Source organism: Actinomadura meridiana (genome assembly GCF_039537545.1).
GTDB lineage: Bacteria > Actinomycetota > Actinomycetes > Streptosporangiales > Streptosporangiaceae > Spirillospora > Spirillospora meridiana.
In genome coordinates this window covers 379963-435633 of sequence record NZ_BAABAS010000003.1, presented here as the reverse complement: position 1 = coordinate 435633, position 55671 = coordinate 379963, and the positions used below count along the sequence as shown (strand labels likewise).

Here is a 55671-nt window from a genome sequence, read left to right as displayed (position 1 = left end):
TCGCCGCCCGCCGCCTCGACGACGCGGTACGCCACATCGACGCCGCCGACCGGCTCCTGGCCGAGGCGGTCGCCGCCTGCGAGCGCGAGCGTCTGCCGCTCAAGTCCCTCAGCTGGCTCATCTGGACCGAACTGTTCACGGGCCGCTTCGACGGCGCGCAACGCCACCTGGACCTGTGCCTGTCCATCGCCCGCGACACCGGCCAGACCCTGGCGGAGACGGTGATGCTCGCGGCGATGACGCGCGCGTACACGATCCTCGGGCGCCTGCCGGAAGGCGCGGTCGTCGCCGAGGAGGCGACGCGGCTGGCCGACGGCGCCGGGTCCCGCCAGCTGCGCGTCATCGCGCTGGCGCAGCAGAGCCTGCTGACGTCGGCCGCCGGTGCGCACGACGCCGCCCTGCGCCATGCCGGACGGGCGATGGCCGAAGCCGGGGACAGCGTCGAGTGGTGGGCGATGCAGGCGCGCTATGCCCGCGCGACCGCGCTGATCCACGCGGGCCTGCTGGAGCGGGGGATCGAGGCGGTCGGGAGCGTCCACGGCGGCGACCGCCTGCCGGTGGACCAGGCGAGCATGCTGGCGTGCTGCGAACTGGCGGCGTACGCGGAGGCGGAGCGGGGACGCCGGGCCGCCGCGCTGCGGTGGGCGGAGCGCGCGGACCGGTGCGCCCACCGGCGGTTCGCGGCCAACGCCGGGTTCGTCCGGCTCGCGGGCGCGCACGCCCTGCGCGACACGGCCCCGGTGGCGTCCGCCCTGCACGCCCGGGACGCGGCGGAGATCTTCGCGGCCACCGGCCTGCGGGTCGAGAGCGGACGGGCCCGGCTGCGGGCGGCGACCGGTCACCTCGACGCGGGCGAGACGGCCCGGGCGCGCGAGGAACTGTCCCGCGCGGTCGAGGTGACCGGGGCGTGCGGCGCGCTCGGTCTGCACGCCGAGGCGCTGCGCCGCCTCGCCGCCCTCGGTTGAACCTCGGCCGCGCGCTAACGGCCCGGCGGACCGGGACGGCTAGGGCTTGACCTCGCGCAGGCCGCCGGTCTTCACGTCGAAGACGAAGCCCCGCACCTGGTCGGTGTGCGGGATGGACGGGTCGGCCCTGATCCGCGCGATGGACTGGCGGACGTCGGCGTCGAGGTCGGTGAACGCCTCGGCGGCCCAGTCGGGCTTCTGCCCGGTCTCGTCCTGGATCTGCCGCCGGAAGTCGTCGTCGCCGAACGTGAGCATGCCGCAGTCGGTGTGGTGGATCAGGATGATCTCGGTGGTGCCGAGCAGCCGCTGGCTGATGGCGAGGCTGCGGCGCTCGTCGGCGGTGATGACGCCGCCCGCGTTGCGGATGACATGGGCGTCGCCCTCGGTGAGGCCGAGGAGGCCGTACGGGTTGAGACGGGCGTCCATGCACGCGACCACCGCCACGCCCTTCGCCGGGGGCAGCGGCAGGTCTCCCTTGTCGTGCCGGGCCGCGTACCGCTCGCTGTTGGCGATCAGCTCATCGGTCACGCTCATCCTCGTCCTCCAGGGTCGGGTGGACGGCCGGGCCCGGACCGCCCGGCCGCGGCATGAGCCTAACACTTTTCCTACCTGATCAGTAGGAATAACCGGCGGTCATCGTTCCTTCGCTCGGGGTCTTGTGGCCCGAAGTTCTGCATGCGATATTGGCTCCAATATTGGGAAGCAATCTTGTGGTGGAGGGAGCGTGGGACGCCGATGACGCGGGACGAGCCCAGTCCGCTGGCCGGCCTCAGGGTCGTGGACCTCAGCACCACGTTCATGGCGCCCTACTGCGCGATGATCCTGGCGCAGTGGGGTGCCGACGTGGTCAAGGTCGAGGCGCCGCAGGGCGACGTCCTCCGCTACGTCGGCGACGCGCGGGTGCCCGGCATGGGGCCGATCTTCCTGAACGCCAACCGCGGCAAGCGCAGCGTGGCGGTCGACCTCAAGGACGGCGGCGGGATGGACGTCTTCACCCGCCTCGTCGAGTCCGCCGACGTGCTGGTGCACAACCTCCGCCCGCGGGCCGCCGCCAAGCTCGGCATCACGCCCGACCGGCTCCTCGCGGCGAACGCCCGCCTGGTGTACTGCGCGTTCCGCGGGTTCGGCTCGGGCGGCCCGTACGCGGACCGTCCCGCCTACGACGACGTCATCCAGGGCGCGTCGGGGATGGCGTCCGTGCAGGCCGTGGACGGCGGCCGCCCCGCCTACTGGCGGTCGGCGGCGGCCGACAAGACGATGGGGATCCTCGGCGCCGCCTCGGTGCTGGCCGCCGTCCACGGCCGTTCCGTCACCGGACGCGGCCGCGCGATCGAGGTGCCGATGTTCGAGTCGATGGCCTCGTTCATGCTGCTGGAACAGCAGGGCGGCTGGGTGTTCGACCCGCCGAGCGGCCCGACCGGGTATCCGCGCACCGAGTCGCCGTACCGAAAACCGTTCCGCACCAAGGACGGCTACCTCGCCGTCATGGTCTACACCGACCAGCAGTGGCGGTCGTTCTTCGCCGCCATCGGCGAACCCGCCCTCGCGGACGACCCGCGCTACCGCACCATCGGGACCCGCACCATCCACATCGACGCGCTGTACTCGTTGATGGACGACCACCTCACCCGGCGCACGACCGCCGAATGGCAGGACGTCTTCGAACGCGCCGACATCGCGTCCAGCAAGGTCAACGCCATCGAGGACCTCTTCGAGGACGAGCACCTGGTCGCGACGAACTTCTTCGAATCGGTGGACCACCCGTTCGTCGGCCCCCTCCGGATGGCCCGGTCTCCCGTCGACATGGGCGACGGGAGACCGGGCCCGGCGACGCTGCGGCACCCGCCCCGGCTCGGCGAACACTCCACCGAGGTGGCGCGCGAACTCGGCTACACCGACGCGGCGATCACGGACCTGCTCGGCCGCGGCGCGCTGGTGGAGGCCGCGGACCCGGATCACTCTGACCGCCCGACCGCCCGCTCGACTGCCCGAACCGAGGCCGCCCGAACAGAGGAGGGACATGCCCCACGCGAATAAGGCCCACTGGCAGTCGCTGTTTCGCGGAGAGCCGGTGACGCACACCTTCGCCCGGTCGGTCGACGACCTGGTCGCCGGACGGCGCAGGCCCGCCCCGCCCGCGCTGTCCGGTGACCTGGCGGCCCGGGTGCGGCTGCACGAGGACGTCCCGATCGGCGGGCTCGACGGCACTCTCACGGCCGAGATCTACCAGCCGCGCACACCCGGACCGCATCCCGTGCTGGTGTACGTGCACGGCGGCGGCTGGTACACGGGCTCAGCCTCGATGGACCGGCGGTACTGCGCGTCCATCGCCGCCGAGGGGATGCTCGTCGTGGCCGTGGGTTACGCGCTCGCGCCCGAGCACCCGTTCCCGCGCGCGCTTGAGGACTGCGTATACGCGGCACGCTGGGCCGTGAAGAACGCGGACGCCTACGACGGAGACCCGGACCGCCTCGCCGTCGCGGGATGCTCCGCTGGCGCGAACCTCGCTGCCGGGACGGCACTCGTCCTGCACGGCGCCGACGACCAGGCCCACGTCGAACGACCAGGCACCGGGCGCTCCGGGGTCCAACGCCCCGGAACCCGTCTCGACGGTGGCGACCTCGCGGACATGCCCGTCACGGTGAGCGCCCTACTGCTCCTGTTCGGAATGCTGGACGCGCACCGCTGGATCTGCGACCCGAAGTACTACGCGGGGGAGCCTGAGATCACGCTGTCCGCCTACCTCGGGCCGAACTTCAGCGGGAAGCTCCGCGACCCCCTCGTCAGCCCGGCGCTGAGCCCGTCCCTGCACGTCCTGCCCGCGACGTACCTCTCCTGCGGCGACGAGGACGCGCTGCTCGGCCACTCGCTCGCCATGACCGGACGTCTCGCCGACGCCGACGTCCCGGTGACGCTGTCGGTCGTCCCGAACGCCGACCACGAGTTCCTGAAGATCCCCGAACGGGTGGAGGGAGCGCGGGCGGAGAACGAACGCATCGTCACCTGGCTCCGCGAACGCCTCGGCCTGCCCGAGCGGGCCGCCCCGCCGGAACGAGTCGGCCCGCCGGAACGGACCGGCCTGCCGGAACAAGAGATCGGTGAAGCGCCATGAGCATCGTCCGCATCGACGACCTGACCAAACGGTTCGGAGGCGTCACCGCCGTGGACCGGGTCAGCCTCGACATCGGCGACGGCGAGTTCGTCGCGCTGCTCGGTCCGAGCGGCTGCGGCAAGACGACCACGCTGCGCTGTATCGCCGGTCTGGAGTCGCCGGACGAGGGCAGCATCCAGCTCGGCGGCGGCACCGTCGTCGACCGGTCGCGCGGCTACGAGCTGCCCCCGCACAAACGCGACATCGGCATGGTCTTCCAGAGCTACGCGCTGTGGCCGCACATGACGGTCGTCCAGAACGTCAGCTACCCGCTCCGCCTGAAGCGCGAGCGCAAGCAGGCCGCCAGGGCCAAGGCGATGGACGCCCTCGAACTCGTCGGGCTGGCCGACTACGCGCCGCGTTCGGTGTCGGCGCTGTCCGGCGGCCAGCAGCAGCGCGTCGCACTGGCGCGGGCGCTCGTCCGGGAACCGAGCGTCCTGCTGCTGGACGAGCCGCTGTCGAACCTGGACGCCGCGCTGCGCACGCAGATGCGGGTCGAGCTGAAACGCATCCACGAACAGACCAGGTCGACCATGGTCTACGTCACCCATGACCAGGAGGAAGCGGTCAGCATGTCCGACCGCATCGCGGTCATGCACGGTGGCCGCGCCGTCCAGGTCGGGACGCCGCGCGAGGTGTTCGACGCGCCGTCCACCCGCTGGGTCGCGGAGTTCCTCGGCTACGAGAACATCCTGCCGGGCCGGATCGAGGCCATCGGCGGCGCGGGCACCGAGGTCAGGCCGGACGGCTGGGACGCGGGCCTGCTCTGCGCCCGTCCCGCCGCCGGATGCTCGACGGGCGACCGCGTCTGGATCGCGGTCCGCAGCACGGCGATCGGCTTCGGCGACCGCTCCGCGGACCGTCCGAACCTGCTGGACGCCAAGGTCCTGCGCTCGACGTTCCTCGGCACCGTCACCGAACACGAGGTCTCGGCCTTCGGCTCCGGCCTCGTCGTCAAGCAGCTCACCGCCGACGGCGTCCGCCCCACCGGCGCGCAGGCCGACGAGGCGGTCATCCGCGTCGACCCGACCCAGATCGCCCTCATCCCCATCACGGACGAACCCGCCACCGACGAGCCCGTCACGAATGAATCCACCACGGGCGGGCTCGCCACAGGCAACGGGAGTGCGTCGTGACGACCGCGACCGACCTGCCGAGGGGCGTCCAGTTCAGGGGACACCGCGTCCCCGCGTGGGCACTGATCGGATTCGCGACGCTGCTGCTCGGCTGGCCCCTGGTCATGCTGCTCGTTGGAGCGTTCCGCAGCGCGCCGCCCGGGCAGAGCGGCGCCTGGACGCTGTCCGCTTTCCCGGACGTCTTCGGCGACGGGCGCACATACCACGCGCTGCTGAACTCCGTCCTGTTCTCCGTGGGCTCGACCGCGCTCGCCCTCGTCATCGGCGGCTGGTTCGCCTTCGTCTCGACCCGCACGACGACACCCGGCAGGGCCCTGGTCACCCCGGTCATGCTGCTGATGCTCGCGCTTCCGACCCTGCTGTACGCGATCAGCTGGAGCCTGCTGGGCAACCCCGAGGTCGGCCTGCTCAACAAGCCGATCGAGGCCGTCTTCGGCGCCTCGCCGCTGAACGTCTACTCGTGGCCGGGGATGATCCTCGTCCAGGGACTGAAGCTGACGTCGTTCTGCTACTTCCTGCTGCTCGGCCCCGTCTCCACGCTGAACAGCAGCCACGAGGAGGCCGCCTTCACCTCCGGCGCGAGCCGCTGGCGGACGCTGATGTCGATCGACCTGCCGACCCTTGCGCCGACCCTGTTCGGCGTGGGAATCCTCGTCGGCGTCTACTGCATGGGGACGTTCGACGTCCCGCAGATCATCGGGGAGAACGCCGGGATCGACACGCTGTCGACGCGCATCTTCTTCTACATCGCGGCGTCGACCCCAGCGCAGTACGCCGCCGCCAGCGGCATCTCGATGATCATGATGCTGGCGATGGTGGTCCTGATCCTCCTGCAATGGCGGTACACGAGCAGGCGGAGCTTCGCGACCGTCACCGGCAAGGACTACAAGGCCAAGCGCTGGTCCCTCGGCCGCAGTCGCCACGCCAGCACAGCGTCCATCGCCGTTCTGGTGGTGGTCGGGTTGCTGCTCCCGGCGTCCCAGGTGGTCCTGACGTCCTTCCAGAGCGTGCTCGGCATGTACAGCGGACTCACCCTCGCGAACTACACCGCCGTGTTCGACGACCCGCAGACGGTCGGGGCGTTCCAGCTCACGCTGTCGCTGTCGGTCGCGGCGGGCCTCGGCACGATGGTGTTCGCGACCCTCCTGGTCTACGTGGGGACCAAGTCGAGCCGGAGGCTCGGCCGGTACATCGACGTGCTCAGCCTGGCGCCGCTGGTGCTGCCAGGGGTCGTCCTCGCGGCGGCGCTGACCTGGGCGTACCTGTCGGTGCCTGGACTGCGGCAGCTCTACGGGACGACCTGGCTCTGCGTGATCGGCCTGGTCATCCTGCTGATGCCGGTGGCGGGACGGTCCGCCGCCGGGGCGCTGGTGCAGATCAGCGCCGACCTGGAGGAATCGGCCCGCGCCTCCGGGGCGTCGGCGGCCAGGACGTTCGTCGGAATCGTCCTGCCGCTGATGACGCGAAGCTTCCTCGCGGGTTGGCTGGTGTGCAGCGTGATCATGGCCGGGGTGTTGGACGTCCCGCTCATGTTGCTCCCGGCGACGCATTCGAACGTCGCGACCCTGTCCTACAGCCTGTTCTACAGCTCCGCGGTGCCGACGCAGGCGTGCGCGCTCCTCGTGCTGTTGACCGCGCTGATCTGCGCCCTCGGCATCGCCTACCTCGTGCTCCGGTACACGGTGCTCGCGGTGACGGCGGGCGCGTCCCGAAGGAACCCGGTTCGAACGGCGAGGTGAGAGCGATGAAAGCGATCGACTGGAGAACGGCGGTGGGCACGACCCGCCGCCGGAAGGGCGCGGGCACCGCGGCGGCGGCCGTGGTCGTGCTGTCCCTGGCGGCCGCGTGCGGCGGCGGCGTGGGGAAGGCGGAGGCGTCGAAACAGTGCACGTCCAGCGCGTCCGGCGACACGGCCTGGGCGGGGAACGCCGAGAACGCGAAGGCGATGGCCGACCTGTGCACGGCCGCCGCGAAGGCGGGACAGAACCAGGTGGTGGTCTACGGCGCGTACGCCGAGCTGTTCCGGCCGATCTGGCAGGACTTCACCAAGCGCTACCCGTCCATCAAGATCGTGCCGAAGGTGCAGCCGCCCGGCGCGACGGTCAGCGCCGTCCAGTCGGAGGTGTCGAGCGGACGGCAGGTCGGCGACGCCCTGATGCTCGGCCTGGAATCCGTCAGCGTCCTGGCGGACAAGGGGCTGCTCCAGCCGTTCGAGCCGCCGACCGTCGACGACCTCCCGACCCGGTACCGCGACTCCAAGCAGCGGTTCTACGTGCCTTACGGCGACGTCTACGGCTTCATGTACAACTCGACGAAGATGTCCGCGAACGACATCCCGACGTCGATGGCGGACCTCGCCTCGGGCAGGCTGAACGGCTACGTCCTGGACAACCCGGGCCTCGGCGTGATAAGCGCGCAGTCGCTGATGCCGCTGTACAAGGCGAACAAGGTGACGCTCGACCAACTGCGCGGGCTGAAGAGTCACGGCAAGCAGGTCGACTCCACCCGGCCGTACTACGACCGGCTCGTCACCGGCGAGACGACGATGATGCCGTGGGCGTCGCACATGCGCTACCTGCTGAAGCAGCAGGCCGGTGCCCCGGTGGCCTTCAAGGCCGTGCCCGGGCTGTCGTCCCTCCTCTACGGGTCCTCGGCCATGATCAAGGGCGCGCCGCACATGGACGCGGCGAAGCTGTGGTCGTCCTGGATGCTCACGCCCGAGGCGCAGGGGCTGATCGCCTCGAAGGGGCTGAACACACCGCTGCGTCCAGGCACCACCACTCCGCCGTCGTGGCCTAACTACCACGTCCTTGAGAACGCGCTGCCGCAGATCGCGCCAGAGGACTTCAACCGCGTCCTCCAGGAGTTCATCAAGTGGCAGAAGCCGGTGAACCCATGACCATGAGCATCCGACGCGGCGATCTGCGTAAGCGCGAGCACACGCGCGCTTCCGTGGAGGCACTCGCCGAGCGCTACCGCACCTGGGGCGAATGGGGGCCGGACGACGAAGTCGGCGCCGCGAACCGCGTCACCCCGGAAAAGGTGCTCGCCGCCACCCGCGAGGTGCGGCGAGGCGAGGTGTTCTCCCTCGCCGTCCCGCTGGACCGGGCCGGGCCACAGTCGGCCGGGTCGCTGCGCGCGAACCCGCAGCACGTGATGCTCGTCCTGCCGACCGATCCGTGGCCGGGCGAGGGCGACCTCCAGCGGTTCAGCGACGACGCGGTGTACATGCCGTTGCAGGCCGCGACCCAATGGGACGGCCTTTGCCACGCCTTCTACGCTGGACATACCTACAACGGGCGCGACACGTCCAGCGTCACCGCCGGTCACGGGGCGAAATACAACAGCATCACGAACCTGAGGGACCGCGCGGTCGGACGCGGCGTGCTGCTCGACGTCGCGCGGTGGAGCGGCCACGAGCACCTGCCGCCGGACGCGAGCATCCAGGCCGACGACCTCGCCCGCTGCGCCGCCGACCAGGGCGTCGAGGTGGGGGAGGGCGACTTCGTCCTCGTCCGGACCGGCGAACTGGCCCGGATCCGCGACGCGGGCGAAGGCTGGGGCCGGTACGCGGGCGGCCCCGCCCCGGGCCTCGGCGTCGGCGCGGCGGAGTTCCTGTGCGACCGGCGGGTGAGCGGCATCGCGACCGACACCTGGGGGATGGAGGCGATCCCGTACGAGACGCCCGACCTGATCGCCCCGCTGCACGCGATCCTGCTCGTCCACGCGGGCATCTACATCGGCGAGATCTGGGACCTCGAAGCCCTCGCGGACGACTGCGCGGACGACGGCACGTACTCGTTCCTGCTGGCGGCCCAGCCGCTGACGATCACCGGCGCGGTCGGATCGCCGATCAACCCGCTGGCCATCAAGTGAAGGGAGAAGGAGCCGACATGACCGACCCGGTCAACAACGCGCTTCCGGCCAACAACGCGCCTCTGGCCAACGACGCGCCTCTGGCCAACGACGCGCCTCTGGTCAACAACGCGCCTCTGGCCAACGACGCGCTTCCCGTCTATGACGCGCTGGTCGTCGGTGCGGGCTTCAGCGGGCTGAACGCGCTGTACCGGCTGCGCGACCAGGGGCTCAGCGTGAAGGTGCTGGAGTCCGGCGACGACGTCGGCGGCACCTGGTACTGGAACCGGTACCCGGGCGCGCGGGTGGACATCGAGAGCGTCGAGTACTCCTACGCTTTCTCCGACGAGCTGCAACAGGAATGGCACTGGCCGGAACGGTACGCGGCGCAGCCCGACGTCCTGCTCTACCTGCGGTGGGTGGCCGACAAGCTCGACCTGCGGCGCGACATCGAGCTGGGCCGCCGCGTCCGCAACGTGATCTTCGACGACCGCGCCGGGCTGTGGACCCTCACCGTCGAAGACGTCCAATCGGGCGAGGTCACGCGGCTCCGCTGCCGCTACTGCGTCATGGCGACCGGATTCCTGTCCGCACCGAAGATGCCGGACATTCCCGGTCTGGACGAGTTTCAGGGCCGGTTGATCCACACTGGCGCGTGGCCCCACGACGACGTCGACCTCGGCGGACGCGTCGGCGTCATCGGCACGGCCGCCAGCGGAATCCAGGTGATCCAGACCGTCGCGCGGACGGCGGAGCGGCTCACCGTGTTCCAGCGCAGCGCCAGCTGGGCGCTGCCGCTGCGGAACGAACCGATGCCGGACGAATACGAGCGATACGTCAAGGAGAACTACGCGGAGATCCGCCGCCTCGAACACACCACCCGGGGCCCGGGAATGGTGCTGGTCGGCAAACGCATCGTGGTGCCCGAGCAGCGCGGCGCGCTGGAGGTGTCGGCGGAGACCCGAGAGGAGGCCTTCGAGTCGCTGTGGACGGCCGGAGGCGTGCACTGGGGACGGGTCTTCACCGACCTCGCCCGCAGCGAGGCCGCCAACGACACCGTCCGCGCCTTCCTGGAGGCGAAGATCCGGGGGGCGGTGAAGGACCCGGACGTCGCCGACCTCCTCGTCCCGGAACACCGGCCGCTCACCCGGCGTCCACCCGGGGAGTCCGGCTACTACGAGGCGTACAACCAGGACAACGTCGTCTTGGTCGACGTGAAATCCGACCCGATCGCGCGCTGCGACGCGGACGGAATCGTGCTGGAGAGTGGGGCTCGGCATCCGCTCGACGTGCTCATTTGCGCCACCGGCTTCAACGGTGGTGCGGGCGCCGTCCTGCGCATGGACGTACGGGGCCGCGGCGGGCTGCCGCTGTGCGACCACTGGGCCGAGGGCGTCCACACGCACCTCGGGATGATGACGACGCAGTTCCCGAACCTGTTCTTCATCAACGGCCACCAGAGCCCATGCGCGCATTTCTCGCCGCCGCTACTGGCCGACTACCAGTCCCGGTTCATCGGACGACTCATCGACCGTCTGCGAAACGACGAAGCAACGGCCGAACCGACCCCCGACGCTGAAGCAGCTTGGTCAAGGCATGTGGACGAGGTCTACGAACAGACCCTCATCCCGCGCACCGACAGCTGGTGGATGTCGCGGATCGTCCCCGGCGCCAAACGGCAGGCCGTGGCGTACGCGGGCGGGTTCGCCGAATACCAGAGGCGGTGCGAACGCGCCGCCGACGGGCAGTTCCAGGAATTCGACATCAAGACCGGCGCCTAGCCCGGGTCCGAGGGGAGACACGAAACAGATGGCGATCGATCCACACGACTTCCTCGCTGTCGACGACCAGCTCGACGCCGACGCGCGGGCCGTTCGCGACACCGTTCGGTCGTACGCGGCGGCGGAACTCGAGCCGCACGTCAGCGACTGGTACTCGGCGGGCGGGCTGCCGGTCGAGGTCGCGAAGGAGCTGGGCAAGCTCGGCGTGTTCGGCATGCACCTGACCGGCTACGGCTGCGCCGGGCTCAGCGCCACCGCCTACGGCGTCGCCTGCCGCGAACTGGAGGCCGTCGACTCCGGGCTGCGCAGCTTCGTGTCGGCGCACGGGTCACTGGCGATGTCCGCCATCCACCACTGGGGCAGCGAGGAACAGCGGGCGACGTGGCTTCCCGGGATGGCCACCGGCGAGCTGATCGGCTGTTTCGGGCTGACCGAGGCCGAGGCGGGCAGCGACCCCGGCTCGATGCGCACCACCGCCGTCCGACACGGCGACACCTGGGTGATCAACGGCTCGAAGATGTGGATCACCAACGGCACCTTCGCGGACGTGGCGATCATCTGGGCTCGCGCCACCGACCCCGGCGACCCGGACGACGGACGTATCCGCGGTTTCCTCGTCCCGACCGACACCCCCGGCTTCAGCGCCACCAAGATCGAACGCAAGCTGTCGCTGCGCGCGTCCGTCACGGCGGAACTCTGGCTGGACGACGTCCAGCTCCCCGCTTCCGCCGCGCTACCGGGAGCCCGCGGCCTGTCCGGCCCGCTGACCTGCCTGAACGAGGCCCGCTTCGGCATCCTGTGGGGCGCGGTCGGCGCGGCCCGCGCCTGCTATCTCGAAGCGCTGCGGCACTGCGACGAACGCTCCCAGTTCGGTCGCAAGCTCGCGTCATTCCAACTGGTGCAGGCGAAACTCGCGCAAATGGTCGTCGCCGTCAACAGCGCGGCCCTGAACGCCGCCCATCTGGGACGACTCAAGGACGCCGGTATGATCGACCCGGCCCAGATCAGCTTCGGTAAGCTCGCGAACGTCCGTGCCGCGGCGGAGGTCGCCCGTCTCGCACGGAGCCTCCTCGGCGGCGCCGGAATCACCCTCGACCACACGGTGATGCGCCACATGAACAATCTGGAGACGGTGATGACCTACGAGGGCACGGAGGAAATGCACCTGCTCAGCATCGCGCGTTCCGTGACCGGAATCTCGGCGTTCCGGTAACGCGGAGAGCTCCCAAAATGGCGAAATCGATGTCCGATGCGGGCTCCGTCCGATGGGCGGTGTCCCGCATCCGGGAAATGATAACCGTGATGGAACTCCTGCCGGGTCAGCAGATCCGGCAGGAGGAGATGGCCTCGCGGCTGAACGTCAGCCGGGCGCCGATCCGCGAGGCGCTCGGCATCCTGCAAAGCGAGGGCGTGCTGGTCTACCAGCGCAACGTCGGCTACTCGGTGAAACGGCTGACCGTCCAGGACCTCGAACAGGCGTACCTGATGCGCCGCGTCCTGGAACGCGAGATCATCAACGCGCTGCCCGACCTGTCACCCGCCCAACTCGACGAGCTGGACGACATCAACGCCCGCATCAAACAGGCCGGGGACGACGTGCTGGCCATCCAGCAGCTCAACAACGAGTTCCATTTCTTCATCTTCCGGGCCTCGGGCCTCGACCTCATCGTGGACGAACTGCGCCGGATCTGGTCGCTCACCGAGGCGTACCGATCGGTCTACCTCTACGAGGCCGAGGCCCGGGACCGCATCGTCCACGAGCACACGGCCATCGTCGACGCCCTCCGCGGCGGCGACCAGGCCGCGGTCATCGAACTGTCCGACCAGCACCGCAGCCGCGTCCCCAGCCGCCTGGCGGCGGTGTTCCCCGGCGAACAGAAAACCGCGGAGCCGACGAACAGCTGATCACCCGTCCGTCCCGTACTCCCAATGCCACGGCTCGAACGGGTTGCTGTAAGCCCATGCCGGGTGGATCCACCCGTACTTCCCGGCCTTGGCCTCCATCCAGTTGAACTGGACGGAGCCCGAGTTCTGCACGCCACCGCACAGGTCGACGGCCTGCCCCTTACCGTGGTTGCTTGTCCCCGGAACAGCGGCGAACCCCGGCCGCTCCGCGTAAAGCCGATGCTGCTCGGAAAGGTTCCGGTAGGCGTCCCGCACACAGATGTCACGGCCGAACGCCCGCTTGTACGCGGCGTTCAACTTGTAGAACGCCTGCGCCGCGTCCGCCCGCAGCTTGAACCCCTTCTGCGGGAGCACACACAGGTACTTCGCCGGGATCAGCCCGTTCGGAAACTTCTTCGCATCAGCCGAAAGACTCTTGTCACACCCCAGCTGGAACCGCTTCAAACGACTGTCGGCGAGCTTGTCGAGCATCGTGTTGAGCCGCTCCGTCAGCGCCGCCGACTTGGTCTTCAACCCGTCCACCTCCTGCTGGATGCGGGTCTGCTCCACCGCGTTGCGCGACTGTAGTTCCTGCGCGGTAGTCGCGAGCCGCTTACGCCGATCCTGCAACTCGTCCGCGCGATCCACCAACGCCTGCTGCGACTCGGCGAGCAACGACACGTCCGCGGTCGAACGCAACGCCTGCCCGGGCGGCCCCCCACCGAAGATCGCCATAGACCCGGCGGCCCCCCGCTGCTGGTACGACGTGTTCGCCAACCTCGCCAAGGGCTCCCTGATCCGATTCAGCTCGGCCTCGGCCCCCGCGAGATCCTTGAGCGTGTCCCGCAACTTGACCTGCGAAGCGGCCAGATCCTTCTTCCGGTCCTCCATCCGGTTCGTGGCCTTCTCAAGCTCGGAACTGGCCTTCGACGCCTCACGACGCAACGCCTCAAGCGTGTCGCTCGGCCCCGCGACCGCTCCGGCGGCACCTCGCGGTGAGATCATCGTCATCACCAGGAAGACCGCGGTCAGTGCCGCTGACCGGGGATTCGGCACGGTGGGTTTCCTCCTGATACCCAAATGAGGAACAGCGGCAGAACGCTACTACAGGTTCTACGGTGACCTGTGCGTAACCGGTTCAGCGACCACGGTGACCATGTTGCCGTACACACCACCGATACATCCACCAAACGTCCCGCCAGCCGGGAGGACACGGCTGCCACGTAGGCGTCACAGAAGGCCGAGGCACAACCCTCTTCCGCGGCGTGACCTTCGGAACAACCGTCCGCTTGGGCGCCTTGGTCCCCGCCTGAGGCTCCTGCTCAGGCGCAACGAACTGCTCGTAAGTAGGCTCCTGGGTCACCTTCGGAGCAGCCTCCCGCCCGGAAGACGACCCCGGCTCCCGCGCGGGCTCCTCCCGCAACCCGAACGCAACTACAGAACACACCACGACGGGCACCAGAAAAGCCCCGGCGACAACACCGATCCACTTCCGGGACGAACGCTCGTCCACCTCGTCATCGGCGACCCGGTCCTTCGGCTGCCCACGATGCCGACCCGTCACGGCACCGAAGCGTACCGACCCCACCCCACCAGGCCTAGAGGCCAAGGCCCCTCATAACAAGGAGCGCTCAACACTCCCCGTCCCGTACCCTGTAGGTGCCGTCCGCTACGCTCATAACGCAGCGACGACACGCCTCCGTAGCTCAGGGGATAGAGCACCGCTCTCCTAAAGCGGGTGCCGCAGGTTCGAATCCTGCCGGAGGCGCCACCCCACCACCACGAACAACCCTCTGACCAGCATAAACGTTTGGCCAGCGCCTTGTTGGGCCAGGCGGACGGCGCGCCGTTCTCTGTCCGGCCTTCCAGCGGCGAATGGCGCGGCCTCGCGAGCCACCACCTCGCCCATCCGTAGGGTGGTTGCCAATCGCGCGGGAGTCGCAGTGGTCATAGCTCGCCCAATGCCGACTCGATACCCAGCCGCGACACCCTTCCATTTCATGTCCACGTAGGTGCATGCGAAGTCGTCCCAGCCCACCTCGGCCAGAATGCCGCGCGTCCACGAGCCCGACTTGCCTGTGACCATGCTGGACGCCTGGCCCATGCGAGCCGTAGTCAAAAGCGCGACGGCCCTGTTCGGAGTTCTGGACCGACTCCTCCGACGCGTCGCCCGCGACGTTCCACCGCACCAGATACGAAGTGGCCTTGCCGCGCTCGTGCCGCTGGCCGGTTCCCGACTTTCGCGGGGACTTCGCGCGGGGCCTCCGCTGGCCATGACATCTTCGTTACCGCTGTAGCTTGGGCCACATCGCCGTGGCATGATTCGTCCATGACCTCGCCTGATCTTCCCTTTACCAAGATCACAGAAGACGGCCTTGAGGTGGTGATCACCTGGGACGGCTTGTTGTGGGATGTCGAGGTAGATGGTCAGAGATCTGTTTATGGATTTATCGACCGTCTGGCGGAGCCGGAGGGCGAGATCACCCACGTCATCCGTGGCACGGGTGGCGACAGGCTGGGTCTGTCCGCCGAAGAGGCCGCGAAGCTGGAATCGGCCAAGCTCGCCCTTGAACTCTCCACCCCGGCTGGACGCCGCAAAGTCCTCGTCAGGCAGCGGGACCGAGCCGTTCGGGACTGGCATCATGCACGGCAATATCTCGCTGAGGGCAGGTACACCGTGAGTGACGTCTCAGCGGCCACGGCCATGCTGGACGAAGCCATAGACACGGTGATCAGTTTCGACGCCAATAACCCCGGAATTCGCACGCGGGAGCAACGAGAAGAGGACGAGGACGTTCTCCGATTCGTACGTGAGGAACGCCGCCGTTAACTTGGGCAGGGTGGCTGCGCGTTCCGGGCCGTGGCGAGACCCGCCGACGCCACCCGTTCAGTGAAGACGTAGGCCGGTGACGACGAGGTCGACCATGCGGCGGGCGTCGTAGCGGGGGTCGGTGTCCGCGCCGATGCACAGGTTGCCGACCCCGCGCATCAGCTCGTAGGCGTCCATGTCGGCACGGATCTCACCCGCGCTCGCTGCGGCGTCCAAAAGGTGGGCGCAGACGGGGACGAGCCGATCGAGAAAGTGGGCGTGCAGGGTCTGGAAGGCCGCGTCGTCGGACCTCAGCGCCTCGGCGAGGCCGTGTTTGGTGACCAGGAAGTCGACGAAGAGGTTCATCCACCTCGCCAGGGCGTCGTGCGGTGTACCACTGTTCGCCAGCAGCGTCGGACCGGCCTCGGCGCATGCCTCGATCTGGTGTCGGTAGACGGCGACGATGAGATCCGCCCGCGTAGGGAAGTGCCGGTAAATCGTCCCGACACCGACTCCGGCCTTGGCCGCGATGTCGCGCACCGGCACATCGACGCCGGAGCGGACGAACGCCGCGGCGGCCGCGTCCAACAGCGCCTCCTGGTTACGCCGGGCATCGGCCCGCTTCCGCGGCGCTGAGCCCCCCGTCGCGCCACCTTTGTCGGCCACCACGCCCACCCTTCATCTCACCGACTTGCAAACGGAACGATGTTCCGTATCATGATTAGTGGAACGACGTTCCGCTTGGATCCAGGATGCCAGAACCAGTGCACCCAGACCAAGTCGCGCCCCGCCTCACCTCCCGAAGGAGAACTGACATGAGATACCGCACCTTGGGTCGTACCGGCGTGCAGGTCAGCGCACTCGCGCTCGGCGCGATGAACTTCGGCGGATTGGGACGCACCACCCAGGACGAGGTCACCGCCATGGTCGACGCCGCCTTGGAGGGCGGGATCAACCTGATCGACACCGCCGACATGTACAGCCGGGGCGAGTCCGAGGAGATGGTGGGGAAGGCCATCGTGGGCCGCCGCGACGACATCGTGCTGGCCACCAAGGCGGGTATGCCGATGGGCGACGACCGCAACCATCAGGGAAGCTCGCGCCGCTGGCTCGTCACCGAACTGGACAACAGCCTGCGCCGACTCGGTGTCGACCACGTCGACCTGTACCAGATCCATCGGTGGGACCCGAGGACGAGTGACGAGGAGACGCTGTCGACCCTGACCGACCTGCGGCGCGCGGGAAAGATCCGTTACTTCGGCTCCTCGACATTCCCGGCGTACCGCATCGTCCAGGCCCAGTGGTCCGCTCAGGAGAACCACCTGGGCCGTTACACCACCGAACAGCCCAGCTACTCGATCCTTCAGCGCGGAATTGAGTCCCACGTGCTCCCCGTGACCGAGCAGTACGGCCTCGGCGTACTGGTGTGGAGCCCGCTGGCCTCCGGCTGGCTGTCCGGCGCGATCCGTGAGGGTAAGGAGATCACCACGAGCCGCTCCACGTTCATGCCGGAACGTTTCGACGTCACCGTCTCGTCCAACCGGGCAAGGCTCGACGCCGTCGAACAACTGGCCCACGTCGCCTCCGAGGCCGGTCTGACGCTGATCCAGCTCGCCCTCGGCTTCGTCACCGCTCACCCGGCCGTGACCAGCGCGATCATCGGCCCCCGCACAATCGACCACCTCAACTCCCAACTAGCCGCCGCCGACACCGTGCTCACCCCCGACGTCCTGGACGCCATCGACGCGATCGTCGCCCCCGGCGTCGACCTAGCCCCACACGAGAAGCACGACACGCCCCCGGCCCTACTAGACGCAGCCCTACGACGCCGCTAGCCACCCGAACCAACTAACGACCTCCACCGTCAAGGCGCCCCGCCCGCCCGCGCAGTGGGCAAAAGCCGCTCAGGACCACCCCAACACCACGTCCGACATCCCCACCTCCGCGACGGCCGGACACACCGCCCACGCCCCGCCCAAAGCCCTTGGCAGCCCATCCGCGCCACCTCACCAACCCCTCCCGCACACACCGCCCGCCCCCCGCCCCGAGCCCGTGACAGCCCATCCGCACACACCGCGTCCGGCGACTGTCGTCGACGACGAGATTGCGGGACGCGACCCCTGGGCTCCTCGCTGTTGGTTCACGTCGGGAGGGGGCGCACATGGGGTGTGTTGCGCACGTGCCGCCTGCTGTGCCCGCAGTTCGCAACTTCTTGGCCCGAGCCCGTTGTGTCGTCGGGGTCGCAGTGTTCAGAAGCCGCGCGGGAGGGGTGGGTTGCGGCGTGCGGGCCACGTGCGGGTGCGGTGCGTTCCCTGGTGCGGTGGCCACGGATACCTATCCGCATTCAAGGGCGGGAGCACTGCTTGGTCATGCTGGCCGGAGGTGGGGGGCGTTGAGGTGGCCTGTGGTGGTGTGCTGGCCTGGCGGCGTAGCGATGAGTCTGGGCACGGCCGGGGTCAGTACTGGTGAGGATTCCGTGGGGACGAGAGGAAGGGGCCTGTTGTGGCGAGATTTGTGACTATCGGATACGGGGACCGAGACGGCTACGACCGTACTGACGCGGCGGTGCGGGACGAGGCGCATGCGCATGACGCTCGCCTGCTTGAGGGCGGGGCGGTGGTCGGTGTCGCTGGGGCGCCTGTGCAGGTGCGTAACCACGACGGTGCTGGTGTGACTGTGGAGAGTGGCTCCTTCATGTCGGCGGGCCTTCCAGTGGCTGGGTTCGGAATCATCGAAGCCGCGTCCCTTGAGGAGGCCGTCCAACTCGTGTCCAAGACCCCGTGCGCGGTTGCGCAGGGTGTGGTCGAGGTCTGGCCGTTGCAGGAGGCGCCGTAGACCGCGGGGGCACGACGCACAGGTGCTGGTTACGCGGCTTGTTGCTGTCCGGGCGCCGTCAGTGTTGCTGGGTCGAACTGGCGGTGACCGTGGAGGCGGTGTTTGTGTCAGGCCATGCGCCTCTCACTGGCTGCGATCGGCGTCGCCCGTGCCGTGGCTTGTGCGGGCGGCTTGGCCGTGGTGCCGTGGTGAGCTGGGGCGGCGTGGGGCCTGTTGTTTGCGCTGTGGGCTGCCGGGGTTGTGCCATCGGGGCGCGGGTGGTGGAGCGGGGGCCAAGGGGTGGGGTCAGCAGGGGACTTCGGCGGTGGGGACTACTTCGGAGGTGCAGTAGCGGCAGCGGATGGCCTTGATGGGGATCTCGCTGAGGCAGTGGGGGCATTCGCGTTCGGTGGCCGCCTTGCCGCGGTCCATGCGCTCGATGAGCTTGGTCGTGGGCAGGACGACCAGGAAGTACACGATGGAGGCCGTGATCACGAAGGCGATCGCGGAGGTCACGAAGATGCCGTAGGGGAACTGGGTTCCGCTGATCGTGACGGACAGGCGGGTGTAGTCGGGCTTGCCGCCGATCAGTGCGATCAGGGGAGTGATGAAGGAGTTCGCGAAGTCCTTCACCAGACCGGCGAAGGCGGCTCCTACGACGAACGCGACGGCGAGTTCGACGAGGTTTCCGCGGAGGAGGAACTTCTTGAATCCACCCATGTCTACTCCAGTGGGATCGGGGGTGCGCGGTCAGGGTCGCGCAGGAACGGCTACGGATCGTAATGAACTCTCCCTGGGTTCGCCAAGTCGGGACTTGCCGTGTGACGTGGGGAATTGTGGATCTTGGGGCTTGGGGGGTCAGCGGGCAGTGATCGTCAGGGTCAGGGGTGCGCCTGCTCCGGCAAGGGCCGCCGACTGTGTTCGGTCGGTCGCCAGGATCACCAGGGCGCCCTCCTGAGGACGGTTCTCGTTGGGGGACGGGACGGCGAGTACCGGTACGGAGGAGACCACCAGGCGGGTGTGGCTCTCGGGTTGTGGTGCGTCCAGTGGGGTGGGTGAGGTGGTTGTCAGGACGTCGATGTGGTCGCCTGGGTGGAGGAGGCGGACGGCGTCGGCGTCGGACATGCGGACGGGGGTGGCGACGGTGTCGGGGCCGTAGCCGCGTAGGAGGGCGGCGCCGACGATGCGGGCGTCGGTGAGGGGTTCGCCTTGGCGCATGGGGCCTGCCAGGACGCGGCCGGTGGCGTTGGAGCGTAGGACGCCCGAGGGGACGGAGGCGGGCGGGAGACCCACCCGGCGCAGGTCGGACGGGGTGAGGGTCGTTCCGGCGGGCAGGTCGTGGGCGGCGGTCAGGATCGGGATGGTGGGCGGTGCGGCGGGGTGCAGGGCCAGCAGGGCGAGCCCTACGGCGGCCGCGGCGAACAGTGCCGCCAGCGGCCGTCGCAGGGGCGGTAAGCCGCGCGTCACGGGAGCTCCAGGGGGAGCGTGATGTCGTCCAGGACGTTCGGGCACGGGCAGGAGCGGTCGGTGGGCAGGGCCGTGACCACGTCGGCGACGAGGGTGCGGAGGCGGCCGATGTTCTCGCCGAAGACGCGGAGGACCTCGTCCATGGTGACGCCCTCGCCCTCCTCGATGCCCGCGTCGAGGTCGGTGACGAGGCACAGCGGGGTGTAGCAGAGCGCCAGCTCTCGGGCGAGGACGGCCTCGGGATGGCCGGTCATCCCGATCAGCGTCCAGCCCTGGTCGGCGAACCATCGGGACTCGGCGCGGGTCGAGAAGCGCGGCCCCTCGATGACGACCAGAGTGCCGCGGTCGACGGGATCCCAGCCGGAGGCTCGGGCGGACGTCACGGCGATGCGGCGCCCCGCCGGGCAGTACGGGTCGGAGAAGGAGACATGGACGGCGGCGCCGTGGTCGTAGTAGGTCTGCTCCCGTCCGGACGTGCGGTCGGCGAGCTGGTCGGGCACGGCGAGCGTGCCGGGGCCGTGGTCGGGGGTGAGGGAGCCGACGGCGCTCGGGGCCAGCACCTGCCGGACGCCGAGGGACCGCAGCGCCCACAGGTTGGCCCGGTACGGGATCCGGTGCGGTGGGAAGCGGTGGTCGCGGCCGTGCCGGGGGACGAACGCGACGCGGCGGCCCGCCAGTTCGCCGACCGCGATGGTGTCGCTCGGGGGCCCGTACGGGGTGTTGACCCGCACCTCCTCGATGTCGTCGAGGAACGAGTAGAACCCGGAGCCTCCGATGACTCCGATCTCGGCCGTGGGCTGGGAACCGGAACGCTGAGTGGACATGGCGCCGACATTAGCCACCCCGCCGCCGCCCCCGACACAGCCTCCGCCGATTGTGGATAACTCACGGAGAAGGGGCCCGGCGCCAGGCCGAGCCCCCTCCCTTCCCCGTCCCGGCCGAAGCCGGGGTCCTGTCAGCCGACCGGGTCGAGCACCTTGGGGTCGGCGGACGGCTGTTCCCGCTTGGCGAGGCGTCCAGGCGCCCAGATCCGGCGGCCCAGATCGTGGGACAGGGCCGGTAGCAGCAGGGACCGGACGATGAGCGTGTCCAGCAGCACGCCGAACGCGACCGCGAAGCCCATTTCGACCATGAACACCAGCGGCAGCGTGACCATGGACGCGAACGTCGCCGCCAGCACCAGGCCCGCCGAGGTGATCACACCGCCGGTGACGGTGAGCCCACGCTGGATGCCGCGGCGCGTGCCGAGCAACTGCGATTCCTCCCGGACGCGGTGCATCAGGAAGATGTTGTAGTCGACACCGAGCGCGACCAGGAAGATGAACGCGAGCAGCGGGAATCCCGAGTCGGTGCCCTCGAAGTCGAAGACGTGCTCGAAGATCAGCGCGCAGGCGCCGAGCGAGGCGAGGAACGACAGCACCACGGTGCCCATCATCAGCAGCGGCGCGACGACGGCGCGCAGCAGCAGCATGAGGATCACGAACACCACGCCGAGGACGATCGGGATGATCACCTTGTTGTCGCGGGTGGAGGCCCGTTTGATGTCGAGGGACGTCGCGGTCATGCCGCCGACCTTGGCGTCCGCCGACGGGATGGCGTGCACGCCCGTCCGCAACCGGTCGATGGTCGCGCGTGCCGCCTGGCTGTCGGCCGAGTCCTTCAGCGTCGCCTCATACTTGACCTGGCCGTTCGCCGTGATCGGTGGACCGACCTCGGCGATGCCGGACGTGCCGCGGACGGTCTCCGCTATCCGGTCGGACGCCGAGGCCTTGCCGATGACGACGGCCGGGGCGCCCGATCCCGCGGCGAAGTGCCGGGAGATGATCTCGGAGCCCTTGATCGAGTCGGGCCGTCCGGTGAACTGCCCGGCGTCCGAGAGCCCGTCCGCCTTGAGTGAGCCCAGGCCGAGGGTGAGGACGATCAGGCCGAGCATGGTGGCGGCCCAGAGCGCGCGCGGGCGACGTCCCACCATGGCGGCGATTCGGCTCCAGATGCCGTGTTCGGCTTCGTACGCCTCCGGCTCCAGGTACTTCGCGTCGTACCGGGGGATCAGTGGCCAGAACAGCCAGCGGCCGAAGATGACGAGGAGCGCGGGCAGGAGGGTCGTCATAGCGGCGAGGGCCGTGATGACCCCTGCGGCGGCCACCGGACCCATTCCGGCAGTGGAGTTCATCTCGGCGAGCAGCAGGCACAGCAGTCCGACGGCGACGGTGGCGGCGGACGCGATGAGCGCCGGGCCCGCGCGGTGCAGCGCGTACGCCATGGCCTCGTGCCTGTCCTCGTGCCGATGGAGTTCCTCTCGATAACGCGCGACGAGCAGTAGCGCGTAGTCGGTGGCCACTCCGAAGACAAGAACGGTGAGGATTCCAGCGCTCTGACCGTTGACGGTGAGGTCTCCGTACTTGGCGAGCAGATACACCATCGATTGGGCGAGCCCCAGCGCGAAGACCGCGCTCAGTACGGGGACGAACCACAGAACCGGACTGCGGTAGATGATGAGCAGCAGCACGATGACCACGCTGCCTGCGGCCATGAGCAAGAAGCCGTCGATGGTGTCGAAGACCTTGAACTGGTCGGCGGCCATTCCTGCGGGTCCGGCGACGTGCGAGGTCAGTCCGGGAGGTCCGCGCTTGGCTATGTCGCGTGCCCCGTCTACGGCGCCGGTGAAGTCCTCATCCGTGAGGGGTACCAGCGTCTGGAGGGCCTTGCCGTCCTTGGACGGGAACGGTCCCTGCGCCTTCTGCGCGCCGGGCAGTTTCTGGAACCCGGGGATGTCCGCGGCGGCCTTCGCACGGTCCTGGGCGGTGATTCCGCCGGAACGCTCGTAGACGATGACCGCGACCATCATCTCGTCCTTGCGGAACTGCTTCTCCAGCTCGACGACCTGCGTCGACTCGGCTCCGCCGGGGAGCCAGGCCGCCGCGTCGTTCTCCTCGACGTCGCCGAGCTTGCCGGCCAGCGGCCCGAGGGCGAGCAGCAGGACGATCCAGAGGGCCAGGACGGCCCATTTGGTTCGCCGTCCGGCGATGAGTCCGGCCAAACGGTGTGTCCGTGACCTGGGGGGAGCCGGGCTCTGTTCGCTCATGTTCCTCTCCTGTGCATCCTGTCCCGCCGATCCGGGCATATCGAGATATGTCGCGTTGAGTAGAATCTCTCGATCGTCGAGACATGTCAAGTAGTATCGCGAAATTCGCGCTACTTGGGAGAGGATGCGTGCGAACCGTCCCCCGTCCCCTCAATCGTCCGGGAACGTGCCAGAGCGCGCCTCCAGCGTGAGGCGGGAACCTTGCTACACCGTGAGGGGCACGAGTGTCCGCGCGGCTACCTCTTGAGATGTAGAAGCCGCACGTGAACTGAACATCCGCGTATCGAGGGCATGCCAAAGACCGGAGGGTGCGCCTGCCGGTTCGTGGGTCCGGCGGGCGGTCTCCGGTCGGACGGGTGGTCCGTCTGAGGTCAGGCGACCTTTTCGGAGGACGAGGACGAACTGCCGGAGGACGAGGAGCCGCCACCAGACGAGTCGCCACCGGACGAGGTCGAAGACGACGACGAGGAAGAGGAGTCCGACTTGGACGACTCACTGCTCGACGACGAGGTCGTGGACGAGGCTCCCGACGTCGAACTCTTGCCGGAGCTACGACTGTCGGTGCGGTAGAACCCGGAACCCTTGAAGATGATCCCGGCCGCCGAGAAGACCTTGCGGAGCTTGCCCTCGCACGCCGGGCACTCGGTCAGCGCGTCGTCGCTGAACTTCTGCACGACCTCGAGAGGCTCGCCGCACTCGGTGCAAACGTACTGATACGTCGGCACGGTTCCTCCTCGCTGACTCAGCCCGGCGGTCCCGGACTGGCACTCAGTGTTAACGACTGCTAATGGTACCGATGCTTGGAACAGGAATCGCCCCCGGCCTGTTCCCACGGCCGATCATCACCCGATCACCGCCCGATCACCACTCGATGATCGGCCGTGGGCCAGGATGTCAGGTTCCGGTCTCTCCGAACCAGCCCGCCAGGCGACCCTTGCGGCTGACCGCGCGCAGACGGCGTTCGGTGGCGTCGCGTACGGCGGCAGTGGTCACGACCAGCAGGGTGTCACCCGCGTGCAAGGGCGTGGTGGGTTCCGGCACGAAGCTGGACCCGTTCCGCACAACGAGCGTGACGGACGCACCAGGCGGCAACCGAAGCTCGAAAATCTCGACGCCGCTCAGCATGGAGTCGGACGGTATCCGGACTTCCAGCAGGTCGGCGTGGAGTTCCTCCAACGGCGCCGCTTCCACGTCCAGTTCCCGGGTCTGCTGGTCGCTCTTCAACCGGCACAGGCGCGCGGCCAGCGGCAGCGTGGGGCCCTGGATGAGCGTGAACACCACGACGATGTTGAAGACGATCGCGAACAACCGACCCGCGCTCTCCACGTCCTGCACCATCGGGATGGTGGCGAGGACGATCGGGACGGCCCCACGCAGCCCCGCCCAAGACGCGAACATCTTCTCGCCCCACGACAGCTTGAACCCGATCGTGGAAAGCACGACCGACAGCGGGCGGGCGACCAGCAACAAGACAGATCCGATGACGAGCGCGGGCACGATCTGGCCAGGAAGCTCGCTGGGGGAGGCGAGCAAGCCCAGCATCACGAACAACCCGATCTGGGCGAGCCAGCCAATGCCTTCAGCGAAGCCACGTGTAGCGGGACGGTGCGGCAGCCGCGCGTTGCCTAGCACGACCGCACTGACATACACGGCGAGGAACCCACTGGAATGAAGCAGCGTCGCCGCGCCATAGGAGGCGACCGTCAACGACAGAACCGCGATGGAGTAGAGACCGGACGCGGGCAACGCGATGCGGCGCAGACCCTGTGCCCCGAGCCACCCGATCGCGATGCCGATGATCCCGCCCGCGACCAGCTCGTACACCATCACGCCAAGGAGTTCGGCGAGGTTGGGCGCGGCGGTGTGCGCGCTGAGCGTCACCACGATGATGACGACGGGCGCGTCGTTGAAGCCGGATTCGGCCTCCAGCAGCCCGCTCAGCCGCGACGGCAACGGCAGCCGTCGCAGTACCGAGAACACGGCCGCGGCGTCGGTCGGGGCGAGCACGGCGGCGAGCAGGAACGCGGGCCGCCAGTCCAGGCCGACCAGCCACATGGCGGCGCCCGCGACCACGCCGATGCTGATCAGCGTGCCGATTGTGGACACGCTGAGCGCCGCGGGCACCGAGGGCCGGACGTGCCGCCAGCTGGTGGTGACGCCGCCCTCGGCGAGGATCAGGACGAGGGCGGCCAGCCCGAGCGTCTCGGCGAGCTCGACGTCGTCGAAGCTGATGTGGGCGGGGCCGGACTCGCCGATGAGAAGGCCGAGGCCCATGTACGCCAGCAGGGTCGGCAGGCCGGCCTTGTGCGACAGCCTGACCGCGACGATGGCGCAGAGTACGAGCGTGGCCCCGAGGAGTAGCCAGATGTCGAGATGCACATCCCGCCCTTCGGGGTCGTCAAAGTTGATCTTTGAGGAATCCTACAGATTAAACGGTGGATCGTGTATTTACGGTTGAGTGACGGCATGTCGTAAAGGTCGGCTATCGCCGCCTGACCTGCGGATTTACCCCGTTCACCACGTTCCGCACGTCCTGCCCCAGTACGGCCGCGGTGACGTTGTCGCGGACCCTCACCACGAGTTCCAGCTGCGACTGGACGGACCCTCCCGCCGTGTGCGGTGAGAGCAGAACGTCCTCATGCGAACGCAGCGGATGGTCGAGCGGCAGTGGTTCCTCGTCGTAGACGTCTAGGGCCGCGCCTGCCAACCGTCCCGAATTGAGTACGTCCAGGACGGCGTCGTCAGGCGCGATGCCCCCGCGAGCCACGTTCACCAGCAAAGCGTTGTCCGGCAGTAGGGCGAGACGTTCGGGACCGATCAGACCCCTGGTTTCCGGTGTCAGCGGCAGAGCTAGGACGAGGATGTCCGACACGGCCATCAGGTCGTCCAACTTGCGGTACGTGGCGACGGCGTCCGGTCGCTTCCGCCTCGTCCAATACGACACCGTGCAGCCGAGCGCCGCGAACAACCGCGCCGTCTCAGAGCCGATCGAACCGAAACCCACGATGCCGACGCGCTGTGTGTGGATCTCCCGTGGCCCTCGCGCGACCATCTCCTGCTGCGGCCAGCCGCCCGCGCGAACGGCCCGGTCACCCCAGGCAAGGTTGCGGCACAGTGCGAGCGCAGCGCCGAGCGCCCATTCGGCGACGCCGCGCGCATTGAAGCCCGCCGCGTTGGCCACGGGCACGCCTGCCGCCGTGAGCGCGGCGACGTCGATGCTGTCCGTTCCGACCGCGGGCATCTGCACGAACGCCAACCGCGAGGCGGCGGCCACGGCCTGCGCGTCCAGCGCGAGCCGTCCCGCGAAGTCGGCGATCACGATGTCGGCCCCCGGGAGCGCGGCGAGCAGCCCGGCACGATCCCTGACCTGCGGGAACGTCACCTCCGCCGCGTCCCCGAGCGGAGCGAACAGCCCCTGGACGACGTCCTCCGCGATGGGCGGCAGGGACAGGATCCGCCACGGCTCCGTCATGCGAACCTCCCGATTCCGGACGATCTTGCCCTGCAACCCTACGAGGCCCGGCCGGACGGGCTCGTGCGCAGGTCACCGGACGGCCCGGGAGGCGCTCAGCCCAGCCGGACCAGCCCCTCGGACGGCGTCACGGCGGCCCGGACGCGCTGATCGTGCGGTTCGGCGGGGAGCGTCGGGACCAGCTCAGTGTCGTACAGCAGCGCTACGGTCAGAATCGCTGGTCCGACACGCGCGAGCGTCCGGTCGAAGGAGCCGCCGCCGCGCCCGAGCCGCGTCCCGGTCCGATCGGCGGCCAGGGCGGGGGCGAGGACGACGTCCGCGCTGGCCACGGCGCCCACCCCGCGTGGCGGCTCGGACGGCTCCAGGCACCCGCGCGACCCGGAGACCAGCGAGTCGGGGCCCTCGTAGGACGCCCAGTCCAGGTCGCCGTCCGGTAGCAGCAGGGGGAGGAGCACGTATGTGCCGCGTTTCCACAAGGCGAAGAGCAAGCCGCGCGTCTCCGGTTCGGTGTCGATCGAGACGTATGCCGCGACCGTCCCGGCCATCTCGATCTCCGGGACGGACAGCAGCGCGTCCCTGATCGAACGTCCCGCCGCGGCGCGGGCGGCGGGCGGCATTGTCGCACGTTCGGCGAGCAACTCGGCCCGCATGCTGGTCTTCGAGGTGATGTCGTGCACGCTGCTGTCCTCACGGATGGCTAGGGTCTGTACATGGCCGACTCTGCACCAGTGCTCAAGGCGGTCGTCCCGGCGGCGGGGCTCGGTACCCGATTCTTGCCCGCCACCAAGGCGACCCCCAAGGAAATGCTGCCCATCGTCGACAAACCGGCGATCCAGTACGTCGTCGAGGAGGCGGTCGACGCCGGCCTCAGCGACGTGTTGATGATTACTGGCCGCAGCAAACGGTCGATCGAGGACCATTTCGACCGAGCCTACGAGCTGGAGGAGGCCCTGCGCGCCAAGGGCGACGAGGAGCGCCTGAACGCCGTTCACGAGTCCAGTGACCTGGCGATCATGCACTATGTGCGGCAGGGCGAGCCGCGCGGGCTCGGGCACGCCGTGCACTGCGCCCGCCAGCACGTCGGCGACGAGCCGTTCGCGGTGCTGCTCGGCGACGACATGATCGACGCCCGCGACAACCTGCTGCGCCGCATGATCGAGGTGCGGCAGCGGCGCGGCGGCAGCGTGATCGCGCTGATGGAGGTCGAGCCCGACCAGGTCTCCGCCTACGGGTGCGCGGCCATCGATCCCACCGACGAGGACGACGTCGTCCAGATCTCCGACCTTGTCGAGAAGCCCGCCGTGGAGGAGGCGCCCAGCAACTGGATCATCATCGGCCGGTACGTCTGCGACCCGGCGGTGTTCGACGTCCTGGAGAAGACCCCGCCCGGGCGCGGCGGCGAGATCCAGTTGACCGACGCGCTGCGGACCCTCGCCGACATGCCCGCCGACCAGGGCGGCGGCGTCTACGGGATCAAGTTCCGCGGCCGCCGCTACGACACGGGCAACAAGCTCGAGTACCTGCGCACGGTCGTCCAGTTCGCCGCCGAACGCCCCGATCTGGCGCCGGAGTTCATCCCGTGGTTGCGCGAGTTCGTCCGCGAACAGGACGGCGCGAACGGGTGACGATGCGAACGGTCGACGAGCACCTGACGGAGATCCTCGGCAGCGTGGCACCGCTGCCGCCGCTCGACCTCGCGCTGCTGGAGGCGCAGGGCGCGGTGCTCGCCGAGGACGTGTCCGCGCCGGTGCCGTTGCCGCCGTTCGACAACTCCGCGATGGACGGTTACGCCGTCGTCGCGGCCGACATCGCGGGGGCCACCGAGGCTGGCCCGGTCACGCTGCCCGTCGTCGGCGACATCGTCGCCGGCGACACCGGCGTGTCCGCGATCCGCCCCGGGCTCACCGCCCGGATCATGACGGGCGCGCCCCTGCCCGCGGGCGCCGACGCGGTCATCCCGGTCGAGTGGACGGACGGCGGCCACGCCACCGTCCAGGTCAGGCGGGCCGCGCCGCCCGGCAACTACATCCGCCGCGCGGGCGAGGACGTGACCGCGGGCCAGGTCGTCGTCGACGCGGGCACCCGCCTCGGCGCCGCCCAGCTAGGCATGATCGCCGCGGTGGGACGAGCGAGGATCCCGGTCCGCCCCCGCCCGCGCGTCGTGGTCGTCGCCACGGGGGACGAACTGCGCGAGCCGGGCGAAACTCTCGCCCCGGGCCAGATCTGGGAGTCCAACGGCTACATGCTCACCGCCGCCGTCGTCGAGGCCGGGGGAGTGGGCTACCGGCAGGCCACCGTCGAGGACGAGCCCGGCAAGGTGCTGGAGATGCTCGAAGACCAACTCGCCCGCGCCGACGCCATCGTCACCACCGGCGGCGTCTCCATGGGCACCAAGGACGTCGTCAAGGAAGTGCTCAGCGGCACGGGGACGGTGGGTTTCCACAAGGTGCGGATGCGTCCGGGCAAGCCGCAAGGGTTCGGCCTCCTCGAAGGCACTCCTATTTTCACTCTCCCTGGGAACCCGGTGAGCGCCTACGTCTCGTTCCAGGTTTTCGTGCGTCCCGCCCTACGCGCCATGCAGGGCCTGACCCCAGACCCACTGCCGACGGTGAGCGCCGTACTGGCCGAGGACGTGAAGTCACCCGCAGGGCTCCGCCACTACCTGCGCGGCAAACTGTCACTCAATCGAGGCACCTACACGGTCTCGATGGCCGAAACGCAAGGTTCTCACCAGCTCCGCTCCCTGGCCTCGGCGAACGCACTGATCGAACTGGCGGAGGACGTGGAAACCCTCCCCGCCGGATCCCACGTGCAAGTCATGAGGCTGCCGTCATGAGCGCCACAGGCCCCGAGTTCACCCATCTGGACGACACAGGCGCCGCCCGCATGGTCGACGTGTCGTCGAAGGACGTCTCAACCCGCACGGCAACGGCAACAGGCTTCGTCCGCCTCTCACCCACCTGCGTCGCCCTACTGCGCGCAGGCGACATCCCCAAGGGCGACGCTCTTTCCGTCGCCCGTATAGCGGGCATCATGGGCGCGAAACGCGTCCCCGACCTGGTTCCGCTGTGCCACCCGATCGCGTTGCACGGCGTCACCGTCGACCTGGAGATCCAGGACGACGGTGTCGCGATCACCGCCGTCACCCGCACCGCCGACCGCACCGGAGTAGAGATGGAGGCGCTGACGTCCGTCAGCGTCGCGGCCCTGGCCCTGGTCGACATGATCAAGGCCGTCGATCCCGCCGCCGAGATCATCGGCGTCCGGGTCGAGGAGAAGACCGGCGGGAAGACGGGAACCTGGCGCAGATGATCAGAGCGATGGCCGTCACCGTCTCCAACCGCGCCGCCGCGGGCGTCTACGAGGACAAATCGGGCCCGGTCCTCGTCACCCTCCTCGAAGACCTCGGCTGCCAGGTCGACGGCCCAGTGGTGATCCCCGACGGCCCCCCGGTGACGGAGGTCCTGCGCGACGCGGTCGCGTCCGGCTACGACGTCGTCGTGACAACCGGCGGGACCGGCCTCACCCCCACCGACGAGACCCCCGAAATGACCCGTCAGGTGATCGAACGCGAGATGCCGGGCATATCCGAGGCCATCCGCCTGCGAGGCCAGGAAGCGGTGCCAACGGCGATCCTGTCCCGTGGCCTGGCCGGGGTCGCGTCCCGCACCCTGATCGTCAACCTGCCGGGCTCGACCGGCGGCGTCCGCGACGGCATGGCCGTTCTCGGCCGCGTCCTGACCCATGCCGTCGACCAGATCAAAGGCGGCGACCACCCCCGTCCCGCGCCCTGAACGCCGTCCACCTGGCCGTAACGAACGTCCCGCGTGCCCGATTTCTCGGGAACAATTGATGGCGTCCGGACGTCCGACCAGGGAATCATGGAAGCGTGGAACGTTTGCGGGGATGGCCTGTCACCCTGACCGAGGGACCAGTCGGGCTACGCCCGCTGCGGCACCGTGATGCCTCTGCCTGGCGTGAACTGCGGGTACGCAACGCGGACTGGCTCCGCCCCTGGGAACCCACCAACCCGGAGACGCCGCTTTTCCGCAGCGGACTCGGGCCCTACCTGAGCATGGTCCACATGATGCGCCGCGAGGCACGCCAGGGCCTCGCGCTTCCCTGGGTCGTCACCCACGAGGACCAGTTCGCCGGACAACTCACCATCGGCGCGATCGTCTGGGGCTCGGCACGCTCCGCCCAGATCGGCTACTGGATCGACAAGCAGGTCGCCGGACGCGGCGTCATTCCCACCGCCGTCGCCCTGGCCGTCGACCACTGTTTCTTCACTGTCGGCCTCCACCGGCTGGAAGCGAATATCCGCCCGGAGAACACCGCGAGCCGCCGGGTCGTCGAGAAACTCGGATTCCGGGAAGAAGGAATTCGCCGCCGCCATCTGCACATCGACGGCGCGTGGCGCGACCACATCTGCTACGCCCTGACCGTGGAGGACGTCCCCGGTGGCCTGCGCGCACGCTGGCTCACCGGACACAAACAGGCATTCCCCCGGCGCACTTGAGTCCGCCGTGACTTTCCCTCCGTAAGAATCCTGCGATCGAGAAGCCCTGGCAAACGGAGAGTAACGGCGAGATCGATCTCGCGACACACCGTCCCTTATGCTCGTCAACCTCTGACAGCCCCTCGTACCGTGCGGGACGTGACCCTGCTCCCATTGCACGTTCGCGCGCCGAAAGTCGGCCCGCCCGCGCAGCGTGCCCTCGGGCGGTGGGGCCGATGAGCAGCGCGGTCCTGTACCTCGCCATCGTGGCCGTCTGGGCCATCGTCCTCGTACCCATGTGGCTGCGTCGCGACACCGAGACGACCACCATCACCCGCCTCCTCCACAAGCGCTCCGACGAAGCCGAAGCCGAGGAGGAGGCCCCCGAGGAGCTCCCGGAGCCGCGACCCCGCCGCCGGACGACCCGCGCCACCGTGATCGCCCGTCGCCGCCGCCGCACCACCGGCCTCACGACCCTGGTCATCACCGCCGCGGTCGTCGTCGCGACCGGCCTCGTCCCCTGGTGGACGATCATGCCCCCGACCATCCTGCTGGCGGGCCACCTGGCCCTCCTCCGGGTCGCCGTCGGCATGGACACCGCCCGCCGCCTCGCCGCCGCCCACGCCCGCGCCGCCGAGGCCCACCACCACACCGCCGAAACAGTCGAAACAACCGAGCCCGCCGAGGTCATCGAACTCGTCCCCGCCGACGACGTCTTCGACCAGTACGCCGACGACCGCCGCGCCGTCGGCGAATAACCGGTGCGCGACCACCCCCCGATGTTTGCTAACCTTACGGAGTCCTCGGGGCTGTGGCGCAGTCCGGTAGCGCACCTCGTTCGCATCGAGGGGGCCAGGGGTTCAAATCCCCTCAGCTCCACCGAGAACACCCAGATCAGAGGCCGGTTCGGGAGAGATCCCAGACCGGCCTCCTGTCGTTGTGCGGGTCTCAACCTCTTTCGCTGAACTGGAGTTCAGAGGACGACGGTTACGGTGGCGTTCATACTCGCAAGGAGGCCGGTCGGGGGCGGCGATGGCGGCCTTGAGGCGGGTCACGTTGCTCTGGGAGAATTTGGTCTCCACCTGCAACTCGGTGGGCGTCTCCGGCCGGGGCCAGGGATCTGATGTCGGAGAATTAAGCATTGTCTTTGGTCAGGCCGCTTGCGGTGTGGTGTTTGGACGGTGCAGGCGTCGGGCTGTTGTTGGATCGAGGTGTGGCATGGAGGCGTTGTTGGACGGGAGGGCCGGGGTGGGCGTGACGGTGGACGAGGTTATGGAAGAACTGGGCGGGCTGGAAGAGACCAGAGTGCGGGAGGTGAATGAGAAGCATGGTGACGACCACGGGGTGAACCTTGGGAAGCTGCGGGCGCTTGCGAAGCAGTTGAAGACGCAGCAGGAGCTTGCATGTGGTTTGTGGGAGACGGGTGACAGTGCGGGGCGGTTGTTGGCGGTTCTGATTTGCCGTCCGAAGGTGTTCGGGCAGGACGAGCTGGACGGCATGTTGCGTGAGGCGCGCACACCGAAGGTGCACGACTGGCTTGTGAACTACGTGGTGAAGAAGAGCGCGCACTGCGAAGCGCTGCGTGCGCTCTGGATGCAGGATCCGGATCCGGTGGTCGCGAGTGCGGGGTGGGCGTTGACCGTCGACCGTGTCGCGAAGAAGCCCGAAGGGCTCGATCTGGTGGGCCTGCTCGATGTCATCGAGGCGGAGATGAAGGGTGCTCCGGATCGTTTGCAGTGGGCGATGAACCATTGTCTTGCGCAGATTGGGATTGAGCATCCTGAGCTTCGTGCCCGGGCGGTCGACATTGGTGAGCGCTTGGAGGTGCTCAAGGACTACCCGACTTCCCCGGGTTGCACGTCCCCGTTCGCGCCCACCTGGATTGCGGAGATGGTGCGGCGCCAGGCTCACTAGGCCGCGTGGATCGGGGTTGTGGACTAGAGGTAAGGGCGGGACGATCTCCAATTGTGACGGGGATTGAACAGGTGGGTCTGTCGGGGTGCTACGGGCCGATCGCCGCTGGTGGGACGGCCGGGCCGGTCTATGTGATGTGTGCGGCCGAGTCGGGGCCGGTTCTGTGTGCGCTGGACCTGGACGGGCGGTCGCTGTGGACGCGTCCGACGGGCACGGCCGGGGGCCAGATGCGGGTCGCGTCGGACGGTGGTGTCTGGTTGGCGGGGCAGGCCACCCTCGTTGAGACGGCGGCGAATGGTGCGCCGGGTCGGCTTGTGGAGTTGCCGTGTGGGGACGGTGAGCGGATCGGTGCGTTCGTTGTTCTTCCCGATGGGTTTCTGGTCGCATGGGCGAGCACTCCATACAACGGTGCGCGGGTGGAGCGTGTTGATGGGGCGGGTTCCAGGTGCTGGTCGGCCGAACTGCCCGATGTGAGGCTGTCTTACGAGGGCGTCATGGAGATGAGCGCGGCGAGCGGATGGCGGTCGGAACCCATGGCGCCGTGGCGTCCCGAGGTGTTCTCGCCCGAGCGTTGGGGCGGGCTGCTGGTTTCGGCGGATCGGGTGCTGGCCACCTATGTCGACTGGTCCAGCGGTATTGGCGTCGGCTTCTGCCTTGATCTGGGGAACGGTCGCCTGGTCTGGACGACTCCACCCCATCCGACTGGCGAGCGGGCGATCGCCGGGCCGGGCGCATTTCTGGTCGGCAGTCAGGGCTACGGCGCGTTCTCGACCCGCTGGTACGACCGGGACGGCGCGACAGTGGCGGAATGGCCCAGCCAGGGGCGTCTGCTGGTCAGCAGCCGAGGCAGGATCCGCGTCGTCGAGATGGACAATGATCTGTCTTCAGAACGAAGGATCCGGCGGTTGCACCGTGATGGCCGGATGACCGATGGCCCGCCCCTGCCCGGCTATTACACGGTGGGGCCGGTGCTCAGTGGTGATGGCAGGGCGGCGTTCTGGCGTGACGGCAAGCTTCAGATCGGTGACGTCGACTTGTCCGTCCGCACCGTGTGTGAAGGAGAAGGCGAGGGCGTCGAGCGAATGCTGTTGCTGGACGGCGGACGGTTGTTCTTCGTCCTGACGAATGACTGGGCCACGGGAGATGGACGCCTCGTCATGGTCGAAACCGATCTGCCCGCCCTGGACACCGGCGTGTGGCCCTGCGGCGAGAGCGATCCGCACGCCAACCCCGTCCGTTAGCGGCACCAGAGCCGAGGAAGCGTCAGCCGCACCGACGCCGCGGATCGACGATCACAAGATCCAACGCGATCAAGCCCCCGCGACCTGCCGTTTCACGCCGAAGCCGAGACCCGGGGGCGGTCAGTTGATGTGCAGGTCGCCGTGGACGTCGCGGAGCTGGATCATCTTGTCGGCGTGGCCGTTGAAGATGTTGACGACGCCGTCCTCGGTCGCGACCGCCTCCGTGTGGGCCTGGTTCCACAGTGTTTGCAGTTCGGAGCGGAAATCGGGGTCGTCGTCCAGGATGCGTTGGACGGTGCCCTGAAGGACCTCGGGCTCCTCGTCCGCGCGGGCGAGGGCCGCCTCGTCCGACGGGTGGCCGCGGAACCGTTCGCGGACGCGGCGGGAGAGTTCGGCGACGGCGGTGCGCACCGGTTCGCTCGCGACCTCGACGGCCCTGCCCGCCAGGGCGGTGGCAATGGCCACGGTCATTGGATCTGCCATTTTCTCAGTTCATCATGTCGGGGCGTCCCTGAACAGACGCTTGCCTTGTTACCGAGCGGACGGAGTGTTCACCACGGACGGTGATCGGTTCAGAAGGGACCGGGGTCGAGCCTCGTGAGGTCCGCCCCGGCCCTTTGCTACCGAATGGGAATCCACCAGTGGTGAATGATGCTCCGGTTTATATGCGAAAGCGTCGCCTGCGCGCTGCCGCGCTGGCGTAGCTCGAACTTCGTCAGCGCCCCGGGCCTCCCGGGGGCCGTGGCGCGCGACCAGGCTAGCCCGTTCCACTGGGAGATGTGGGGTATCTGAGGTCAGTGGGTCCGGGCTCGCGGAGGCGGGCACCCCAGCGGGTCGCCGTCGCGCGGAACCGAGAGGGCCCAGCCGATCCGAACGTTGGGATTTCACGGACAATGCTGCGTTCTGCTCTTCGAGCACGAGCGTCCCCACGTCATTTGCACGGGGCGATGACTTTTCGCCGTCCGGACGGTCTGTATTGACAGTGACTCACCACCAGGATTGGAGTGCGGATGCGCCAGGCGACGGATGCGCACCGGCTGCTGGAGCGGGCGGTCGGCTTCGCGCTGACGTCCGTCCAGGCGGTCACGCCGGGCATGCTGGCGCGCCGGACGCCATGCGCGTCGTGGAACCTCGAAATGCTGTTGCTCCACCTGCGCGACTCGCTCGCGGCCCTGCACGACGGCGTGTGCCTCGGGCAAGTGGCCATGGCGCCCGAGCCGCTCGTCCCGGGCGAGGATCCGGTGTCCGCCGTGCGGGTGCGCGCCGTCCGGCTGCTCCGGACGGCGGCGGCGCCGCGTCGGGTCGAGGTCGGCGGCCGCGGCTTGGACGGGGAGTTGATGGCCGCCGCGGGCGCGGTCGAGGTGGCCGTCCACGGGTGGGACATCGCGCAGGCGTCGGGACGGCGGACGCCCATCCCGCCGACGCTGGCGGACGAACTGCTGGAGGTCTGCCCGCTGGTCGTCCCCGAGCCGGACCGGCGGCCGCTGTTCGCCGAACCTGTCGAACCGGGGCCGGACGCCGGAGCCGGTGACCGGTTGGTCGCCTTCCTCGGACGCGACCCGTTCGGCTGAAGGGATGTGCGGCTGGGCGCCGAGGTGGGGAGAATCGGACGGCTGCCCGCCCGAATTAAGGAGAGACCCGGTGAAATCGCCCGCCCCGCCCATGTCCCCCGAGGCCTACGAGATGATCATCGTCCTGATCGGGAAGGGCCAGGACATTCAGGCCATCAAGACCGTCCGGGAGATCACCGGGCTCGGGTTGAAGAAGGCCAAGGACCTTGTGGACGGCATGAAGGGCGAGGCGTTCGCCCGGGCGGTGCCGATCGACGTGCAGGCCAAGGCGCGGGCGCTGATCGCGGAGGGCAGGCCGAAGGACGCGGTCAGGCTGGTCCGCGAGGACATCGGCCTCGGGTCGAGGGCCGCCAAGGACTTCGTCGACGCCCTCATGATGGGCCGCGTCCCCACGATGCCGCTTCCGGACCGCGCGCCCGGCACGCCCATGGGCCCCGCGCCCGGCCATGCGGGCCTCGCGCCCGCGAGCGCCGTACCCACGGGCGCCACGCTCTCGGATCGGGTGCGGGCCTTCAAGTACGCGGGCGACCACGAGTCGGCGGTCGCGCTCGTTTGCGCCGAGACGGGGATGAACCGCGACGAGGCGCACCGCTTCGTCGACGCCGTGCGTTAGCGGGACATGCGGGCGGGGACGCGCGGGCACGGACACGTCCGGCATGGCACCGGAAAATCTCTCCAATCCCAGATTGAAGGGGTTATGGACGGTGTTTCGAGCCGTCCGGCCAGGGCAGGTCCGGAAAGTGTTGATCATGAACGGGCCGCCGGAGCTCGGCGTGGAGCTCGTGGGGATCGAGGCCGGGACGTCCGCCGTGACGCCGACCCTCGACCTGCGGGTCGCGCTGCGGCGGCTGGACGGCGGGCCCGTCCAGTGCGTCCTGCTCACCACGACCGTGACCATCGCGCCGTCCGGCCCGACCTGGGCAAGGGCGGGGGCGACCGTGCCGACGTTCCGGGGCCGGACGGAGGTGACGTTCGCGGTGCCGCGCGGCCACGACCGTTGGGACGGGCACGCGCCGCACGACGACGCCGTCCCCCTCGGCCTGGCGTTCGACGGCACAGTCTTCTATCCCGCCGGTGACGGAACCCGGCACACCGGGCAGGCCCCCTGGCGGCACGAGACGACCGCGCTGTTGCCCGCGCGGGCCTGGCGCGACCTGATGGTCCGCGACGGGCGCCGCGAGGTCGGGATCCTTCGGGAGGAACCGACCGCCTGAACGTGGCCGGACAGGACCGTCCGGCCGTCCGCGAACGGGACAGGGGAGGGAGTGAGAAATGAGAAAGGGAGTCCGTATGGGACCCGGCCTGCTCCGGCTGATGATCGCGCTACTGGCGTTCGCCGTGCTCGCCGTGGCCGTCAAGGAGATGCCGTCGCTGCGCCGCAGGCGCGCGGGCAGGGCCGCGAGAAGGTCCGCGTGACCGGGATTCGCGCATGACGACGATCGACCGGCAGGTGGTCGGCTATCTGAAGGACGCGCACGCGTTGCAGCAGCATGTGCAGGCCGCCCTCAGCGAGATGCTGACCACCGCGGCGAACGAACCGGAGATGTGCGGGCCGCTCGGCCATTACGCCGAGCGGTCCCGGTCCCACACGCGGGCGATCGAGGAACGGCTGCGGGCGCACGGGGCCGGGCCGTCCATCGTCCGGGACGCGGGGATGCTGTTCGCGGCGGTCGCCGAGGGAGGGCTCGGACGCAGCCGCCGCGACCCCGTGGGCAAGCACATGCGGGACGCCTACGTCGCCGTCCACCTCCAGATCGCCGCCGGGGAGATGCTGCGGCGCGTCGCCGAACGCGCCGGTGACCTGGAGACGGTGCGGGCCGCGGCCGCGATGTGCGACGACGCGCAGCTGATGTCGCGTGCCCTGTCCGACCGGTGGGACCTCGCCGTGGACATGTCGCTCAGGCAGCACGGCGTCACGGACGTCCCGCCGCCGCCGAACGCGTCCTGACCCTGCCTCGCGCGGGCGAATCTTCAGCTTGTGTTGACGTCGCCTTGCGGTTCGCCTCAGGGGGCGCGGGTACCTTCGCGGCCCATGACTTCGCAGATCAGCCGCCCGATCTTCGTTCTCGGATGTCCTCGGTCGGGAACGACGCTGTTGCAGCAGATGCTGCATTCGCACCGGCATATCGCGTTCCCGTCCGAGACGCGGTTCGTGCACACGTCATATGAGGCGCGGCACCGGTTCGGCGATCTGGAGCGTGCGGAGAACCGGCGGGCGCTCGCCGAGTGGATCACCCGGGGCGGGGACACGAAGTTCAGGGTCCTCGAACTGGACGCCGAGGACGTGATCGAGGAGATCGTGCACGGCCCGCCGACGCTCGGGTCCGCGCTGGCGATCGTCTTCCGCTCCTACGCGCGGCGGCACGGCAAGCCGCGCTGGGGCGACAAGCGTCCGAGCTACTTTCGCCGGGTGACGATGCTGCGGCGAATGTTTCCGGACGCGCAGTTCGTCCACCTCGTCCGCGACGGCCGGGACGCGGTGAGCTCCCTGATGCGGATGCCGTGGTTCACCGGCGACATCTACGCCGCCGCGCTGACCTGGCGGGAGGCGGTCGACACCGGGCGGACGCTCGCCGCCCGCCTCGGCCCCCGCACGTTCCACGAGTTCCGGTACGAGGACCTCGTCGCCGACCCCGAGGCCACGCTGGTGAAACTGTGCGCGTTCCTCGGCGAGGAGTACGACCCCGAGATGACCAGGGCGTACGAGCACGCCCGCCGGACGGTGCCGTCCAGCCGCAAATGGCACCTCCGCACACACGAGGCCCCAAACACCCGCGCCGTCGGGGCCTGGCGAGACCGTCTGCGGACCTGGGAGGGGGACCTGGTCGAACACGTCCTCGCAACGCGCCTGGTCGACCACGGCTACGAACTGGCCGGAACGCCGCGCCCAGCCGCCGCGCACCTCGCCAGATTCCACCGAACAGCAGCCCACCGCTGGCGCTCACGCCATGCCCACGCGGCCATGGACCGCCTCGCACAGACCAGAGAACCAAACCCCGTCGTCTCCCTGCTCGCAGGCCCAGCCCGGGTCTCCGGCCACCCGAACAACCCCTGACGCCCCGCCGCTCGCCCTGTGACCCGCCCCTCGCCGGTGCCCCGCGTCGCCTTGACGATCTATGGTTACGCCGTGAGGAATTGCGCGGAATGTGTGGATAGTCGAGTAGGTCGCACATGGTCGCGGAGCATCCTCTGCCGGACTCTGGCGGCGGGCGTCCTGGCGGTCGGGCTCCTGTCGGCATGCGGGCAGGGCGGGACGGAGTCGCTCGTCGACAAGTCCACGCTGGTGGTCGGGGTGCGGCCGGACCTGCCCGGTCTCGGGCTGCGCCGTCCGGACGGACAGTTCGAGGGCTTCGACATCGACGTGGCGCGCTATGTCGGCAAGCGCCTTGAGAAGAAGGTCCGGTTCGTCCCGGCGCTGGCATCGGAGCGGATACCGCTGCTGACGTCCAGACGCGCCGACATGGTGCTCGCGACCCTGTCGGTCACCCCCGAACGCAAGACCAAGATCGCCTACGCGGGCCCGTACTACATGTCGTACCAGGATGTCCTCGTCCGGTCGGACGAACGCGGGATCAAGGGCGTCCGGGACCTCAAGGGACGCAAGTTCTGCGCCGTCGAGGGAGCGGACCCGACCAAACGTCTCCTCGCGATCCACGGGATGACCGCGCAGATCGTCCCGGCCAGGGACTACGACGAGTGCATGGCCATGATCAAGGCGCGCCGGGTGGACGCCATCACGACGAACGACGTGATCCTGGCGGGCCTGATCCGGCGTGAGGGCAGCGGGTTCCGCCTGGTGAACGCCCGGATCAGCGAGCAGAACACCGGCATCGGAATCCAGCAGGGCGACCCGGACGGCTGCGAGTCCCTCAACCGCGCCATCACCAGCATGTACCAGGACGGGACGGCCGCCGCGCTGATGCGCAAATGGTTCGGCGGCACCGGACTCGACCTGTCGATCATCGAGATCCCCCAGTTCGAGGGCTGCGACTGACCCAACCCCCGCCCCCCGGGATCACGCCTGGATCGTGACCAACACCCGGCCCAACCGCTCCGCAACCCGGGAGACAGCGCGGGATGTGACAGGCCCGCAGCGCGGTTGACGCCCTCCTGGAACGCCTCCCGCAGGTCGGCGCGCGCCGTGACCAGCAGCTTCACCGCGACGGGACGCCCGAGCAGCTCGTCCCGTCCCCGCCTGGTCGCGTTGACACAGCCTGGTTGAGCCAGTTCCACCTGGGCCAGATCGTCCCATCCTGGGTCGCTTGAGCTGCCCGACCGTCAGCCGTCAGCCGTCAGTGGTCAGGCGGCGGCGGTCTGCCGTCCATGGCCAGCAGCCAGCGGGCAGCCGTCAGCGGACGGTGGTCAGGCGGCGGCGGTTAGACGGTGGCGGTGGGCGTCTTGGTGCGCCAAGCGGTCAGTAGTTCGCGGAGTCGTTCTTCGTAGCGTGCGATGTTCGTGGTCTTGATGTCCTCGTAGCCGCGGACCATGTCCGGCAACTCCGCGATCTGGACTGCGAGGTCGAGTCGATCGCCGTTGCCGAGTCCGGCGACCAGCTCGTCCACGATCTTCAGGTAGTCCGCGACCAGTCGGCGTTCGGCGCGGCGTTGTGCGGTCGCGCCGAACGGGTCGAGAGGGGTGCCGCGTAGCCGTCGCATCGCGCGCAGCACGTGGAACGCGGGGCGGGCCGTTCGGCCGAGTGCGATCTTTCGGTCGAGCCCGACCGCCCGCAGCAGCGGCGGGTGCAGCATGTAGCGCACGGTCGCCGCGCGTCCGAACTGCTCCTCTACGCGCCGTCCGAACTCGGGGTCGAGATGCAGGCGCGCGACCTCGTACTCGTCCTTGTAGGCCATCAACTTGTACAGGTTGCGCGCGACGGCGACCGCGAGACGCTCCCCGCCCCCGCCTCCGCCCGAGGCGCGCTCGGCCTCCGCGACCCGTTTCACCACGTCCAGATAGCGCCGCGCCAGCGCATTGTTCTGGTACGCGGCCAATGCGGGCAGCCGGGTCTTCAACACGCGGTCCAAACCGTCGTCCGCATCGGAAGGCGGCGCCGGTTCGGCGTCCATGTCGGGTTCGAGGACGAGTCGTCGACCCGCGCGGAACGCCTGGACGTTCGTCTCCACCTGGACGCCGTTCAGCGCGAGCGCCTCCTCGATCGCGTCCGCCGACATCGGCAGCAGCCCCGACTGGTAGGCGGCGCCGACCGCGATGAAGTTGGCCGTGGTGGTGCTGCCGAACCAACGTTCGGCGAGCCCGAGGGCGTCGAGCGCGACGAGTCGTCCGGGCGCGGTCCGGTCGGCGATCCGTCTGACCAGCGACGCGCTCGGCGGCAGCGACGCGCCCGTGTCGGTGATCATCCGTCCGGTGGGGACCTCGCTGGTCGACACGACCGCAGCGGTGCGGCCGGACGCGCAGCGGCGCAGGTTCGTTTCGGACGTTCCCGCCACCGAGTCGAACACGAGGTAGGCGTCGGCGCCGCCCGCGCCGACCATGCCGGGACGGTCCCGGCGCACGTCGCCGATCCGCAGATGCGACACCACCGCCCCCGCCTTCTGGCTCAGCCCCGTCTGGTCGAGCGCGCGGGCGTGCAGCCCGTCCAGGAGCGCGGCCATGGCCAGGACCTGGTTGACCGTCACCACCCCGGTCCCGCCGATGCCGACGAGCAGCACGTCCGCCGACCGGGGCCTGACCTCGGGCTCGGCCACCACGTCGATCTTCGGCGGCGCCGCCACGGGAGCCCGCCGCTCGCCCGGAACGACCGTGACGAACGAGGGACAGTCGCCGTCCACGCACGAATAGTCCTTGTTGCAGGACGTCTGGTTGATCTGCGTCTTGCGTCCGAACTCCGTCTCGACCGGCTCCACGCTCAGGCAGTTCGACTTCACCCCGCAGTCGCCGCAGCCCTCGCACACCGCCTCGTTGATCAGCACACGGGTCGCCGGATCCGGGACGAGTCCGCGCTTGCGTTTGCGCCGTGTCTCCGCCGCGCACGCCTGGTCGTACAGCAGCACGGTCACGCCCGGCACCTCGCGCAGCTCCCGCTGGACGGCGTCGAGATCATCGCGGTGCCGGACCCGGACGCCCGGCGCCCAGTCCATCCCGCGCGGGTAGCGGGACGGGTCGTCCGCCACCACCACGATCTTCGCGACGCCCTCGGCGTGCAGCATCCGGGTGATCGCCGCCGGATCGGAGCCGCCGTCGGCGACCTGCCCGCCCGTCATCGCCACGGCCGCGTTGTAAAGGATCTTGAACGTGATGTTGGTGCCCGCCGCGACGGCCTGCCGGACGGCGAGGCTCCCCGAATGGAAGAACGTCCCGTCCCCGAGGTTCTGGAACATGTGCCGGGTGTCGCTGAACGGCGCCGCCCCGACCCACATCGCGCCTTCGCCGCCCATTTGCGTCGTGCCGATGCTCCGGTCGGTGAACACGGTCATCACATGGCAGCCGATTCCACTCGCCGCGACCGACCCGTCCGGTACAACAGTGGACCGGTTGTGCGGGCAGCCCGAACAAAAGAAGGGAGTCCGCGCCGTAGCAAGCAGGTTCACCGCAGGCTTGCGTGGCTGAAGCACGGAATCACGCAGGTCAAGATGCTCTTTCCCAACCCGTTCGGCGAGGAAAGCGGCCAGCACCCTGACGATCCCGTCCGCGTCGAGCACCCCATCGACAGGAACAAGTCCACCCTTACCGAATACGGCAGGACGGTCATCCACCTCATACAGAACATCCCTGATCTGCGTCTCGATGAACGCCCGCTTCTCCTCCACCACCACGATCTCGCGGAGTCCGTGCGCGAACTCCCGCACCTTCCCGGCGTCCAACGGATAGATCATCGCGAGCCGCAGAAGCCGAACGCCCCGCCGCTCCAGCGCCGCGTCGTCCAGCCCCAGCCGGTCGAGGGCCTCGCGCAGCTCCAGGTAGGTCCGCCCGGTGGCGACCAGCCCGATGACCGCCTCGCCCGTCGCCCCCTCGACACGATCCAGGTCGTTCGCCGCGGCGTAGGCGGTCGCGGCCCGCAGCCGCCCCTCCAGAACCTCCCCCTCCAGAGACGTGGTGCTTTTGAGATCGACGCCCGCGCTTCGCGTAGGCCGCCACGGACGCCCCCGCCACTCGAACTCGGGAACCACCAGCCCTTTAACAGGCTCGACGTCCACGACCTCATGGGAGTCGGCGACATCGGTGACGACCTTGAACCCCGTCCAGGCCCCACTGAACCGGGACATTTCGAACCCGTACCGCCCCAGCCGCAAAACATCATTCACCGACGCGGGGACGAGCACCGGCATGAACGCCTCCGCGAGCGCGCCTTCCGTCGCCGACGGCAGTGTCGACGATTTGCAGGACGGGTCGTCGCCCACCACCGCGAGTACCCCGCCCCGCTCCGAGGTGCCGAGCCAGTTGCCGTGTTTGAAGGCGTCCAAGGAGCGGTCCACGCCGGGCGCCTTGCCGTACCAAAGCCCGAAAACACCCTCGAACTTCGGCCCCGGCAGATGCTCGACGAGCTGCGACCCGTAAACCGCCGTGGCCGCCAACTCCTCGTTCACCCCTGGCACGAACCGGATGTCATGGGCTTCCAGCAGCCGCGCGTCCCGCATCAACTGCTGGTCGAGCCCGCCCAACGGCGAACCCCGATACCCGGACACGAATCCGGCGGTCGTCCACCCGCGCCGAATGTCCGCGCGCCGCTGATCGAGCAGCAGCCGGACGAGCGCGTGCACGCCACCGATCGCGATCCGGCCTCGCTCCAGCTCCAGGCGGTCACGAATCGGGGAAGCCGTTGTGCTCATCCCCGCATTGAGCCCACCCCGTTGAGCGCGGTGCAAGATGAGACGGAAACATTTGAGCGGATTGCTCAACCAACACCGACCTCACCACCCGGAGCTGAGCACTGTGACCCGCGCAACCCTCCTCGACCTGCGGATCCTCCGCCGCCTGGTCGAACAGCCCCGCATAGGCGTCACCGAACTGGCGGCCAAACTGGGCATCGCCCGCAACACCGCCCACGCCCGAGTCGAACGCCTCGAACGTGACGGGATCATCGGACATCGCGGCCGTGAGGTCGACCTCGGCGCCCTCGGTTTCGAACTGACCGCGTTCGTCACCCTGGAAGTCGCGCAAGGACGCCTACGTGAGGCCGCCGCCGCTCTCGCCGCCATTCCCCGCGTCCTGGAGGTCTTCGGCATCACCGGCCAGGGCGACCTTCTCGTCCGCGCTGTCGCCCCGAACGGCAAACAACTCCACGAGGTGATCGACGCGATTCTGGCCTGCCCCGGCGTCCGCCGCAGCACCACGTCGATCGTCCTCACCCACCAGGTCCCGTTCCGCGTGGACCCGCTCCTAGCGGACGAGGAAGAACGGGCCCGCAACAAATAGCTCACCAGATCGGAAGCTCAAGCCCCCGCTCGTCCTTCGGCCGAGGACCATGGATGCGCCGCTCGTCCTCACGAATGGCGACGTCGTTGATGCTGGCCTCCCGACGCCGCATCAGCCCGTGCTCGTCGAACTCCCACAACTCGTTGCCGTAGCTGCGCCACCACTGCCCTTCCACGTCCCGGGACTCGTACTGGAAGCGGACGGCCATCCGATTCTCGCGAAACCCCCACAGACTCTTCCGCAGCGCGTAGTCCAACTCCCGCTCCCATTTCGCCGTCAGGAACGCGACGATCTCCTCACGCCCATTGACGACCGTGCCCCGGTTCCGCCACGTCGAGTCCGGCGTGTAGGCGAGCGCCACCCGCCGCGGATCGCGCGTGTTCCAGGCGTCCTCAGCCGCCTGCACCTTCTCCAGCGCCGTCTCCCGCGTGAACGGCGGGTATGGCGGACGATCCTCGGCCATCGAAGCCTCCCATGGAGAACGGTCGTTCTCTACCGATGTGGCCTAAGATAGAGAACGATCGTTCTCGACGTCAAGGAGCCACCCGTGCCAGGCCCGATCAGCGATGAGCGGAACCGTCTGGATCGCGAGGCACTGCTCGACGCGGCGGAGCGGCTCTTCTACGAACGAGGCGTCCAGGCCGTCGGAATGGACGAACTCCGCACCGCGTCAGGCCTGCCCCTGAAGCGGATCTACCGGTTCTTCCCGACGAAGGAAGCCCTCGTGGTCGCGATGCTCAGGCGCCGTGACCAGCGCTGGAGGAAGGCCCTGGCCGACCACGTCGAGCAGGTCCCCGACCCCCGCGACCGAGTACTGGCGATCTTCGACTGGCTCGCCGCCTGGTTCGCGGAACCCGGCTTCCGCGGCTGCGCGTGGATCAACGTCTTCGGCGAGCTGGGCTCGTCGTCCGACGCGGTACTGGCCGAGGTCCGGTCACACAAACAGGCGTTTCACGACCAGATCGCGACCTGGGTCCACGCCACCGGCCTGCCACTGGCCGAACCGGTGCGTCTCCTCGCCGAAGGAGCCATCGTGACGGCCGGGATCAGCGGCGACCCGGCCCCCGCCAACCACGCCCGCAAGGCCGCCGCGTCCCTCCTCAAGCACCCTGACCACCAGCCAAAATCGACATGCGCTCACCCCAAATCAGCCATAGACTCCTCGCTCGCGGAAACCTGAGTGAACCTTGGCTCATCCGGCCGTCCCCGCCACTACGTCTCTGGACGCGACCGCGCGCCACGCCTGACTGGCACCCGAATCGATTGGCGCCTGCTGAGGAGAATGTTCTGACGTGTTAGAGACAGACTGGACGCAGATCTCAGGACCGATTTGGTACCAGCCCGCACACGCTGCCGCAGCGATAAAGCTCTTGGCGGCTGCGGAAACTCCACGCCGGGCCGCGAAAGCAGTCGTGGATATACAGCATGTGGTGAGCAACGATCACGCGGGCACCCTGTGGCCGGCCGCCGTCCCGGCAGCGGCTGTGTTTCTCCGGGTAATCAAGGAACGGCCCGGCGAACCGCGTGATTACGCGCTGGCCGCATTGCTGGACTGGTGGGGATGCTTCAAGCCGGAGGCGGAGCACCCGACATACCTGGACCCGGTGACCGGCCCCGTCGAGGTCACTGAAGGGATCATGCGTCAGGTCCGCGAGGCGGCGCCAGCGTTGCGGCGGCTTGTCGACGATTCCGCGACAGCTAGCCGCAAGGGCATCGCCGAACTGCTGCGTTGCCTCGACAGCGGCTGGACTACCGAAGACGACTGAGACCTCCACGAAGTGACGCCCTTACGAAGTGATGCCGGTCCCATACCGGCAGGCGACGACACCGGACTTCGACTCTGTAGGGGTTCTTGCTGTCGTGGACGGCGACGATGTCGTTGATACACGCGAGTTCGACGCAGTCGCCCCACGGTCGGTCTCCGCCGAAGCCCTGCGTGGTGGGTCGGCGAAGAAAAGTGGATGCGGGAGTAAACGCGGCGTGGGCAGGATGTCTGTACTCCACGCCCGACGCGAAAGGACGTGATGACCGTGGCTCGTGCCATCACCTTGATCCGCTCCGACTCCCTCTTCGACGTCGCGGAGTACGCCTACGCGGCCACGGCACCCGCCGAGTCACGTCTGATCTTCCTCGCCGGGGCGTGCCCGCTGAACGCCGACGGCTCTACGGCAGCTGTCGGGGACTATGCGGGCTAGGCAGCGAAGGCCATCGAGAACATGCGGGTCGCCCTCACCGACTCCGGTGCGTCACTCCAGGACGTCATCAGTACAAGGGTCCTCGTCGCGTCAACCCGGCAGGAGGATCTGGGGGCTGCCTGGGAGGTGGTCCGGGACTCGTTCGGCGATCACGACGTCCCGAGCACTCTGATGGGTGTCACCGTGCTCGGCTACAAGGACCAACTCGTCGAGATCGAGGCCGTCGCCGCCGTACTCGATTCTTGAGACCCGCCGATATCACCTGGCGGCCGAGCATGGCCGTGGGCCGGAAGAGGCTCTGGCAACGATGAACCTGCCTCTGTGAGCGTTGCCGCCCTTCGGCTCATTACATGAACCGCCGGTCGACTGGATTGAATGACACAACGACTGGCTTCAGCGTCGAAGGACACGCGCGCAGGCGACCCTTGGAATCAATCATCCAGGTCACGAGCTGGTGCATAGTCCACGATGACTTCGGTGGTGAGTACGAGTAGCCGTAGCCGGGCTGGTGAGATCCGGGTTGTGCGGCGATTGTGGTGTGGATGGGGTTTCGGTAGGCAGCAATAACGCTTGTTTCGGGTGACCGAATTGGCGCATCTTCATGATGGACGGGGCCAGATGTGGCACCCCGTTCAGCGCTTCCTCATGGTACTTGGTGCAGGGATTCTACGGCTCTCGTGTCCTGGGCCAGCGAATAGTGTGGTCACGCTTTCGTCGCAGGGGAGGCGGGCGGCATTGAGCTGCCACTATCGTTCCCGTAGTCTTCCGGATCGCCTCGGGCTAGCGTCGGATGCGGGACGATTTGGGCGGGGCACGGGGGCACAGGGCAAGGAGGTCGGGGTGGCCGAAGAAGATCAAGAGTCCGGGATCCGCCATTACATCCTGGCGTTCATGCTGGCCGCCTTCATCGGCCTGTGCACCGTCCTGGGCGAGGCTCTTGTGCCGAATGACCTGCCGCCCGACGGGATGGTGGGCTGGCTGGTCTTCCTCGGCACGGTGATCCTTTTCACCCTGGTGTTCGCGTTCACCGCCGTCGCCGCCGGATTCCTTGATCGGATCGCGACTTCGATTCCGGGTCTCCAGTGGCGGCCCTGGAGAGATCGGCTACCCAAAATCACGCTGGCGGTGGTCCTGCTGGGGGCGGTCGTGGCGGTGGTGTGGATCTTCGCTGATCCGAGCAAGCTCATCAAGGACCAGAGGGTCGGAGGGCTGGATCTGGCGGGCTACTGCCGGACCTACGGATTCACCACGAACGATGCCGACGCCTGTTCCTGGAACATAGCTCTGAACCAGGCCTGCGACTGGCAGTACCAGAAGACGGGCCTCAGGCTGGTCATGAATTCGGGGCCCTACAGTGGGGTATGCCAGGAGTCCAAGAAACCTCTTGGTGGGATCAGGGACATGCGCGGCTTCTGTCGAAACCGGTTCCCGACCAGCACAGATGTCAACGCGAACGTAAACGGGCAACAGACGTGGGTCTGCAAGGTGAAACTTGATCTGAGTCTCGCCTGTGGCTGGCAGTATCAGAAGCGCGATATCGAAGCTCGTAAAGAGGGCGGACTCTGGTACTGCTACCGGTAGAGGAGGCTCGCCCATCTCAGCTATTGCTGCGGAAATGTGGATTGGTTCGGCAGTGACAGAAATGATCCCCTCTCGGCAAGAGGGGATCATTTCATTTTCGACGTCAGGCGTTCTTGATGCTTTGGGTGAGGTGGTGGAGTTGGTGGGGGGTGAGGAGGAGCTTGGGTCCGTGGGGGTTCTTGCTGTCGCGGATGGCGACGGTGTCATTGATGCGTGCGAGTTCGACGCAGTCGCCGCCGTTGTTTGAGCTGCGGCTGGACTTGCGCCACCTGGCGGTGCTCAGGTCCATTTTTCCTTTGCCACCTTTGCTATCAGGTCGAGGGACTGGTCCACAGGGTAGGCGGCCGACTGAATGGACGCGAACAGCTCAGTGAGTCGTTTGGTTTCGAGCCGGTCGGTGGTCGTGTCGCCATTGAACGCGTTGTCTTTGTACCCTACCTCCGTCCCATCCGGAAGCGTCCCGATGGCGAAGGCCCCACCGATGCCCTCATGAAGGCGGAGCGGGACGATCTGGACGCGGGTGAGGCGGGAGGAGACGACCAGGAGGTGGTTGAGCTGGTCGCGCATCACCTGGGGGTCCATGGTGCCGCGATGGAGGACGCTCTCGTCCATCACGTACATCAGGTGCGGTGGTGTTGGCCTCTTGAGGATCTCCTGTCGGGCGAGACGGGCCTCGATGGCGGCTTCGTCATCGTCGAGAAGGTGGGCGGCGTAGGCGGGGGTTTGGAGCAGACCGGGGACGACCAGAGGCTGGTAGCTCCGGATGGCGTCGAACGTCGGCTCTTGGGTGGCCCAGTCTGTGAACCACTCGGGGACGACGTTGGTGCCCTTGAACAGGCCGTCCCAGAGGTGGGTGAGGGCCTCGCGGGTATCGAGGACGCGGTCGGCGTGGATGGCGAGGAGCCGGTTGGGGCGTGTCTCGCCGCGCTCGACGGAACTGATCGTGCTCTTGCCGTAGGGGGCGATCTCCTGGATGAGCTCGCAGAACGCGGCGATGCTCAGCTCCGCGGCCTCACGGTAGCGGCGCAGTTCGGAGCCGAAGAGCGCGTTCGGCGAATCCCAGGGGCGTAGGTCGTTCGGGCGCTGGCCCATCATCCCTCCCTTTGTGAATGACCGGCAATGACCTCTTCATGACCGGCGTTCGCCGTGAAGGAAAAGATCATGACCACTCATCGTGGCTTTCTCAATGCATAGCGTGACACAAGGGCGATGATTCGACCACCGGATTTCGCGTGAAGAAGAATCTGGGGGTCTTTTCATGATCGAAACACGTTGGGCTGTAGGGGCGATCTCACTCGAATCCTCCGAACGCGCACCGGCAATAGCGCGGAACTGGCTCGGCAGGGTTTTTCGTAAGCGGTTGCTTGGCGACGACTACGTCGGACGGGTTGTCGTCACGGAATTGGTGACGAACGTCCTCAAGCACACCAAAACGGAAACATTTGTGGTGCGGCTTCTGCTGGACGGGGGGTGTCCGGTGGTGGAGGTGGAGGACGGGTCCGACCAGGTACCGGTCGTGCGGGATGAGGGTGACACGGCGGAGTCGGGGCGGGGGCTGCTCATGATGTCGATGCTCGTCCAGGACTGGGGCGTCCGGCCGCTGGCCAATGGCGGGAAGGTGACGTGGGCGCGGCTCGACAAGTGAAGGTGGCGCGTTGGTCCGGCGCGATGAGGTGGTGGCGTGTCCGGCATGGGCACGCCACCGCGGAATGGTATTTGGATGTACTGGCCCATGCGATGCGTGAGCGTGGTTGGTCGCATCTCAAGGTCTACGTAGAGTCGCCCCCAGCGGTGTGGGTTTTTTGCAAGGGCGCGGAGGACGCCGCACTGTGCGTCACGGCGAAAAGGGTCGGTGGACGGTGGGTCTACCAAGTTTGGCCGTCCATCCACTACCCGTGTTACGCGGCCGTCCAAGTGGCGAACGTTCTTGATGACGTTCTGCGGGATCGCATGGACAGGACCAAGCCGCGCGCAGGCGTCAGGTGAGGCGGGCTCGGAGGAGGCAGAATTCGTTGCCCTCCGGGTCGGCCAGGACGTGCCAGCTCTCTTCGCCGGTCTGTCCGACGTCGGCCGGGCGGGCGCCGATGTCCAGCAGGCGCTGGAGTTCGGCGTCCTGGTCCCGGTCGGTGGGGTTGACGTCGATGTGCAGCGGAAGCTTGCCCGGCCTGGGATCGGTGCTGAGACTGAAGAGCAGGGTCGGCTGCGGGCCGCCGAAGCCCTCCGGCGGCCCGATCTCCACGGAGCCGTCGTCCTCGGTCCCCACGACGCTGAACCCCAGAACTTCGCCCCAGAACGCCGCGAGCGTCTGCGGGTCCCGGCAATCAATGACCAGTTCGGAAATGCGACATGCCATGATCAACACTCTAGGCCCGCCGGGCGCGGCCTAGCCTTCGGGGTAGAAGAGGAACAGGGTGCAGCCGGTCGTCGTCTGCGGGATGTGGGACGAACCGGCGGGGGCGTGGATGAAGGAGCCCGCCGGGTAGTCCCGTTCGCCGTCGTTGAAGGTCCCGGATACCACGAAGACCTCCTCGGGGCCCGGCTCATGGACGTCGATCCCCTCCCAGTGAGTGTTCGCGTCCATTTCCAGTACGTGCGCCTTGGCGCCGTTGTCGCCGCTCCAGAGCGGGCGTAGGCGGATGCCAGGAAACAGCTCACGGACAGGGGCGTCCTGGACGGCGGACCATGCGTAGGCGGTGTGAGTCGACATAAGACCAGCCTGGCGGGCGACGGGTATCGCTGCCGAGTGTCAAGAAAGACATCATGCGGTACTTTTCTGACATGCATCAGGTGGTGGCACTGGTTCGTCCGCCGCAGTCGACCTTCGAACTCGCCTGCGCGGCCCAGGTGTTCGGTGTCGAGCGGTCAGGGCTTCACACGCGGTACGGGTTCAGCGTGTGCTCCGAGCGTCCAGGGGTCGTCGGGACGCTCGCCGGATACGACATGCTCGTGGCCGATGGGCTGGACGCGCTCGACCGCGCGGACACCGTGGTCATTCCGGGCTGGTTGCCGACCGGAGATCCACCCTCGGACGCCGTCGTCCAAGGACTGCGAGAGGCGCATTCTCGTGGGGCCCGGGTGGTCAGCATCTGTTCCGGTGCCTTCGCGCTGGCACACGCCGGTCTACTGGACGGTCGTCGCGCGACCACCCACTGGGCACAGGTGGATGACTTCGCCGCACGCTTCCCGAATATCCAGGTCGAGCCAGACGTCCTGTACGTGGACCACGGCGACGTCGCCACCAGCGCAGGCGCCGGAGCGGGCTTCGACCTGTGCATGCACCTGGTCCGAGCCGACCAGGGCGCCCGATACGCGGCGCACATCGCACGGACCATGGTCATGCCGCCCCACCGCGAGGGCGGCCAGGCGCAGTACTTCGCGTCCCCGGGCCCCGCCCAGATCGACGGCACGCTCGCCCCACTGCTGGAGTGGATCATCAAGAGGCTCGGCGACCCGGTGACCATCGACGACATCGCCGCCCACGTGGGCGTCTCCGGTCGCACCCTGGCCCGACGTTTCGCCGAGCAACTAGGCACCAGCCCGGGCCAATGGCTACTCGCCCAACGGATCACCGCGGCCCGCGACGTCCTGGAATCGTCCGACCTGCCCCTGGACGCGGTCGCCCGACGTGTCGGACTCTCCTCCGCCACCAACCTCCGCAGACGCTTCCTCGACGCCCTCGGCACAACCCCCGGCGCCTACCGCCGCACATTCCGCGCCGAGCCCTCGGAACCCCCAACGGTCCCGACACGCGCCAGACCATGAGCAGCCCAACGTCGCCCTCAGCCGGGACGCAACCAATGAGCGCCGTCATCCCCGCTAACCGCCTCCGGCAGGCCCACGCAGGCGGCGGGCGGTGGAGACCACCTGGGTGACTGCCCTGATGATCCGTTCTCGTTGCCGCTGACGTGGTTGCGGCTCGACCGCGGCGCGCCTGTCGGCAGATAGCGTCGCGAAGCCTGGGAAACGCACCGGCGCCCGCCCTTGGCATGTGCGGCAAGTGATCAGCAGAAATTCCCGCCACCTGCACCGGAAGGTCCGTGCAGGGCCGTTCGCCGCCAATCTCATCGATCATCCTGTGGATCTGATTCAGCATGCCTTAGGGTGGCTAACAGTCCAGTCGGCGTCGTTGTTAGGAATCTTGACGGAATGACCAAGTTACCGGAATCTCCGGAAGATGCTCTCGAACGTCTCGCCACGGACGCGCAGCAGCGGATACGCGAATACCAGCAGCTTCGCGACGATCTGAGCGAAATGACCGGCACTGCGCAGTCCGATGACCATTCGGTCACAGTTACGGTCGCGCCCGGCGGGTCGGTCACCGACATCACACTGACCGACCGGGCGCTGCGGCACGGCCCCCAGCGGCTGTCCGGGTTGCTCATGGCGACGATCGCGCAGGCGAGCGCGGACGTCGCGCAGCGAATGGCCGAGCGGGTCCAGCCGCTGGCCCCGTCCGTCGACGTCATCGGGATGGTGCGGGCGCAACTGCCCGACCTGTCCGGCACCGACGACACGTCCGGGAAGGGCGGCCGATGAGCCAGGGCGGCGGTGGAACCGAGACCCGGCACGACCCCCAGCGGCTACTGACCGCGGCGACGCACCTGGACGCCTTCAGTGACAAGGCGAAGAGCATCAAAGCCTCCGCCGACGCGGCGAAATCCGTCAGCGGCCACGAGTGGGGAGCCGTCGGTATCGCGTTCTCGGTGAACTACAAGGAGACCGCCGAGAGTGTCTGTGACCACATCGACATGATCGCCAAGTTCCTCGCGGACGCGGAGAAGGCGATGACCCAGACCGCGCGCACCTACGCCGCAGCGAACGAGGCGATCCTCGGCAAGCTCCGGAAGCTTGAGCAGGACCTACCCGAACCACTCGTCATGGGTCCCGCCTAGCCCGGCGTCCACCCAGTCTCAGAAAGGATCCATCGCATGGGGCATGAGTTATTTGGCGACAACGCGTTTAAGACGGCCATAAAGAACACCCCAATTGCAGGGCAGTTAACAAACGGCTTCGAGCACCTCGGGCAGGGCGACTATGCCTCAATCGGCGCGGACATCGCTGACCTCGGTGTCACGGGCATGTTCACGTACCTGGATCCGCTCGGTGCGCTGATCGGCGCCGGGGTCGGTTTCCTCATCGACTGGATCAAGCCGCTGCATGACATGTTGACCTGGGTGACCGGGGACGCCGACGCCATCGGCGACCACCGCAAGCAATGGCAGGCGGCCCAGAAGGACCTGGTGAAGCTGGCCGACGAGATGAGTTCGACCCTCCAGACCGACCTCGCCACCTGGGCGGGGCCGGCCAGCACCGCCGCCAAGCAACGGCTCGACGCATTCATCGAGGGGACCCGCGACACGGCCAACGAGATCGGGAACATCGAGGCCATCCTCGCGCTCAGCGCGGCGCTGATGGACACGGCGATGTCGGCCATCAAGGACCTGATCTCGCAGTTCGTGGAATGGTTGATCATCACCTGGCTGGCCGCGCAGGCGGCGGCGATCCCGACGCTGGGCGCCTCGGAGGCGGCAGCGGGAGCCGCAACCGCCGGAGAGGCGGCGGTCGCCACCTCGCGCGGCGCCCGGATCATGCAGAAGGTCATGGCGATCATCCGTAAGCTCCAGGCCGTCCTCGCCAAGGTCATGAAGGCACTCAAGGACATGAAGGCCAAGTCCTTCTGGAAGCTCACGGGCAAAGGCGGTAACACCGCTCTCGGGCCGGGCGGGATCGGCCGGGGGCTTGTGGAGAGCGGCCGCGAAGCCCGTACCGCGCTGGGCGGACGTAACGGAGCCCCACTTCCATTTAAGAAAGCCTACGACTGGCATGCACCTGTCGCCGCCAGCGGTATCAAAGGCGCGGGCGGCGTTGCTCAGGGGGGAGAGGACGACCCCAGTCACGTCCCGACCACCGAAGAGATTACCCAGAAACTCAACACCCGGCCCGGCCCCTGAGACGCGGAGATCTGCCGCCTCTGACAGGCTCAGTTCGACTGGGGGCGGACCGCCGTCGCAGTCAGACGGAGGAGACGCGACAGGGCGACTTGCATGGCGATGTAGGCGGCGAAGACGAGTGGGACCACCAGCAACAGCAGGAAGAAGGAGTGCCGGGATGTCCCCATCTCCACGGCGATGTAGCTGGTCGTGCCCTTGGCTCCCGGGGTCTTACGGATTTCGTAGACGATTCTACCGTGCGGGGGTCTGAACGCCTTGAGCGTGTCGACCTGATAGATGCCCGTGTCGATCGGCTTGCCGTTCGCGTCTTCGAGATCACACCGGTACATAACCCAGCCCGTCAGCGGATTTCTGCTGCATGTGTGGACGGTAGCGAGGCCCGTGGTCACGGTCTCCCTACCATTGTTCAGCAGCGCCATCCCACCGAAGCCGATCTCCATTGCCAGCAGGATGCCCGGGACCGCGCAGATCACCTTAACGATCTTCGATGGCCGCTCTAAGTGACGCGCGATTCGGCGGCGACTCTTTGCATTCCAGAGCTTCATGGCGTGGTCGATCTCCTCGTTTCGGCCCATGCGATGGCCGGGCATGCGACTGCTCACCCGACCCGGGATGAAGAATACGGAGCGAGTGTACTCGGGGAAACTGAAACATAAAGAGGCTTGCCGGTTCATTAGTTTAGGGTGCCGCTTCAGGGCGTGGCGAGGCTAGAGCGGCGGCCAGCTTGCAGGAGTCAGCGCCGCCTTTCTGGGGGGCTTCGCCTCGGGGAGGAGAGGGCGACAGCAGAACTGAACACTCGGTTCGTTCTTTAGGGGTCCGGCTGCGAGGTGGAGTGTGGTCGGATGGCTCGCGCGGCGAGCCTTGGTAGGCGCAGGAGCGGGATGAACACAGCGAAGAAGGACGCGAACGAGACCGAAACCACCGCCACCGCTTGCACCAGCACCGAATGCCTCGGCGTCCCCGCCTTGACCGTCACATAGCCCCGTCCTGCCTTACTTCTGCCGGTCTCGCGGATCTCGAAGTCGATCGAGCCACGGAGACGGGTGAAGGTCTTGACCTGACCGGCCCTGGGGAGCGTCGAACCGATGGGGGTGTCGTCGACGCCTTCCAGATTGCAGCGGTACATGAGCCAGCCGGTCGCCAGGTCTCTTGTGCACGTGCGAACGATGGCCGTGCCCCCGGTGATCGTTTCCCTGCCGTTGTTTAGCAGTGCGAGGCTGGCCATTCCTGCTTCCAGCATGAAGACGAAGGCGGGGATTGCGCAGATGATCTTGATGGCCTTCGGGGGACGCTCCAGGAGGAGGGTTAATCGGCGGCGTCGGCGGGTACGTTTCCGTGCGTTCTGTTTCCCGTTCATGATGGCTCAGCTTTCGGGTTTGAGGCTGCCGTCGGGAGGCGGCTTCAACTCGCTTGCTTGGCGTGGGACGAGGCGAGCTTACAGACTGCTTCCTCTTTCGCAAAATGTGCGGTTTGTCCATGGAAAAATGCCATTAGCTGATGAGTTGGGATCTGGTCGGGACGGGACGAGCTGTTGCGGCGGCCGCCATGACTTGGAGGGATCCGACGGCTTGGCTTCTGGTCCGTCTGGTTCAGGGGGCATGCGGCTCGGGGGGCGGCTTGGTGCGATCAGTGCGAGGACGGGCCGTTCGCGTCGAGGCCCATGAGGTGTGGACGGTGGTCGACGCAGCTCGGGGTGGGCCGTGGCATCTGGGTCTAGGGGCGCTCTTGCTAGGGCACGTGCTGATCTTCTGGCTGTGGGCTCGTCCGGCCGGGGGGCGGGTGGGTGCGCCGGGGATGTGTGCACCGCGATGTTCAGGTGCCAGGTCGCCGCCGTCCGGCGTGGGCGTGGGGCTGCTGCTTGGGGTGCTGGGTGCAGCGCTGCCTTGGCTGGCGTTGAGGGGGCCTGGTGGGGGGTGATGGGGGTTTTG

The 55671-nt window shown here is 68.2% G+C and carries 57 protein-coding genes, 2 tRNA genes and 1 pseudogene (1 of these 60 only partly in view); 40 read left to right on the top strand and 20 right to left on the bottom strand.

The features are described from left to right. Positions 1–965, top strand: the end of a protein-coding gene (locus ABD808_RS03490) for an ATP-binding protein (protein WP_344889469.1). Its footprint begins 2074 nt before the window's first position; 965 of the gene's 3039 nt are visible here — the last part of the coding sequence; the start codon falls outside the window, past its left edge; it ends in the stop codon at positions 963–965. 39 nt (positions 966–1004) lie between these two features. Here the strand turns inward: ABD808_RS03490 and ABD808_RS03485 are convergent, their stop codons facing one another. Beyond that, positions 1005–1499, bottom strand: coding sequence for a beta-class carbonic anhydrase (locus tag ABD808_RS03485; protein WP_344889466.1), 495 nt, complete (start codon positions 1497–1499; stop codon positions 1005–1007). Between the two features lie 201 nt (positions 1500–1700). On the opposite strand from ABD808_RS03485, the gene ABD808_RS03480 reads away from it, so the two are divergent. Genes ABD808_RS03480 through ABD808_RS03440 form a run of 9 tightly spaced genes read left to right on the top strand, consistent with a single transcriptional unit; the run spans position 1701 to position 12793 of the window. Next, positions 1701–3002: a CaiB/BaiF CoA transferase family protein gene (locus ABD808_RS03480; protein ID WP_344889463.1), complete on the top strand. Its 1302-nt coding sequence runs from the start codon at positions 1701–1703 to the stop codon at positions 3000–3002. Continuing rightward, positions 2986–4077 carry an alpha/beta hydrolase gene (locus ABD808_RS03475; protein WP_344889460.1) on the top strand — a complete coding sequence of 364 codons (1092 nt, stop codon included), beginning with the start codon at positions 2986–2988 and terminating at the stop codon, positions 4075–4077. Before ABD808_RS03480 ends, ABD808_RS03475 begins: the two co-directional genes overlap by 17 nt. After that, positions 4074–5252, top strand: a complete 1179-nt coding sequence (locus ABD808_RS03470) for an ABC transporter ATP-binding protein (protein WP_344889457.1) — start codon at positions 4074–4076, stop codon at positions 5250–5252. The genes ABD808_RS03475 and ABD808_RS03470 overlap by 4 nt, the downstream gene beginning before the upstream one ends. Beyond that, entirely contained in the window at positions 5249–6991 is a 1743-nt protein-coding gene (locus ABD808_RS03465; protein WP_344889454.1) for an ABC transporter permease, read from the top strand. Before ABD808_RS03470 ends, ABD808_RS03465 begins: the two co-directional genes overlap by 4 nt. 5 nt (positions 6992–6996) lie before the next feature. Further along, entirely contained in the window at positions 6997–8151 is a 1155-nt protein-coding gene (locus tag ABD808_RS03460; RefSeq protein ID WP_344889451.1) for an ABC transporter substrate-binding protein, read from the top strand. Beyond that, on the top strand, positions 8148–9128 hold the full coding sequence (locus ABD808_RS03455) for a cyclase family protein (RefSeq protein WP_344889448.1): 981 nt from the start codon (positions 8148–8150) through the stop codon (positions 9126–9128). Before ABD808_RS03460 ends, ABD808_RS03455 begins: the two co-directional genes overlap by 4 nt. Positions 9129–9145: 17 nt before the next feature. Further along, positions 9146–10888, top strand: coding sequence for a flavin-containing monooxygenase (locus ABD808_RS03450; RefSeq protein ID WP_344889446.1), 1743 nt, complete (start codon positions 9146–9148; stop codon positions 10886–10888). Between the two features lie 28 nt (positions 10889–10916). Continuing rightward, positions 10917–12101, top strand: a complete 1185-nt coding sequence (locus ABD808_RS03445) for an acyl-CoA dehydrogenase family protein (protein WP_344889444.1) — start codon at positions 10917–10919, stop codon at positions 12099–12101. A 17-nt stretch (positions 12102–12118) separates the two neighbouring features. Then, complete coding sequence (locus tag ABD808_RS03440) at positions 12119–12793, top strand: GntR family transcriptional regulator (RefSeq protein ID WP_344889442.1); 675 nt, start codon at positions 12119–12121, stop codon at positions 12791–12793. On the opposite strand, the gene ABD808_RS03435 is transcribed toward ABD808_RS03440, so the two are convergent. After that, complete coding sequence (locus ABD808_RS03435; protein WP_344889440.1) at positions 12794–13828, bottom strand: D-alanyl-D-alanine carboxypeptidase family protein; 1035 nt, start codon at positions 13826–13828, stop codon at positions 12794–12796. It abuts the gene before it with no gap. Positions 13829–14467: 639 nt separating this feature from the next. On the opposite strand from ABD808_RS03435, the gene ABD808_RS03430 reads away from it, so the two are divergent. Both ABD808_RS03430 and ABD808_RS03425 read left to right on the top strand, forming a co-directional pair. Next, positions 14468–14543, top strand: a tRNA-Arg gene (locus ABD808_RS03430). Between the two features lie 558 nt (positions 14544–15101). Beyond that, positions 15102–15602, top strand: coding sequence for a hypothetical protein (locus tag ABD808_RS03425; RefSeq protein WP_344889437.1), 501 nt, complete (start codon positions 15102–15104; stop codon positions 15600–15602). Positions 15603–15659: 57 nt separating this feature from the next. Here ABD808_RS03425 and ABD808_RS03420 read toward each other — a convergent pair whose 3' ends face one another. Then, positions 15660–16247 carry a TetR/AcrR family transcriptional regulator gene (locus ABD808_RS03420; RefSeq protein WP_425548879.1) on the bottom strand — a complete coding sequence of 196 codons (588 nt, stop codon included), beginning with the start codon at positions 16245–16247 and terminating at the stop codon, positions 15660–15662. Positions 16248–16396: 149 nt separating this feature from the next. Between ABD808_RS03420 and ABD808_RS03415 the strand changes: the two genes are divergently transcribed. Both ABD808_RS03415 and ABD808_RS03410 read left to right on the top strand, forming a co-directional pair. Beyond that, positions 16397–17416, top strand: coding sequence for an aldo/keto reductase (locus ABD808_RS03415; RefSeq protein ID WP_344889431.1), 1020 nt, complete (start codon positions 16397–16399; stop codon positions 17414–17416). A gap of 667 nt (positions 17417–18083) precedes the next feature. After that, a complete protein-coding gene (locus ABD808_RS03410; RefSeq protein ID WP_344889428.1) occupies positions 18084–18416 on the top strand; it encodes a YciI family protein in 333 nt (110 codons plus the stop codon). Between the two features lie 285 nt (positions 18417–18701). On the opposite strand, the gene ABD808_RS03405 is transcribed toward ABD808_RS03410, so the two are convergent. The 8 genes from ABD808_RS03405 to ABD808_RS03370 form a co-directional block, all read right to left on the bottom strand. Then, a complete protein-coding gene (locus ABD808_RS03405; RefSeq protein WP_344889425.1) occupies positions 18702–19115 on the bottom strand; it encodes an MscL family protein in 414 nt (137 codons plus the stop codon). Positions 19116–19253: 138 nt separating this feature from the next. After that, the gene (cpaB, locus tag ABD808_RS03400) at positions 19254–19862 is read right to left on the bottom strand and encodes a Flp pilus assembly protein CpaB (protein ID WP_344889422.1); all 609 of its coding nucleotides are present in this window, start codon (positions 19860–19862) and stop codon (positions 19254–19256) included. After that, a complete protein-coding gene (locus ABD808_RS03395; protein WP_344889419.1) occupies positions 19859–20686 on the bottom strand; it encodes an S-methyl-5'-thioadenosine phosphorylase in 828 nt (275 codons plus the stop codon). The genes cpaB and ABD808_RS03395 overlap by 4 nt, the downstream gene beginning before the upstream one ends. 131 nt (positions 20687–20817) lie before the next feature. Then, entirely contained in the window at positions 20818–22947 is a 2130-nt protein-coding gene (locus tag ABD808_RS03390) for an MMPL family transporter (protein WP_344889416.1), read from the bottom strand. 371 nt (positions 22948–23318) lie between these two features. Continuing rightward, positions 23319–23672: an FmdB family zinc ribbon protein gene (locus ABD808_RS03385; RefSeq protein WP_344889413.1), complete on the bottom strand. Its 354-nt coding sequence runs from the start codon at positions 23670–23672 to the stop codon at positions 23319–23321. 169 nt (positions 23673–23841) lie between these two features. Then, on the bottom strand, positions 23842–25326 hold the full coding sequence (locus ABD808_RS03380) for a potassium/proton antiporter (RefSeq protein ID WP_344889410.1): 1485 nt from the start codon (positions 25324–25326) through the stop codon (positions 23842–23844). Positions 25327–25429: 103 nt separating this feature from the next. After that, positions 25430–26419 carry an NAD(P)-dependent oxidoreductase gene (locus ABD808_RS03375; RefSeq protein ID WP_344889407.1) on the bottom strand — a complete coding sequence of 330 codons (990 nt, stop codon included), beginning with the start codon at positions 26417–26419 and terminating at the stop codon, positions 25430–25432. Between the two features lie 95 nt (positions 26420–26514). Continuing rightward, positions 26515–27096 (bottom strand): 5-formyltetrahydrofolate cyclo-ligase, encoded by a 582-nt coding sequence (locus ABD808_RS03370; protein WP_344889404.1) that lies wholly within the window; start codon positions 27094–27096, stop codon positions 26515–26517. A gap of 33 nt (positions 27097–27129) precedes the next feature. Between ABD808_RS03370 and galU the strand changes: the two genes are divergently transcribed. From galU to ABD808_RS03325, 9 genes are all read left to right on the top strand, one after another. Further along, positions 27130–28044: a UTP--glucose-1-phosphate uridylyltransferase GalU gene (gene galU / locus ABD808_RS03365; protein ID WP_344889401.1), complete on the top strand. Its 915-nt coding sequence runs from the start codon at positions 27130–27132 to the stop codon at positions 28042–28044. Between the two features lie 2 nt (positions 28045–28046). Next, complete coding sequence (glp, locus tag ABD808_RS03360) at positions 28047–29255, top strand: molybdotransferase-like divisome protein Glp (protein WP_344889579.1); 1209 nt, start codon at positions 28047–28049, stop codon at positions 29253–29255. Next, positions 29252–29731: a cyclic pyranopterin monophosphate synthase MoaC gene (gene moaC / locus ABD808_RS03355; RefSeq protein ID WP_344889398.1), complete on the top strand. Its 480-nt coding sequence runs from the start codon at positions 29252–29254 to the stop codon at positions 29729–29731. Before glp ends, moaC begins: the two co-directional genes overlap by 4 nt. Beyond that, positions 29728–30213, top strand: coding sequence for a MogA/MoaB family molybdenum cofactor biosynthesis protein (locus ABD808_RS03350; protein ID WP_344889395.1), 486 nt, complete (start codon positions 29728–29730; stop codon positions 30211–30213). The genes moaC and ABD808_RS03350 overlap by 4 nt, the downstream gene beginning before the upstream one ends. 95 nt (positions 30214–30308) lie before the next feature. Further along, on the top strand, positions 30309–30938 hold the full coding sequence (locus ABD808_RS03345; protein WP_344889392.1) for a GNAT family N-acetyltransferase: 630 nt from the start codon (positions 30309–30311) through the stop codon (positions 30936–30938). Positions 30939–31153: 215 nt separating this feature from the next. After that, the gene (gene sepX / locus ABD808_RS03340; protein WP_344889389.1) at positions 31154–31675 is read left to right on the top strand and encodes a divisome protein SepX/GlpR; all 522 of its coding nucleotides are present in this window, start codon (positions 31154–31156) and stop codon (positions 31673–31675) included. Between the two features lie 47 nt (positions 31676–31722). After that, positions 31723–31796 (top strand) — tRNA-Ala (locus ABD808_RS03335). A 393-nt stretch (positions 31797–32189) separates the two neighbouring features. Next, complete coding sequence (locus ABD808_RS03330; protein WP_344889577.1) at positions 32190–32831, top strand: DNA alkylation repair protein; 642 nt, start codon at positions 32190–32192, stop codon at positions 32829–32831. A 227-nt stretch (positions 32832–33058) separates the two neighbouring features. Next, entirely contained in the window at positions 33059–34072 is a 1014-nt protein-coding gene (locus ABD808_RS03325; protein ID WP_344889386.1) for a hypothetical protein, read from the top strand. Between the two features lie 120 nt (positions 34073–34192). Here the strand turns inward: ABD808_RS03325 and ABD808_RS03320 are convergent, their stop codons facing one another. After that, complete coding sequence (locus ABD808_RS03320) at positions 34193–34543, bottom strand: hypothetical protein (protein ID WP_344889383.1); 351 nt, start codon at positions 34541–34543, stop codon at positions 34193–34195. A gap of 539 nt (positions 34544–35082) precedes the next feature. Between ABD808_RS03320 and ABD808_RS03315 the strand changes: the two genes are divergently transcribed. The 7 genes from ABD808_RS03315 (at position 35083) to ABD808_RS03285 (ending at position 39637) form a co-directional block, all read left to right on the top strand. After that, a complete protein-coding gene (locus tag ABD808_RS03315; RefSeq protein ID WP_344889380.1) occupies positions 35083–35643 on the top strand; it encodes a TIGR03086 family metal-binding protein in 561 nt (186 codons plus the stop codon). 70 nt (positions 35644–35713) lie between these two features. Then, a complete protein-coding gene (locus ABD808_RS38430; protein ID WP_425548878.1) occupies positions 35714–36256 on the top strand; it encodes a ribosomal protein L7/L12 in 543 nt (180 codons plus the stop codon). A gap of 136 nt (positions 36257–36392) precedes the next feature. Further along, on the top strand, positions 36393–36857 hold the full coding sequence (locus tag ABD808_RS03305) for a DUF6084 family protein (protein WP_344889377.1): 465 nt from the start codon (positions 36393–36395) through the stop codon (positions 36855–36857). Between the two features lie 58 nt (positions 36858–36915). Beyond that, positions 36916–37059, top strand: a complete 144-nt coding sequence (locus tag ABD808_RS03300) for a hypothetical protein (protein ID WP_344889374.1) — start codon at positions 36916–36918, stop codon at positions 37057–37059. A gap of 13 nt (positions 37060–37072) precedes the next feature. Then, complete coding sequence (locus ABD808_RS03295) at positions 37073–37591, top strand: DUF892 family protein (protein WP_344889371.1); 519 nt, start codon at positions 37073–37075, stop codon at positions 37589–37591. A gap of 84 nt (positions 37592–37675) precedes the next feature. After that, complete coding sequence (locus ABD808_RS03290; RefSeq protein WP_344889369.1) at positions 37676–38698, top strand: sulfotransferase family protein; 1023 nt, start codon at positions 37676–37678, stop codon at positions 38696–38698. A gap of 93 nt (positions 38699–38791) precedes the next feature. Further along, positions 38792–39637: a transporter substrate-binding domain-containing protein gene (locus ABD808_RS03285; protein ID WP_344889366.1), complete on the top strand. Its 846-nt coding sequence runs from the start codon at positions 38792–38794 to the stop codon at positions 39635–39637. 382 nt (positions 39638–40019) lie between these two features. On the opposite strand, the gene ABD808_RS03280 is transcribed toward ABD808_RS03285, so the two are convergent. After that, positions 40020–43430, bottom strand: a complete 3411-nt coding sequence (locus ABD808_RS03280; RefSeq protein ID WP_344889363.1) for an indolepyruvate ferredoxin oxidoreductase family protein — start codon at positions 43428–43430, stop codon at positions 40020–40022. 103 nt (positions 43431–43533) lie between these two features. On the opposite strand from ABD808_RS03280, the gene ABD808_RS03275 reads away from it, so the two are divergent. After that, positions 43534–44016 (top strand): Lrp/AsnC family transcriptional regulator, encoded by a 483-nt coding sequence (locus tag ABD808_RS03275; protein WP_344889360.1) that lies wholly within the window; start codon positions 43534–43536, stop codon positions 44014–44016. A gap of 1 nt (position 44017) precedes the next feature. Here the strand turns inward: ABD808_RS03275 and ABD808_RS03270 are convergent, their stop codons facing one another. Then, entirely contained in the window at positions 44018–44479 is a 462-nt protein-coding gene (locus tag ABD808_RS03270) for a nuclear transport factor 2 family protein (RefSeq protein WP_344889358.1), read from the bottom strand. An 84-nt stretch (positions 44480–44563) separates the two neighbouring features. Between ABD808_RS03270 and ABD808_RS03265 the strand changes: the two genes are divergently transcribed. The 4 genes and pseudogenes from ABD808_RS03265 (at position 44564) to ABD808_RS03250 (ending at position 47792) form a co-directional block, all read left to right on the top strand. Further along, on the top strand, positions 44564–45196 hold the full coding sequence (locus tag ABD808_RS03265; protein WP_344889355.1) for a TetR/AcrR family transcriptional regulator: 633 nt from the start codon (positions 44564–44566) through the stop codon (positions 45194–45196). 250 nt (positions 45197–45446) lie between these two features. Continuing rightward, entirely contained in the window at positions 45447–45782 is a 336-nt protein-coding gene (locus tag ABD808_RS03260; RefSeq protein WP_344889352.1) for a hypothetical protein, read from the top strand. 258 nt (positions 45783–46040) lie between these two features. Next, positions 46041–46457: pseudogene (locus tag ABD808_RS03255) on the top strand (RidA family protein). 594 nt (positions 46458–47051) lie between these two features. Continuing rightward, a complete protein-coding gene (locus ABD808_RS03250; protein ID WP_344889349.1) occupies positions 47052–47792 on the top strand; it encodes a hypothetical protein in 741 nt (246 codons plus the stop codon). A gap of 103 nt (positions 47793–47895) precedes the next feature. Here the strand turns inward: ABD808_RS03250 and ABD808_RS03245 are convergent, their stop codons facing one another. Further along, entirely contained in the window at positions 47896–48081 is a 186-nt protein-coding gene (locus ABD808_RS03245; RefSeq protein WP_344889346.1) for a DUF397 domain-containing protein, read from the bottom strand. Further along, positions 48072–48887: a helix-turn-helix domain-containing protein gene (locus ABD808_RS03240; protein ID WP_344889343.1), complete on the bottom strand. Its 816-nt coding sequence runs from the start codon at positions 48885–48887 to the stop codon at positions 48072–48074. Before ABD808_RS03240 ends, ABD808_RS03245 begins: the two co-directional genes overlap by 10 nt. 163 nt (positions 48888–49050) lie before the next feature. Here ABD808_RS03240 and ABD808_RS03235 point away from each other — a divergent pair, with 163 nt between their 5' ends. Then, entirely contained in the window at positions 49051–49437 is a 387-nt protein-coding gene (locus ABD808_RS03235; RefSeq protein ID WP_344889340.1) for an ATP-binding protein, read from the top strand. A gap of 333 nt (positions 49438–49770) precedes the next feature. On the opposite strand, the gene ABD808_RS03230 is transcribed toward ABD808_RS03235, so the two are convergent. Beyond that, positions 49771–50145, bottom strand: a complete 375-nt coding sequence (locus tag ABD808_RS03230; RefSeq protein ID WP_344889337.1) for a VOC family protein — start codon at positions 50143–50145, stop codon at positions 49771–49773. Positions 50146–50175: 30 nt separating this feature from the next. Then, entirely contained in the window at positions 50176–50499 is a 324-nt protein-coding gene (locus ABD808_RS03225; RefSeq protein WP_344889334.1) for a cupin domain-containing protein, read from the bottom strand. A 71-nt stretch (positions 50500–50570) separates the two neighbouring features. Between ABD808_RS03225 and ABD808_RS03220 the strand changes: the two genes are divergently transcribed. The 4 genes from ABD808_RS03220 to ABD808_RS03205 all read left to right on the top strand — a co-directional run bounded on the left by ABD808_RS03220 (position 50571) and on the right by ABD808_RS03205 (position 53743). Beyond that, positions 50571–51554 (top strand): GlxA family transcriptional regulator, encoded by a 984-nt coding sequence (locus ABD808_RS03220; protein ID WP_344889331.1) that lies wholly within the window; start codon positions 50571–50573, stop codon positions 51552–51554. A 384-nt stretch (positions 51555–51938) separates the two neighbouring features. Then, positions 51939–52328, top strand: coding sequence for a YbaB/EbfC family nucleoid-associated protein (locus tag ABD808_RS03215; protein WP_344889328.1), 390 nt, complete (start codon positions 51939–51941; stop codon positions 52326–52328). Continuing rightward, entirely contained in the window at positions 52325–52684 is a 360-nt protein-coding gene (locus ABD808_RS03210) for a hypothetical protein (RefSeq protein WP_344889325.1), read from the top strand. The genes ABD808_RS03215 and ABD808_RS03210 overlap by 4 nt, the downstream gene beginning before the upstream one ends. Positions 52685–52720: 36 nt before the next feature. Continuing rightward, on the top strand, positions 52721–53743 hold the full coding sequence (locus ABD808_RS03205) for a WXG100 family type VII secretion target (RefSeq protein ID WP_344889322.1): 1023 nt from the start codon (positions 52721–52723) through the stop codon (positions 53741–53743). A gap of 29 nt (positions 53744–53772) precedes the next feature. Here the strand turns inward: ABD808_RS03205 and ABD808_RS03200 are convergent, their stop codons facing one another. Both ABD808_RS03200 and ABD808_RS03195 read right to left on the bottom strand, forming a co-directional pair. Beyond that, positions 53773–54345: a hypothetical protein gene (locus ABD808_RS03200; RefSeq protein ID WP_344889319.1), complete on the bottom strand. Its 573-nt coding sequence runs from the start codon at positions 54343–54345 to the stop codon at positions 53773–53775. Positions 54346–54551: 206 nt separating this feature from the next. Next, on the bottom strand, positions 54552–55100 hold the full coding sequence (locus ABD808_RS03195; protein WP_344889316.1) for a hypothetical protein: 549 nt from the start codon (positions 55098–55100) through the stop codon (positions 54552–54554). Positions 55101–55671: the final 571 nt, after the last annotated feature.

What these genes read in the sequence shown, in the direction of transcription:
- ABD808_RS03480 (WP_344889463.1), top strand. Translation starts at nt 1,701, where the DNA reads ATGACGCGGGACGAGCCCAGTCCGCTGGCCGGCCTCAGGGTCGTGGAC.
- glp (WP_344889579.1), top strand. Translation starts at nt 28,047, where the DNA reads ATGCGAACGGTCGACGAGCACCTGACGGAGATCCTCGGCAGCGTGGCA.
- ABD808_RS03395 (WP_344889419.1), bottom strand. Translation starts at nt 20,686, where the DNA reads ATGTCCACTCAGCGTTCCGGTTCCCAGCCCACGGCCGAGATCGGAGTC.
- ABD808_RS03290 (WP_344889369.1), top strand. Translation starts at nt 37,676, where the DNA reads ATGACTTCGCAGATCAGCCGCCCGATCTTCGTTCTCGGATGTCCTCGG.
- ABD808_RS03470 (WP_344889457.1), top strand. Translation starts at nt 4,074, where the DNA reads ATGAGCATCGTCCGCATCGACGACCTGACCAAACGGTTCGGAGGCGTC.
- ABD808_RS03375 (WP_344889407.1), bottom strand. Translation starts at nt 26,419, where the DNA reads ATGACGGAGCCGTGGCGGATCCTGTCCCTGCCGCCCATCGCGGAGGAC.
- ABD808_RS03220 (WP_344889331.1), top strand. Translation starts at nt 50,571, where the DNA reads ATGCATCAGGTGGTGGCACTGGTTCGTCCGCCGCAGTCGACCTTCGAA.
- moaC (WP_344889398.1), top strand. Translation starts at nt 29,252, where the DNA reads ATGAGCGCCACAGGCCCCGAGTTCACCCATCTGGACGACACAGGCGCC.
- ABD808_RS03245 (WP_344889346.1), bottom strand. Translation starts at nt 48,081, where the DNA reads ATGGACCTGAGCACCGCCAGGTGGCGCAAGTCCAGCCGCAGCTCAAAC.
- ABD808_RS03445 (WP_344889444.1), top strand. Translation starts at nt 10,917, where the DNA reads ATGGCGATCGATCCACACGACTTCCTCGCTGTCGACGACCAGCTCGAC.
- ABD808_RS03270 (WP_344889358.1), bottom strand. Translation starts at nt 44,479, where the DNA reads ATGGCCGAGGATCGTCCGCCATACCCGCCGTTCACGCGGGAGACGGCG.
- ABD808_RS03195 (WP_344889316.1), bottom strand. Translation starts at nt 55,100, where the DNA reads ATGAACGGGAAACAGAACGCACGGAAACGTACCCGCCGACGCCGCCGA.
- ABD808_RS03475 (WP_344889460.1), top strand. Translation starts at nt 2,986, where the DNA reads ATGCCCCACGCGAATAAGGCCCACTGGCAGTCGCTGTTTCGCGGAGAG.
- ABD808_RS03305 (WP_344889377.1), top strand. Translation starts at nt 36,393, where the DNA reads ATGAACGGGCCGCCGGAGCTCGGCGTGGAGCTCGTGGGGATCGAGGCC.
- ABD808_RS03450 (WP_344889446.1), top strand. Translation starts at nt 9,146, where the DNA reads ATGACCGACCCGGTCAACAACGCGCTTCCGGCCAACAACGCGCCTCTG.
- ABD808_RS03425 (WP_344889437.1), top strand. Translation starts at nt 15,102, where the DNA reads ATGACCTCGCCTGATCTTCCCTTTACCAAGATCACAGAAGACGGCCTT.
- ABD808_RS03235 (WP_344889340.1), top strand. Translation starts at nt 49,051, where the DNA reads ATGATCGAAACACGTTGGGCTGTAGGGGCGATCTCACTCGAATCCTCC.
- ABD808_RS03295 (WP_344889371.1), top strand. Translation starts at nt 37,073, where the DNA reads ATGACGACGATCGACCGGCAGGTGGTCGGCTATCTGAAGGACGCGCAC.
- ABD808_RS03315 (WP_344889380.1), top strand. Translation starts at nt 35,083, where the DNA reads ATGCGCCAGGCGACGGATGCGCACCGGCTGCTGGAGCGGGCGGTCGGC.
- sepX (WP_344889389.1), top strand. Translation starts at nt 31,154, where the DNA reads ATGAGCAGCGCGGTCCTGTACCTCGCCATCGTGGCCGTCTGGGCCATC.
- ABD808_RS03325 (WP_344889386.1), top strand. Translation starts at nt 33,059, where the DNA reads ATGCGGGTCGCGTCGGACGGTGGTGTCTGGTTGGCGGGGCAGGCCACC.
- galU (WP_344889401.1), top strand. Translation starts at nt 27,130, where the DNA reads ATGGCCGACTCTGCACCAGTGCTCAAGGCGGTCGTCCCGGCGGCGGGG.
- ABD808_RS03320 (WP_344889383.1), bottom strand. Translation starts at nt 34,543, where the DNA reads ATGACCGTGGCCATTGCCACCGCCCTGGCGGGCAGGGCCGTCGAGGTC.
- ABD808_RS03225 (WP_344889334.1), bottom strand. Translation starts at nt 50,499, where the DNA reads ATGTCGACTCACACCGCCTACGCATGGTCCGCCGTCCAGGACGCCCCT.
- ABD808_RS03415 (WP_344889431.1), top strand. Translation starts at nt 16,397, where the DNA reads ATGAGATACCGCACCTTGGGTCGTACCGGCGTGCAGGTCAGCGCACTC.
- ABD808_RS03440 (WP_344889442.1), top strand. Translation starts at nt 12,119, where the DNA reads ATGGCGAAATCGATGTCCGATGCGGGCTCCGTCCGATGGGCGGTGTCC.
- ABD808_RS03390 (WP_344889416.1), bottom strand. Translation starts at nt 22,947, where the DNA reads ATGAGCGAACAGAGCCCGGCTCCCCCCAGGTCACGGACACACCGTTTG.
- ABD808_RS03240 (WP_344889343.1), bottom strand. Translation starts at nt 48,887, where the DNA reads ATGATGGGCCAGCGCCCGAACGACCTACGCCCCTGGGATTCGCCGAAC.
- ABD808_RS03405 (WP_344889425.1), bottom strand. Translation starts at nt 19,115, where the DNA reads ATGGGTGGATTCAAGAAGTTCCTCCTCCGCGGAAACCTCGTCGAACTC.
- ABD808_RS03210 (WP_344889325.1), top strand. Translation starts at nt 52,325, where the DNA reads ATGAGCCAGGGCGGCGGTGGAACCGAGACCCGGCACGACCCCCAGCGG.
- ABD808_RS03485 (WP_344889466.1), bottom strand. Translation starts at nt 1,499, where the DNA reads ATGAGCGTGACCGATGAGCTGATCGCCAACAGCGAGCGGTACGCGGCC.
- ABD808_RS03300 (WP_344889374.1), top strand. Translation starts at nt 36,916, where the DNA reads ATGAGAAAGGGAGTCCGTATGGGACCCGGCCTGCTCCGGCTGATGATC.
- ABD808_RS03215 (WP_344889328.1), top strand. Translation starts at nt 51,939, where the DNA reads ATGACCAAGTTACCGGAATCTCCGGAAGATGCTCTCGAACGTCTCGCC.
- ABD808_RS03205 (WP_344889322.1), top strand. Translation starts at nt 52,721, where the DNA reads ATGGGGCATGAGTTATTTGGCGACAACGCGTTTAAGACGGCCATAAAG.
- ABD808_RS03350 (WP_344889395.1), top strand. Translation starts at nt 29,728, where the DNA reads ATGATCAGAGCGATGGCCGTCACCGTCTCCAACCGCGCCGCCGCGGGC.
- ABD808_RS03280 (WP_344889363.1), bottom strand. Translation starts at nt 43,430, where the DNA reads ATGAGCACAACGGCTTCCCCGATTCGTGACCGCCTGGAGCTGGAGCGA.
- ABD808_RS03460 (WP_344889451.1), top strand. Translation starts at nt 6,997, where the DNA reads ATGAAAGCGATCGACTGGAGAACGGCGGTGGGCACGACCCGCCGCCGG.
- ABD808_RS03330 (WP_344889577.1), top strand. Translation starts at nt 32,190, where the DNA reads ATGGAAGAACTGGGCGGGCTGGAAGAGACCAGAGTGCGGGAGGTGAAT.
- ABD808_RS03455 (WP_344889448.1), top strand. Translation starts at nt 8,148, where the DNA reads ATGACCATGAGCATCCGACGCGGCGATCTGCGTAAGCGCGAGCACACG.
- ABD808_RS03230 (WP_344889337.1), bottom strand. Translation starts at nt 50,145, where the DNA reads ATGGCATGTCGCATTTCCGAACTGGTCATTGATTGCCGGGACCCGCAG.